The following is a 54017-nucleotide window of genomic DNA, read 5'->3' on the forward strand; positions in this document are numbered from 1 at the left end:
GGATTACCGCCTTCAAAATATTGGCATGAAGCGGTAAGGAATGTGCCTTGGATTGTCTCACCTAAAGAAGGTGTAAATGAAGTGATAACTCCCTGGCGTGTTTTGATGTTGGCCGAAAACTTAAACGGCTTGGTGAATAACAAAATATTGGCAAAGGTTTCGGATAAACCAGACAAAAATCTTTTCCCTGATGGTTCGGAAACTGATTGGATTAAGCCTGGCAGAGCTACATTTACTTGGTTGGTGGAAGGTAAAGATCGCCTGAGTATCGGTAATCATAAAAAATATGTAGACGGATGTGCCGAGTTGGGAATTGAGGCCGTTGTGGTGGATGACGGCTGGGAGTTATGGCAACAGACAGAAAAGAATGCGAATGGCCGGACAAAATGGGAAATGTTGAAAGAACTGGTCGATTATGCCGGTGAACGGAATGTAAATATATGGGTATGGCGTTCTTCATCCCCCCGTTCCGGTAATAAAACGGATATCGGATTAGTCGATCCGAAAGAACGTGCTGATTTTATGAGAAAGTGTTCGGAAATAGGTGTCAAAGGTTTGAAGATCGACTTTTTCCATACGGAAAATCTATTTACGGTCAATCTGATGGAAAATATATTAAAGGATGCCGCCAAAGAGAAACTGATGGTCATCTTTCATGGTGTGAATAAACCTACCGGCGATTCTTATACGTATCCTAACTTACTGGCGAAAGAGGCTGTCCGGGGATTGGAAACTGTAGGAGGAGAGAATAGCTGGGCTCCCGGTCCACCTTGGCCTTATCATAACACGGTCTTACCTTTCACTCGTTGGTTAGTGGGACCGGCTGATTATACCCCTTTAAACTTCCGGGCTTTTTGTCCGCCGTCTATAACGTTTGCCCATCAGCTTTCGTCTATTTATATGCTGACATCTCCCATGTTGATCTTTGCAGCCGATATGGAGGACATGCTTTCGTCTCCCGGCCGTTCGTTTATTGAAAGTGTCCCTGTCGTATGGGATGAAACGATTGTATTGCCGGAAAGCGAAATAGGTAAATTGGCAGCACTGGCCCGTCGTAAAGGAGATGTCTGGTATTTGACAGTCTTGAACGGGGAAGAGGCCGGAGTGTTTGAAACGAACCTGGATTTTTTACCGAAAGGGAAGTATAAGATGGAGATAGCTACGGATACTCCCGGTAATAGGAAGTTGATCGAAATAAAAGAAAGTAAGATATGTTCCGGTCAAAAAATGAAAGAACAATTGATGTCCGGAGGCGGATTTGTTGCCCGGATATCTGCTATTTGAAAGCATTGAAATTGTAACGTTTTGAAAAACAGTATTATAATGTTATCTAAGTAGATGTTATGCTCCTGCTTGTATGGATATTATTATACTATAATAAAAATCTTTCATTCCTTCATCTGTAGATACTATCTTGTTTAAGATCATTTATTTACAGATGAAGGAAATGAATAAACTCTCGTGCTCCTATCCCCGTCTTTTTCTATATGTCTCGTCCTGATTTTAGTGGTTCTTTTCAACTAAATTGCAAAAGAAGCACCTATTTCAGGACAAGTCATGTAGGTGTTTGAAAAGGTAAGCAGACGGCTCATACGTCAGTTGCCGTCATTGAAAGGGTGGGAACCAATAGATACAGAAAGCAATAATAATCCACAGAATAAGCAGCTATTTGCTATTTTTTATAGCAATGGCTGCTTTTATATTTGTTGGCTGTATGCAAATGGCGGAAACAGCGAAGTGGTGACATTACAATACTGTTTTGTGAAACAAAGTTAAATAACCACAGCCGAGTCACGGAAACTATAACAGTATAGTATCCTTACTATAGATTCGGTAATAATGTATCATTTATAGAAAAAATACCACGAATGCACAAGATTGAGCAGTTATCAGATCAGCAGTTAATGAAGGAGATCATATCTGATAACTTTAAAGCTTTCACAGAGCTTTACAATAGATATAAACATACTCTCTTTCAGTTTGTCATCCGACTTTCGCACGGCGATCATTCGATGGCAGAAGATGTTGTGCAGGAGACATTTATTATCATTTGGGAGAATCGAAGGAAGATTGTAGTGGAGTTCTCATTCCAGGGTTATCTGAAAAAGGTATCCCGTAACCTATTCCTGAAAGAAACGGCAAAGCGTATCCAGGAACAGTTGATGATCTCACAAATAGAGAATGTTAGCGAAACAGAGAATACTGTGGAGAATGAAGTCGAATTGAACCTTTTGCTGGAGGAAGTCGAACGAATCATATCCTTGTTACCGCCTGCCAGACAAAGAGTTTATCGTCTGAAACATATAGAGCTCCTTTCACAAAAGGAAATAGCGAGCCAGTTGGGTATCTCCGAAAATACGGTGGAAAGTCATCTGAAACAGTCAACGAAGTTCCTCACCCAGATGTTGAAAGTGAACAGAGCTGACTTGCTAAATGATATAGTTTTATTGCTTTATCCTATTTTTTCATTCTTATTTTAAAAAGACTATGAGTAGACAATTAGAACTATTAGATAAATTCTACGACAACAAGGCTACCGAAAGTGAAAAACGTCAGTTAGCCGGACTGTTGAATGATTCAGATCGGTGGGCGGATGATTTTGACGAAATATGGGATCACTCCTTTGGTAATATACCTGAGCCGGTAAATGAGCGGGTTTTTAAGGCACTAAGTGCAACTGCTAAACCTGTAAAGATTAATGTCAGGAAGGTTTTTATGCGCATTGCTACCTACGCAGCTGTTTTTGGTGCTGTTGCCATATCCTTATTCTATTGGAACGAGAACCGGCTGTTAACTAAATATAATGATATGACCGTAGAAGTAGGCCAGGGACAAAAATCGGATATTTCCCTACCGGATGGCACAATAGTTCATCTGAATGCCGATTCCAAACTGTGTTACGGCAGTCATTTTAACGGGAAACAACGTCAGGTAGAACTGATCGGCGAAGCCTATTTTGATGTGGCAAAAGATGCCCAATCTCCTTTTATCGTAAAAGCAGGAGATATCCAGGTGCGTGCTTTGGGGACTTCATTTAATGTCAAGGCTTATCTGGAGGATCAAAATATCACGACTTATCTGACAGAAGGTTCGGTTATCGTTTCATCGGCATGGCAATCTTTTGAGTTAAAACCGGGAGAGGTAGCTGTTTATTCGTTGAAGGAAACGCAGATGGTAAAAAGAGAAGAGGAAAACGAGCGGTTGTTTACGGCTTGGATGAATGATGAAATAGTATTTGAAGATGAGCCGGTAACAAACATAATCAAGTTGCTGGAACGGAATTATAATGTGAAATTCATGCTAAAAGATGATCGATTAAATCAAGTCACATTTTCGGGAACGCTGAAGAATACCAGCTTGCAATCGGCTCTTTATGCATTGCAGTTTACTGCTTCTATTTCTTCTAGGAAGAAAGAAAATGTGATAGAACTCTATATAGATTAACCTTTTAAATTCAGATAGGATGAAAACATAAAAAAGAAACACACAAAAAAGGGAAAGCGCTTGCAACACTTTCCCCGTCAGTCAATTGAAAGAGCGATGTATCAATAAGAAGCTCTTTATTAATTAACCTTTATTTGTTATACAAAAGTATGAATAAAAAATCAGAAACCATTTCTTCTTTTTTATTAAAAGGGAAGATTCTCAGAAGAATGGGGGTATTGTTTGCTTCGGCTGTCATTTCTTCTTCTGTTTTTGCACAGGTAACAGTGAGTGTAAAACAACAAACGATTAAGCAAGCGTTACGTTCTATAGAACAAGTTTCCGACTATCGGTTTTTTTATAGTAACCAACTTCCGGATTTGGATAAGAAAGTCACTTTCGAAGTGAACGACCAATCCATAGAGGCGGCAATGAACAAGTTGCTGAATGGCACAGGCTTGATCTATGAAAAGAGAGAAAACAACCAAATTTATCTGGGAGTAAAAGGCGGAGAAGAAAAAGGAAAAGAGAAGAAGATCACCGGAACAATAGTCGATGATAAAGGAGAACCTGTTATTGGTGCGAATGTTTCCATCAAAGGAACAACAAGTGGAACCATTACTGACATTGACGGGCACTTCAGTCTGGAAGCAAAGTCTGGTGAGACTTTGTTCATATCCTACATAGGATATGAAACTCAGGAAATAATGATCGGTAATCCATCTGTTTATAACATAAAGCTATCGGAAGATACCCAAGCGCTGGAGGAAGTCGTGGTAATTGGTTATGGCACGCAGAATAAGCAGGCGATTACCGGTTCTATCTCTAAAGCAAAACTGGAAACGTATAATATTGTTCCAACAAATAATGTTCTTGAAACGATAAAAGGTAGTATGCCGGGGGTGAATATTGGTGGAACAAATACTGCCGGTAGTACTCCTTCTTTCTCTATTCGTGGTCAGAATTCTACTCGAAATACTGCTGAAGATAATGGAAACCAACCGTTAGTTGTAGTTGATGGTGCTATTTTTAATGGTAGTTTGAGTGATATACCTTCGGATGACATTGAATCTTTTACGGTTTTGAAAGATGCCAGTGCGGCAGCAGTTTATGGTAGTCGCTCTGCAAATGGTGTCATATTGATTCAGACCAAGCGCGGACGTAGTAAGGATGGTAAGCCTACTTTTAACGTGAATCTCTCTTATGGTATCAGCAATGAGATGGAGCGTTTGAAAATTTATGATTCCCCAGGATATTTGAAACGTATGCTGGATATTCGTAGTCTGAACGGAATGGAGGCTGACCCCAATAAAATACCATACTATTTGGAAGTAGAAGAAAAGAAGAACTATGAAGCTACAGCCGATCATCGTCCGACGGTAGAAGACCCATACGATCAGTTTCGCCAGAATGCGTATGATTTGAAAGCGAATATAAGTATTTCCAACAGCTCAGATCTGGCTAGTTATTATATTTCAGCGAATATGACGGACCAGAAGGGAGTTATGATGAACGACCGCTATAAGAACTTTTCCGGTCGTATCAATATTGACACACATCTGACTGATTGGTTGAAGATTGGGGTGAAAAGTAATTACAGTATTCGTGATTATTCAGGAAGTGCTCCAAGTATGGAACAGGCAACTCATTTTAGTCCGTTTGCTTCTATTTATGATGAAAACGGGAATTATTTGCAATTTCCTCAAACAACGACCTCTTTTCAGAGTCCTTATTGGAGCATGCATACCAGTGATACGGAAAAGTATAACAATCTGGGAGCCATTCTGGATGCAACGATTACAATACCTTGGGTAAAAGGCCTGTCTTATTCGATGGTTTATTCAAACAATTTGCGTTGGTCTCAGAAATATTACTTCGACAACGAATTTACGACTGAAGGTTTAGGTAAGAACGGTAAGGGCGAACGTAAATTGAATAACGACTACAATATGTTGCTGGATAATATGATCAAGTATAACAATACATTTGGAGGTAAGCATAATGTAGATCTGACTTTACTGTATTCACGTGAACGTAGTACGTGGGAAGAAACGAAGGGGTACGGAGAAAACTTCGATAATACTGTATTGGGGGATAACAAACTGGAAGATGCAAAGAAACAGACGGTGAATACAGGTTCAGGAGAAAGTGGTGCTATCGGTTGGATGGGACGTGCTACCTATACCTTTGATAACAGGTATTCAATTACCGGTACAGTGCGTCGTGACGGTTATTCAGGTTTTAGCGTGAATAAGAAATGGGGTACGTTTGCTTCTGCCGGTGTAAACTGGAATATTTCCCGTGAAGCATTTATGAAACAGGTAAGTTTTGTGGATAATTTGGCATTGCGTTTATCTTACGGTTCGAATGGTAACCAATCTATTAGTCCGTATAGTACATTGGCGAAAGTCGGAACAGACAAATATATTTTTGCTGGCGATCCTTCTTACTCCATTACGCAATATATTTCTTCTTTTGCCTTGAATAATTTGGGTTGGGAAACAACGACCGGCTTCAATTTCGGTTTAGATTTTGCTGTGTTAGACAACCGTTTGTCCGGAAGTGTAGATGCTTATTCTACATCAACAAAAGACCTGTTGTTTAATTTAGCTTTACCGAGTATTTCAGGAAAAAAAGAAATGTTGTCTAACATCGGTAAGATCAAGAACAAAGGTGTGGAAATTAACTTACATTCTGTAAACATCCAGAATAAAGATTTCAGTTGGACTTCCGATTTTGCTTTCTCTCTGAACAGAAATAAAGTGGCCACTATCTATGGTGACGATAACAATGGAGATGGAATTGAAGATGACTTGATTAGTTCCGGATATTTTATCGGTAAATCGTTGGGTACGATCTATGCCTATAATGTCAATGGAATGTGGCAACAAAGCGATGTAGATAACGGTACGATTATGGAAGGTATGCGTCCCGGTGATTATAAATTGGAAGATGTGGATGGTGATGGTACTATTTCTTCGGATAAAGACCGCCAATTCATGGGTAATTCTAATCCGAACTTTCGTTGGAGTTTTACAAATACATTGAATTATAAAGATTTCTCTTTGATGCTGTATTTTAACTCTGTATGGGGTGGAAATGGATATTATTTGTCTAATAACAACACACCTTACAATGATGGTTACGCAAATAATCCGAATATCAACCATCCCGTATATGATTATTGGACTCCGGAAAATACGGGAGCCAAATATCCTCGCCCGGACTATAAGGTTTCTGCATATCAAGGTGTAAAATACATTGATCGTAGTTTTATCAAATTACAGAAAGTGGCGTTGAGCTATAATCTGACTCGCTTTGTGAAACCTGTCGGATTGGATAATATGGTTTTGTCTGTGAGCGCGGACAACTTGTTTACATTCGCTCCGCATTGGGACGGATTGGATCCTGAAACAGATCAGGGAGTGAGGGATAATGCAATACCTTCTATCCGTACGTACCAGATGACATTGATGTTTAACTTTTAAATTGTTAATTGAAAATGAAAGCTATTAAATATTTATTTGTAGGATTGTTGTTAACAGGGTCTTTGACTTCATGTTATGATCTGTTGACTGAAGAACCGAAAGATTTTCTTACACCCGAAAACTCTTATACGGATAAGAAAGGTTTTGAATCCGCTCTTTCAGATATTTATAGAAATATCCGTAATAACTTCTATGCAGAGAACGATGCTGTTAATAATTATGATTTGTTGTCTGGCTTGGATGTTGACTTGTATATGAAGCATTGGAATCTGGGAGGTCCTTACTTTGAATATTATTTCTGGAATCAGTTTAATGCGGATCATGACATGCCTAAGACTTGGTGGTCTCGTTTCTATTCTTATATTTTTAGTTGTAATGTGATTGTAGAACGTGCCGAAGCAAATGTTGTCCGTTGGAGTTCTGATGCAGAAAAAAATGCTATTGTTGGTGAGGCAAAGTTTTTGCGTGCTTTTGCCTACCGCTTTTTAGCTAATATGTGGGGAACGGCTCCATTAGTATTGGAAGAAACTAAAGATCCTCGGTTTAACTATACTAATTCAACGCAAGAGCAACTTTACAAACAATGTAAGGAGGATCTGGAATTTGCTATCCAATGGATGCCTGATATAGATGATCAGAAGGGTGGTCGTGCTTCAAAAGTGGCAGCACAACATTTGTTGTCCGAAATTTTAATCGGATTGAAGGATTATGATGGCGCTATAAAACAAGCATCAGATGTGATTAATAATCCGGCTATGCATTTGATGACCGAACGCTTCGGTAAATTGAAAGATTTTACATTCGAGGGATATGATTACCAGGGAGAAAAAGAACCTTGGGGTGATGTTTGGTGGGATTTATTCCGTGAGGGAAACTTTAATCGTATAGAAGGTAATGCGGAATGTATCTGGAATGTGCAGTTTGATGTCGATCTCGAAGGCGGTGGAAATGTGGGCCAATGGGGAGGTAACTTTACTATAGAACGTTGGTTTAGTCCGACCTGGTGGAACCGAAAAGATCTTGATGGAAATGCCAATTGGTTGAAAGCCGTTTTAAATGGTCGTCCTTCTGCTGCTGCGTTTGCCAGTGATTACTTGGGACGACAGATTTGGGAATATAAAGATGATTGGGACCGCGATGTGCGTAACTCCATGTATAATATTAAGCGAGTGCATTATTGGACAAATCCGGAAAGTCGTTTTTATGGCCAGCCTATGACTGCCGAAACGATGGCTACACCTTCGCAGATGGACTGGCAGGCTCCAATGTTAATGAAGTTTGTCAGCGATATACCTCATGGTCAGTTCCAGGATCCAACGAGTAAAGAATGGCATGATAATGGCCGAACTTATAAAGATTGGTATATCATGCGTTTGGCAGAAACTTATTTGTTACGTGCAGAGGCTTATATGAATAAGGGAGATTTATCGGCTGCTGCTAATGATATCAATGTTATCCGTAAACGTGCTCATGCGACGCCTGTGGTTTCAAGTGATGTTAACATCGAGTTGATTCTGGACGAACGTGCCCGTGAGCTGTGTATGGAAGATTTTCGTCTAAATACATTGATGCGAACCGATAAGTTAGTGAATCATTTAGGTCTGTATAACCCACAAGTTATCCAAGCCGGATATAAGTTGGATGACCATTTGAATAAATTACCTATTCCTAATTCTGAGATAGAAGCGAACAAAGAAGGTGGTTTGGTTCAGAATAAAGGGTATAATTGATCGTTTTTTATTTAGGCTTTAGTCGAGAAGAGGATGTGTCGATCTGTTCCGCTTTCACATAAGGGTGGAGATTTAGAACTTTTGCCACATCCTCTTTTTCTTTAGAGGAGGGCGAGTTTAGGTGTTTTTTTATAAAGGAGGATGATTGATGAAGAGTTTTTATATAAGTATATTATTGTTTTGGACTGTATCTTTTGTTTGGGCGCAACAGGTCTTATTACCGATGCCTGCCATGCTACAGCATGGAGGGGGAAGTTTCGTATTTAGTAAGGAGGTCGAAATAATAACCTGGGGAATGTATGCCGATAAACTAGGCAAGGAATTTCGACAAGAATTAGAAGGATTGGCTTTGTCGCAAAAAAAAGAAAGCGGTGTAATTGTTTTTGAGCAAAATGTGCAGTCTGGAATGCCTTTGGATGCTTATGAACTGAATATTGGTCGTGATACGGTTCTACTCAGTGCTTCAACTGAATCCGGTCTGTTTTATGCCAAAGCAGCATTACTGCAGTTGATTGATTTTCATAAAGGGACGATTAGCGTTTGTCGGATCCAAGATAGTCCTCGTTTCTCTTGGCGGGGATTCATGCTAGATGAAAGTCGCCACTTTTTTGGAAAGGAAAAAGTGAAGCAATATTTGGATATAATGGTATCTTTGCGTTTGAATGTTTTTCACTGGCATTTGACGGATGAACCGGGATGGCGCATCGAAATTAAACGTTATCCTAAACTGACAACGATAGGAGCTGTCGGTAATTGGCATGATCCGAAGGCTACTCCGGCTTTTTATACGCAGGAAGATATAAAAGAAATTGTAGCTTATGCAACAGAACGTCATATCATGGTCGTCCCGGAAATAGATATGCCGGGACATGCTACCTCCGCTTGCCGTGCTTATCCTGAAATATCAGGCGGAGGAAAAGGACGTTGGGATGGATTTACTTTTCATCCATGCAAGGAGGAAACATTCGAATTTATAAGTAATGTACTGGACGAAGTTGTCGATTTGTTTCCTGCTCCTTATATTCATATCGGAGGTGACGAGGTTCATTATGGAAATCAGAATTGGTTTACGGATCCGGAGATACAGGCTTTCATAAAAGAGCATAACTTGATGAACGAAACAGGTCTGGAGCATTATTTTGTTCGTAGGGCAGCAGATATTGTTGCCTCAAAAGGTAAGATAATGATTGGATGGGATGAAATAGTCGATGCTGAGGTTTCTCCGGAAAAGTCGGTTGTCATGTGGTGGAGGCACGATCGTAAATATCAACTGGTGAAAGCTTTGGAGCGGGGATATAAAGTGATTATGACACCACGTTTACCGTTGTATGGGGATTTTGTGCAGTATCCGACACACCGGATGGGACGTTGGGACGGATTTAATCTGTTGGAAGATGTGTATCGTTTTCCGGCTCCTGTTATGAACTTGGTGCAAGGGTATGAAAACCAGTTGCTAGGTATCCAATTTTCGGTATGGAGCGAACGTTTTGCAGATAGTAAACGGCTCGATTATATGACATTCCCACGGTTGCTGGCTATGGCGGAAGCAGCCTGGACTCCTGTTTACAAGAAATCGTACGGGAAGTTTATGGAAAAATTACCTTATTATCTGGCCTTATTGGGAAAAAAAGGAATTTATTATTTTGATCCGTTCGCCCCTTTTTCTACACCGGAACCTTTTGCTCCGGATAAGGAAGATACATTAAAGAACGGATAAAGGTATTGAGAGAATAGATGTTAAATGTGAAAGTAATCATATCATGAAAAGAACAATTGTTTTATTTGCTGTCTTATTACAGTCGGTTGTTGTTTGCGGACAAACTGTAATACCATTGAAAAGCCCTTCGGAAAAATTGAATGCAGAAATCCAGGTAAAGAATCAATCTGTACAAATTGGTTTGTATGAAAAAGGAGATAAGGTTGTAGATGTGAAAACCCTTCAGTTGGATTTGGAAGAAGAAATTTTGTGCGGTAACTGGTTGGTCACCAACCAAACTAGAAAAGCCATAAATCAAACCTGGCAACCCGTATATGGAGAACGGTCTCTTGTGACGGACCAGTATAATGAGTTGGAATTATCGTTACAATCGGATCAAAACCAAAAGGAAATGACACTGTTCATTCGTTTGTACAATGAAGGTTTGGCTTTTCGCTATGCTTTCGATAAACTAGATTTCTGGAACTGTACGTTGACGGCTGAAAATACGCAGTTCCTCTTTGCTCATGACTGTGATACCTGGGTTACCGGTATGGCGCAAGGTACTTATTCGAAGAAGAGCTTGAGTGCATTGAGTGGAGCTGCTGATCGTCCGCAGGTTATTCAGATTGATGACCATCGTTTTGTTGCAATCGGTGAAGCGGCTTTGGTCGATTATTCCCGTATGAAACTGGAAAAGAGTGAAACAGGTTTTGGAATACAATCCCTACTATCGGGAAAGGTAAACCTGGATTTGGCAAAATACCAATCCCCCTGGCGCTATATTATGGTGGCTACTCATCCGGGGCAACTGGTACAAAATAATGATTTTGTTTTGAATTTGAATGAACCTAACCAAATAGCAAATACCAGTTGGATTAAACCGGGACAAGTGATTCGTGAAGTAACTCTAACAACAGCCGGGGGATTGGCTTGTGTTGATTTTGCAGCAGACAATGCTATTGAATATGTTGAATTTGATGCTGGCTGGTATGGAGATGAATACAATCCGGAGTCAGATGCATCAACTATAACAGTCGATCCTAAACGTTCCAAAGGTCCATTGGATCTCCACCAGGTAATCAAATATGCTGATCAGAAGGGAGTAGGGATTATATTATATGTAAATATGAAAGCACTCTCTAAACAATTGGATCAGATTTTACCTCTTTATAAGAGATGGGGCGTGAAAGGCCTGAAATATGGTTTTGTAGATGTAGGTGATCAATATTCGACAGCTTGGTTGCATCAGGCCGTACGTAAGGCTGCCAAGTATGAGTTGATGGTGGATATTCATGATGAATATCGTCCAACAGGTTATTCTCGTACCTATCCAAATCTGATCACTCAGGAAGGTATCCGCGGCGATGAAGAAAGTCCGTCGTTGGATCAGGCTATTTATACTTTATTTAATCGTATGATTTGTGGGGCAGGCGACTATACAAACTGTTATTTCGCAGAAAGAGTCACAGAAAAGATGGGAGGACGTGCAGGTCAATTGGCTAAATTGGTTGCAATTTATAGTCCCTGGCAGTTTGTTTATTGGTATGACCGTCCGGAAAAATCTCCGGCACGTGCAGGCGGAGCCGGTTCTGCTGAATCGGTGATAAAGACGGATGTAGTAACCCGTTTTTATAATTCTATTCCGACTGTATGGGATGATACGCGGTTTATGGATGGGAAGATGGGAGATTATGCCGTAGTGGCTCGTCGTTCCGGTTCCGATTGGTATATCAGTGTGCTGAACGCAGGAGAGAAGAAGCAGGTATCTGTCCCACTGGATTTCCTGAAAGATATGACAGCCTATAATGCAACTCTTTATTATCAGGCTCCGGGAAAGAAAAAGGATGTGGTAAGCATTAAAACGATGAAATTACAACCGTCGTTGACTTTGGATGTCGAGGCAAACAGCGGATGTGTATTGCATATTACCCGTTGAGAAATAAAATAAATAGGCAATAATAATCCACGAAATAGGCAGCTATTAGCTATTTTTTGTAGTTGTAGCTGCCTTTATCTTTGTTTAGTAATATTGGAGGGAGATAAACAATGAAAATGAAGTTAATCGTATGGAGCGTTTTGGTTTTACAAAGTGTTTGGGCTTTTGGTAAGAGTGAGGGTCGGCAAGCGACAATACTTGTAAAACCTGGTTCGGGAACCTTGCTGCAGGCTATTCGTAAAGCGGCATCTTTGGAAGGAGATGTGATCATTGAAATGAAGGGCGGCGAATACCGCACGGACAAAACTATCGGAATCCACCCAGGTAAATGGTCTTCTTTACTGATAAAAGCGAGGGAAGGAGAAAAGGTATCCGTATCCGGTGATAAAGTGATTCCATTAAGTAGAATAAGACAAGTGAAAGACCAGGTTATCCTGTCCCGCCTGCAGGAAAGTGTACGTGGAAAAGTGGTAGAGGTGGATTGTAAAGGTATTGTCGAGGCTTTGGCTAATATCCGTCCTTCCGGTTTTGGACGATCCTGTCGGGTGTTTGGATGGATGGCGTAGGTAACCGGGTTACCAAATGCGACATATCGGATGCACCGAGCATGGCTATCCTGTTTCATGGAAATGAGCATACGATAGAATATTGTGATATTACGCAGGTTTGTCAGGAAGTAGACGACCAGGGTGCCATTTATTATGGACGTGAGCCGTTGGAACGAGGTAATGTGATCCGTTATAATTATTTCCACGAATTAAGTCCGCGTCATCGGGTAACAGCCACTTACCATGACGACGGTGCCTGTGGAAGCGAAGTTTATGGTAATATCTATTTCAAAGCCGGCTCATTGCCTGTACTGATTGGAGGCGGAATGGATCATAAATACTATAATAATATCTTTATTGATTCTCCTACGGCTATTCATCTGGATAATCGTTTACAAAACTGGGCTGGAAGCATGCTGGATAAAGGCGGTATTTACGACAAACGCTTGCAGGCTGTTAATTATACGCAACCACCTTATAGCGTGAAATATCCGGAATTGGTTAATTACTGGCAGGAAGACCCGGCTTTCCCGAAACGGAACCGGATATACGGCAATCTCTTTTATAATATAACCAACCTGCTGCATGGCAACAGCCAGTGGGGCGAATTCTGGAATAACTGGGCGACTAATGAAGATCCGGGCTTTGTCGATCCGTCCGACCCTTTAAAAGGATTCCGGAAAGATGCCCCTGTCTTTAAACGGATAACCGGTTTTAAAGAGATTCCTTATGCTGAGATCGGGTCGACGTTGAAATAATCTTAAAAGTGTTTCACCTTGATGAAACAAGTGTTTCTCCTAAATGAAACAACTGTTTCTTTAAGGTGAAACACTTTTGGGCTTGTAGTTTAACGATTTTAGAAAAGCTGATATATGCAGTTGAATAATCTGTTGTTTCGATTTTTCTGATGACGGAGTAAGTAAATGTTTGATTTAAATCGTTTTTGTTGTGTAATTGTTATACCGGCGATTCTAATCTTATGAAATTAAGTGGAGAAAAGGGAGATTTGATTCCACGGGATGAGGTGGAATTATTTAAAAAGATATATGTAGCCTATACCCCTGACTTAGTTGCTACAGCAGCCCGGTATGTCGGTATGGTAACGGCAGAAGACCTGGTGCAGGAGCTTTTTTTGAAGGTTTGGAATCAGAAACTCTTTTTATGTGTCAAAGCTTCCGAACTTAAATATTTTTTGTTTGCATCTCTTCGCAATGCCTGTTTGGATGTGCTGAAACACGAAGAGGTAAAACAAGGATATGCCGAGTATTATAAGAAAGAGTTGATGATGGAAATATTATCTTGCTCTGAACAGCCTTTTTATTATGAGGAAGAAAACGATAGCCTCAATACTCTTTTTGGGAAAATTAATCAATTACCTCCTAAATGCCGGGAAATATTTCTTGCCTCTTACATCGATGGGAAAAAAGCATCCGAAATAGCCAATGATAAGTCCATCTCACAACGTACGGTAGAAGCTCAATTGTATAAGGCCTTGAAAATACTACGCGGAGTGCTGACTATATTTATTTTATTTTTTTTCATTTCTGAGTAAGTAAATCTTTAGTGAAAATCGTTTTCGGGATAGAAAAGCAAAATAATGGAACATAAAGAACATATCGATTATGAAAAGTTACTGATCCGGTATCTACAGGATACAGCTGATACTCAATCTTTGCAGCAGCTGTTGGATATTGTCCGGAAATCGGAAGACAAGAAACGGGAGTTGGCAGAGTTGCAATCAGTTTATGATTCTTTATCCATACAGCTTGATGCGCAAAAATATCCGATAGAGGCTAGTTGGGAGAAGATGCGGCAGAAAATAAATGTGGATAAACAACCGAAAGTGTCTCGAAAGTCCATAACTCTATTATTGTCTTATGCTGCAATTATCCTATTGGCTTTGTCGTTGGGCATACAGTATTTGTATTATCGTAATCTCCGTCAACCGCAAGAGGTGGCAGATAGTTATACACGATTTGTGGTGGAAAAAGGGGGAGGAAAAAGCTCTTTGTTCCTTCCGGATGGAACTAAAGTCCTGTTGAATGCCGGAACGACTATTCAATATCCGACACGCTTCGACCAGAAAGAACGGATTGTGATGCTGGATGGTGAAGGTTTTTTTGAAGTTGCCGAGAATCAGCAGAAACCATTTGTCGTCCGGTTGAAAGGACATGACGTAAAAGTTTTAGGGACAGTCTTTAATGTAAAGGCCTATTCGGATATGGATCATACTGTGACCTCCTTGATTTCAGGAAAAGTTCTTTTGACTTCTTATGATACGGAAGGTTCGATATGTGAAGAACAAGTTTTACATCCGGATGAGACAGCCCGTATCGATAAGCAAACCGGAACAATAATGACTTTCCGTAGTGATGATGAGTTTCAGTTAGCATGGACAAAAGGTCTTTATAAATTTAAAGATAAACCTTTCTCGGACGTAATGTCTGAACTGGAACATCTGTACGATGTAACTATTTTGATAGAAGATGACAAACTCGCTAAGTCTGTTTATACCGGTAGTTTGGTTTTGAAAAACACGATCGAAGAGGTTTTGAAACCTTTAGGCCAATACAATAAGTTTCGGTATAGGAAAGAGGGGCATGTGATCCGTATTTACTCCGAAAAATAATTGTTTTGATGTATAACTTTAAAAATAGAAAGGATGGAACCACCAGAGAAGTAAACAATTAAAAAAATTCGGGAAATGCCAGGCACCTCCCGAACTATTATTCATTTCAGTCTTCCCGCGAACGTCGGCAAACAGTAACGGAAAGACTTCAAACTTAAAATAATACACAAAAATATGGAAAAATATCAAGAGTGGGGCTTTTTGTCTCCAAAAATAAGGCGTATCATGAAATTAACACTGGCTTTTACGCTATTATGTATCATACATATATCTGCCAATACGTATGCACAGACCACACAGGTATCAGTAGATGTTAAAAACGGTACTTTTTATGATGTGGTGAAACAAGTGGAGAAACAGTCTGAATATCTGTTTTTTTACAATAGTAAAGATATTCCCAACGATTTGCCGTTTAGTCTTCAGAAGACTAAATCCAATATCACTGTGATATTGGATTATCTGGTAGAAAAGTATGATTTGTCATATAAAATAGATGACAGACAGATTTTTTTGACAAAGAATGCGGTTATTCAGCAACAACAAGGAAAACGAATAACGGGTATCGTAAAAGAGCCGAACGGTGAACCGATAATTGGAGCCAATGTGATGGAAAAAGGGACGACCAATGGAACAATAACAGATGTAGATGGAAAGTTCTCTCTGGAAGTCTTTTCGGATAATGCGACAGTGATTATTTCGTATATAGGTTATCTTTCCAATGCGGTATCAATCAAAGGTCAATCGGTGTTTAATATAACTCTGAAAGAAGATTCTCAGAGCTTGGAAGAAGTTGTTGTTGTCGGTTATGGAACGCAGAAGAAGGCCACTTTGACTGGAGCGGTTAGCAATATTGGTAACGAAGAATTGATAAAGACGCGTAGTGAAAACGTAAAGAATATGATTTCCGGTAAGATACCGGGAGTTCGTGTTGTACAGAAGTCTGGTGAACCGGGTAGTTATAATACCGATATGCAGATTCGTGGTATGGGTACCCCGTTAGTGATTATTGATGGTGTACCTCGTTCCAATATGGATCGTTTGGATCCGAATGAAATCGAATCATTCTCTGTATTGAAAGATGCCTCTGCTGCCATTTATGGTGTAAAAGCTGCAAATGGTGTGGTAATCATTACGACTAAACGTGGTAAGACTCCTAAACTGACATTGGACTACAATGGTTCTGTTGGTTGGCAACAGGCCTCGAACATTCCGGAAACACTGAATGCTGCCCAGTGGATGGAGTTGACCAATGAAAACGCAATCAATCAGGGAAGAAGTTTGATGTTTACACAAGAAGATATAGACCAGTATCGTATGGGATTAAAACCGGAAACCAAATGGTCGGATGTCGGTTTTGATAAAATAGCTCCACAGACACAACATAGTATCAGTGCCCAGGGCAAATCGGATAAAATAGATTATTTCATGAACTTCGGTTACATGAAGCAAGATGGCTTCTATTCCAGTGGCGACTTGAATTACGAACGGTATAATGTGCGTACCAATATCAACGGGCAAATCACTAAGAACTTGAAAGTTGGGATGCAGTTGAATGGGATGATGGGGACGAAGAACGAACCGATCATGGATGCTTGGGAAGTGTATAAAGCTGCTTGGATGCATATACCGACATTACCGGTTTATGCCAATAACAATCCAGCCTATTTGCAACAGTTGCCAGGTGCTTATCATCCCATAGCTTTAACAACTGCAGATATAAGTGGAGCACGCAAAAATCATCAAAAATTATTTCAAAGTACTTTTACGTTAGATTATGCTGTTCCTTTTATCAAGGGTTTGAATGTTGGGGCAATGTATAGTTATGATTATGATAGTTCTGATAATCGTTATTCAAGGAAGGAGTACGCATTGTACGAATACGATGCTGTAGCTGATTCTTATCAACCATTTAAAGCCTATTCTCCATCTCGAATTAATCGTAGTTATTATAAGGATGAAAAGACCTTGTTGCAATTGAAATTAAATTATGAACGGACATTTAAAGAAATTCATAACTTAAAGGTTCTGTTTTTGTATGAGGAGACAACCCATAAAACTGATAATTTTGCAGCTCAGAGAGATTTGCCGATGGATGCGGTAGATGAAATCTTTGCGGGTGCAACCGATAATCAACAGGCAACAATGAATACAGACCCGAAAGTCTTTTTCGATATGGCAAATAAAGCTTTTGTAGGTCGTATCAATTATGATTTTAAGTCGAAATACTTAGCAGAATTTAGTTTTCGTTATGATGGTTCTTCTAAATTTGCCAAAGGTTCTCAATGGGGCTTCTTCCCCTCTTTCTTGGGGGCATGGCGTATTTCGGAAGAAGACTTCTTTAAGAATTGTGAGGCGTTGTCTTTTATAAACAATTTGAAGGTGAGAGGAACGTATGGTGTGCTGGGAGACGACAATGCTTCTACTTATCAATTCCTGTCGGGTTATACTTATCCGAGTGGCGGATATCTTTTTAATAACTCGTTTATCAGTGGATTGGGATTCCGGGGGATGGCTAATTCGAATATCACTTGGTTTGAGGCGCATACTGCTGATTTAGGATTGGATGTAGATATGTGGAATGGATTGTTGAGTTTTCAAGGAGATATTTTCCGTAGATATAGAAAAAATTTGTTGGCAACTCGTTCGCTTTCCGTACCGGGAACCTTAGGGGCTGCCTTGCCACAGGAAAACTTGAATAGTGATTTGATACGTGGTTTTGAGATCGGATTGTCTCATACGAATTCGATTGGTGATTTCCGGTATACGATTTCCGGAAATATCTCTTATTTCAGAGCAATGAATAAATACATCGAACGAGCCGAGTCGAACAATTCATACAGAAATTGGCGGGATAATTATAACGACCGTTATGGCGATTTTTATTGGGGATATGAATTTGTTGACTATTTCCACAATATGGGGGATATTTGGTCAGCTCCGGTGCAGGATAATAAAGGAAACTCCATTCTGCGTCCGGGTGATTACCAATATATCGATTGGAACGAGGATGGCATAATTGATGGGAATGACGAGCGTCCGATTGATTTGAAAGGTGATCCGCGTATCAATTTTGGTTTTACATTGGCAGGCTCTTATAAAGGGTTTGATGTGAATTTATTGTTCCAAGGTGCTGCCAAAGGCACGGTGATCAATCAGGTACAGATGGAACGTCCGTTGACTTGGGACCGTGGTGGCTTGTCTATGTTTATGGATCGTTGGCATACGGCAGAAATGGGAGCTGATACGAAAGATCCTAATACGGAGTGGATTCCGGGATATTATCCTTCTACCAACAATGGAGGAGAGACAACAAACTATTGGACTTCTTCTCGTAGTATTCAAAATGTCAATTATTTGCGTTTGAAGAGTGCAGAAATAGGTTATACATTTCCGCAAACGTGGATGCAAAAGGTGGGTATCCAAAACTTACGTCTGTATTTCAATGCCTATAACCTGTTTACTTTGACAGGATTGAAGTATATTGACCCGGAACATCCGAGTGATAGTTACAGTTGTTTGTATCCTATTACAAAAACGTATAATGTGGGAATGAACATTACATTCTAAACTTAAATTGTAAGAACATGAAAAAAATAATAGCTAGTCTGTTTTTGGCGATCTTAGGAACCAGTTGTAATTCATTGGATGTACCGCCTGTTGATATCATTCAGGATAAGGATATTTTTGCTTCCGAGTCCGGTATTACAGCTTATATGGCTTCGTTATATAATGATATGCCGATACCAAACCATGGAGCTACGGTTTGGGGATTTAATAATTATTGGAATACATGGCCGCAGGGAGGACACATGTCGGGCGAATTGTTGAACAATCAGTTGTTCTTTGTGTATAATTCGCCTTCCGGGGATATGTTTCAGTTTTGGGCATACGACCGGGTGCGTAAGATCAATTACTTTATAGAGAATATGCCTCAGTATGAAGCCAGTTTCCCGGCAGACAAGATTAATACTTGGTTAGGGGAAGCCTACTTCTGTCGTGCTTATTATTATTTTAATATGGTAAAACGGTATGGCGCGGTTCCTTTGGTAAAAGAGGTGAGGAACTATCCCGAAACGAATATCGAAGAGTTACAAATCCCGCGTAATACACAACAAGAAGGTTGGGATTTTGTAGTGGAAGATTTGGATAAGGCCATTGAGCTTTTACCGGAAGAAAGCATTGAAAAAGGGCGTGTCAATAAATATGTGGCGTATGGTTTGAAATCGAGAGCAATGTTGTATGCCGCTTCCATTTGCCAATTTGATACTCCGGCTGCCGGTTATGAAGAATTGTTGGGTATGCCAGCATCTAAGGCACAAAGTTACTATCAAGCAGCTTACGATGCTGCTTCCAAACTGGAAGGCAAATATTCGTTATACAACAAGTTTACCGATAAGTTTGAGAATTATTGGAATCTGTTCTTGGATGAAGATAATCCAGAGGTGATATTTGCGACTTATTATAAATATCCGGAGCGTGCTCACAGTTGGGATGTGCACCAGGTGCCATTTCAAGTCAGAGGACCGGAAGGATATTCCGGTATATTGAATCCGACGTTGGAGATTGTGGAGTTGTTTGATGATGTGAATGGCAATCTGTTTGTGTTGAAAACAACAGATGCCGGTGGTAATCCGATTCGTTACGACAATCCGTATGATATATTTAAGGATGTGGAACCCCGTTTACGTGCGAGTGTAATTCTTCCGAATGATGTATTCAAAGGAGAAACGATAGAAATACGGAAAGGCATTTGGACGAGTTATCCGGATGGAGAATTAAAAACGACAACGGATTTTTCTGCCATGTATCAGGATATGACCATACAAGGCAAAAGTGGCATGGGGCATAATGAAGCGACAACGACGGGATTCTTGGTTCGTAAATACCAAGATCCGACCTTGGAAAATAGTTATGTCGTTCATGGACATTCCACAGCCCAGTATATCGAAATGCGTTATGCCGAAATCTTATTGAACAAGGCCGAAGCCGCTTTCTATCTGAACAAGAAGCAGGAGGCTTTGGATTTGGTTAACCAGGTGAGAGAAAGAGCCGGTGCCAAATTGTACACTTTGGAGCAATTGACAGAAGAGAATCTCCGTAAGGAAAGACGTATGGAGTTGGTCTTCGAAAAGCATAGTTTCTGGGATTTGCGCAGATGGAGAATTGCGGATAAGTTGATGAACAATAAGAAATATACTGCTTTATGTCCGTATTATATTTATGATGAAGGTAAATATATCTTTACTAAAGAGGAGGTAGGTACAACTTATACATATGATGTAAAAGTAAATTATGCCAAAGTCCCGGATGGTGAAATATCCAAGAATCCGAAGCTGTTACCTAATAACCCCGGGTATTAATCTTATAAATGATTATTGAAATGAAGAAGAATTTATTAATGTGTATGTTGTTTGTATTGGGTATGATGTCGTGTGGCGATATTGATAACATGGAAGGTCCTAATGCAGCGATAGCAGGAAGTTTGATAGATGAAACGACTAATAAACCTATTATATCTGAACAACCGAATGGTTTCAGAATAAAGATGGTAGAAACGAGTTGGAGTGAATCGGCGACACCGGAATATTTCTGGGGAAAAGCCGACGGAACATTTAAAAACACGAAGATATTTAGTGCGACTTATGATGTACAACCGGTGGAAGGAGCTTTCTTTCCGGTAGAACCAGTATCTGTAACAATCAAGAAGTCTGAAAATATAGACTTTAAGGTTACTCCTTATTTAGCGATTCACCCTAAAAAAGTAGAGATAGCAGGGGACGCCATTGAGGTGGAATGGACTATATCTCGTCCAAAAGTAGGTGATAAGATATTGGATACACGTGTGTTTGTGGTTCATGACAACCTGAATGTGGGGACAAACTATTTTACAACGGCATTGAGTCCGATGATCGATTTGAGTAGTGTTCCGGATGAGGAAGCCTTGTCTACAACGTACAAACAGACGATTACCGGATTGACCAAAGGTAAGACTTATTATGTAAAGATTGGTGCACGAACGGACAACTCCAGCAAACGCTACAATTTTGCAGAAACAGTGAAGTTGGAGTATTGATATGGTATGTCGGAACCTTGTTCCAAAAGGATGACGATGACCATCCAGTCATCGAATAAAACGGGAGGTGAGGAGGATGCTGCCGGTCTGGCAATCTTATTCCTTAGACTTAGACCGTCTAACTCTAGGCGCTTAGCCGGTCTAACTCCCGTTGGTTAGGGTGTCTAACTCCCGGGACTTAGACACCCTAACCAAATTATCCCCGTTTGAGGAGTACTTTTGTAAACTGATAATCCAAGCAATAATAATCCACCAAATAAGCAGCTATTTGCTATTTTTTATAGTAATGGCGGTTTTTATCTTCGTACATTGAAATAAAAGTAAATATCATGAGAAATATTCTGAATCGGATTTTAATATTAAGCTTGTGTTGTAATATGTTGCAAGCGAAAGAGTACCATGTCTCACCCCAAGGAAGTGATAAGAATGCTGGAACAATTGAGGCTCCCTTCAAAACCATCAATCGGGCGGCTCAAAAGGCATTACCCGGTGATGTGGTGACGGTGCATGAAGGAGTGTATCGGGAATGGATAAAACCGATGTATGGCGGAACCAGCGATAATCGGCGGATTGTTTATCAGGCTGCCGAAGGGGAAAAGGTGGAGATTAAAGGCTCTGAAGTGATCAAAGGCTGGAAGAAAGCGGGAAAAGGTATTTGGAAGGTGGTGATTCCCAACACGCTTTTCGGTGATTTCAATCCTTATAAAGAATTGTTTGATGGCGACTGGATTATCAATGACGGGCGTGTCACGCATTTGGGGGAGGTCTATTTGAATGGCGAGGCCTTCTATGAAGTGGATTCTTTGAGTAAAGTACAAAATCCGAAGCCACATGTATGCAAGGCTGATCCGGAGGGGACGGTAGACTTCTGGTATTGTGAAACGGATGACGAAAACACGACCATCTGGGCTCGCTTCGGTACTGTAGATCCCAATAAGGAATGTGTCGAGGTGGTAGCCCGTCCGACCTGTTTCTATCCGGATAAGCAGCAACTGGACTATATCACCATCAAAGGGTTTGAAATGAGCCAGGCCGGTACGAAGTGGGCTTCGCCGACGAATGAGCAGGTGGGCGTAATCGCCACGCACTGGTGTAAGGGTTGGATTATAGAAAATAATATCATCCACGATGCCAAGAGCACAGGCATTACGTTGGGTAAGGAGCGTACAACCGGCGACGGGGTACTTCCTGCTGATGATGCCGATGGAGTGAAAGATGGGCATATCTCTTATATCGAAGTCATATTCAACACGACACGCCATGGCTGGAACAAAGAAACGATCGGTTCTCACATTGTTCGCAACAATACGATCTATAATTGTGAACAAACGGCTATTTGTGGGACGATGGCTGCTTTCAGCGAAGTCTACGGCAATCATATCTATAACATACACGTAAAGGATCAGTATAACGGTTATGAGATTGCCGGGATCAAGTTTCATGGGGCGATCGATGCCGTGATACGGGACAACCGCATCCATGATTGCACCTCGTTTGGCATGTGGTTGGATTGGATGACGCAGGGGACACGGGTGTCGGGCAATTTGTGTTATCGTAATTCGATTGATTTGTTCATAGAGGTGAGCCACGGCCCGTATATTGTGGATAACAACCTGTTCCTTTCCCCTCATTCACTTATGCAATCAACGGATGGGGGAGCTTACCTGAATAATCTTTTTGGGGGAAAGTTGACCTTGCAGGCAGACTATACCCGTTTTACCCCTTACCAATTGAATCATTCAACCGAGCTGAAAGGTGTAAGTCCGATAAAACATGGCGACCTGCGTTTTTATAACAATATTTTTGTGAGCGGAGCTGATAAGAAATTGTATGGCTTGGAGTTCTTGAACGAGGTGAAAGGTGTGATCTATGCCGAAGACAATCTGTTTTGTAATGGTGCCCGTCCTATGAAAGAGAAGGAACAGGGTGTGGTGGATGATGCGTTCGACCCTTCTTTCAAGGTGGAAGAGGTTGCGGATGAAGTGTATATTACATTCGAAGGAAAAACGAAATTGTCGCAGTTGAAAGGTAAACCGGTCAATACCGACCGTTTGGGAGTTGCCGAGTTGACTACCTATCCGTTCGAGAATGCAGATGGTACTCCGTTTTCATTGGATACCGATTTCTTGGGAGAAGAGAGATCAACTGTCTCTCCTTCTATAGGCCCGTTTGAAATAGTATCAGGCAATCGTATTAAGGTTTGGTGATGTTTAGCTAGCAAGCGACAAATCTACCGAATGGGCTGGAAGAAGAATGTTTAAATTAAAAAAATACAAGATGATTATGAAGCGAATGTTAATCCTTCTACTGCTGGTTGTGGGAGGATTTTGCCAGTTGGTGGCACAGGAAGTAAATACCTCTGTCGATAAAGTTTACGTCGTTTTTAAGACGCACCTGGATGTTGGTTTTACCGATTTGAGTTCCGTGGTGACACAACGTTATATCACAGAGTTTATACCCAAGGCATTGGATGTGTCAGAAAAACTGCGGGCAGAGAATGCAAGTGAAAAATATGTCTGGACAACAGGGGCATGGCTGATTTGGAAATATCTCCATACGGCATCGCCAGAGGAAGTGAAACGCCTGGAGGCTGCTATCGGACGGGGGAATATTGTTTGGAACTCTGTTCCTTACACCGTCGAGTCGGAATCGATGAACTTGGATTTGTTTGAAACAAGCCTGCTTCTTTCTCATAAGCTGGATGAAAAGTACGGAAAAAAGACGATTGCCGCTAAAATGACGGATGTGCCGGGACATACGCGTAGCATTGTGTCGCCGATGGGCCGTGCAGGGATTCGTTTTCTGCATATTGGTGTGAATCCGGCTTGCCCTATACCTGGTGTACCGGAGTTCTGCCGTTGGAGAGATACGGATGGTAGCGAGTTGATTTTGGTCTATCAGCAAGATTACGGCTCGGAGAATATACTTCCGGGAGGAAAGGCTGTTATTTCTATCAACTTTACCGGTGATAACCACGGTCCTCATTCGTATGAAAAGGTGAAGGAGATTTATGCCGACCTGCATAAGCGTTATCCGAATGCCCGCCTGGTGGCTTGTTCTTTCAATGAGATTGCCGAAGAGTTGATTGCCATGCAGGACCAGTTGCCGGTTGTCACCTCTGAAATTGGTGACACTTGGATTTACGGGTATGGAAGTGCCCCGATACGAATGGCGAAATTCAGAGCCTTGTCTGAACTCTATTCCCAATGGTTGCGTGAAAAGAAAATCGACAAGAACAGTGATGCAGCACTCGATTTTGTATTGGAATTGGGTTTGATTGCCGAACATACGCAGGGAGTTGACGTGAAAACTCATCTTCATAACTGGGATAAATATGATATGGACCTTTTCCTTCCGGCTCGTGCTACCGTACCTTTTCGGAAGGCGGAAGCATCGTGGAAGGAATTGGACGATTATATTTATAACGCGATCCAATACCTACCTCAGCATTTACAGGCAGAGGCGTTGGCGAAGATGAAGGAAATCGACCAGCCGGTTGTTCCTACCTTTACGGAAAAAGCCCAATCGGTTTCTTCTACTCCTTGGCAGGCTGCCGTACTGAAGAAGGGGGCATTGAAGCTCGAAGGTTTATCATACCAGATGTATGATGCCGCCGATTATAAGCAGTATCTGGATAACTACCTGCGTGCCCACTATGGATGGGCTTTGGCTGATATAGGCAAGCCGGGACTGGATAAGTCGAAAGCCGTCAGTGTTTCTCTCTCCGCACAGACTATCAGGCAGGAGGTTCGTAAAGAGAAGAAAGGGATACGGACGGTAAGCGAGCTGGTCTTCCAAAATGAAAGTAAGGTGGATAAGCGGGTACTTCCTGAAAAGATGTATATAGATGTATTGGACTATAAGAACGGAAAGAAGGCGGAAGTTACTTTGACGATAAAAGGCAAACCTGCTGTTCGCTTGCCGGAAGCCTATTGGCTGTCTTTTACTACGGATGATATTCTTTCCATCGTTGCTGAGAAGGTAGGTGAGCGTGTCGATCTGTTCGATGTGGTAGAAAAAGGGAATCGCCAGCAGCATGGTATCGACCGCTATGTAGATTTGATTACCTCTAACGGAACCATCCGTATATGGAGTGAAGCCGCTTTCCTGGTTAATGTCGGTGAAGCGAGAGGTATAAACTATTCATTGGAATACCCCGACAAAAAGGGCGGCGTTCATTTTAATCTGAGTAATAATCTTTGGAATACAAATTTCCGTATGTGGAATGAGGGATCGTTAACTTATCGTTTCACGATCGAAAGAATAGATTAACGACGAATAAACATAAGAGTAATAGACAATGAACTATATAAAGAAAACAGGATGGCTTGTTTGGGGTTTGATTGGTTATTTTACCGCTTTCTCACAAACGAAGCCTATCTATCAGGATGCAACAAAACCTGTGGAAGAGCGTATAGAAGATGCTCTGTCTCGTATGACTCAGGAAGAGAAAGTACGATTGCTACATGCCAATGGCGGCTATCGTTCGTGGGGTGTTCCCCGTTTGGGAATACCGGAGAATAACCCGACGGATGGTCCTACCGGTATGCGTCCGGAGTTCCGTTGGGAAAGCTGGTCGGATGCGAATGCGAATAATGACTATTGTACGGCGTTCCCGTCCCTTATCTCTCTGGCTGCCACTTGGAATCCGGACATGGGTATCTTGTATGGAAAGTCATACAGTGAAGAGGCGTTGTACCGTAATAAAAACATCATATTGGGTCCGGGAGTGAATATATGTCGTACACCTCTCAACGGGCGTAGCTTCGAGTATATGGGGGAAGACCCTTACTTGTCGTCTCAGATAGCAGTGTCGTATATTCATGGTGTCCAGTCAAATCATGTGGCAGCATGTGTGAAGCATTTTGCTGCCAATAACCAAGAAACTGAAAGGTATAGTGTCAATTCGCTGGTCGACGAGCGTACGTTGCATGAAATCTATTTCCCTGCCTTCAAGGCTGCCGTACAACAAGGTCATGTGTGGACAGTGATGGGAGCCTACAACCGGTTGAATGGTCAGCATTGTTGCCATAACGACTATTTGTTGAACGACATATTGAAAAAGGAATGGGGCTTCGACGGAGTGTTGTTGTCTGACTTTGGCGGAACTCACAGTACTCAAGAAGCAATCCTTAATGGGTTGGATCTGGAGTATGGAACAGCATTAGGATCTGAAGAGGCTTTTGAAAACTATTACTTGGGAAATGCTTATCTGCAACTGTTGAAGTCGGGAAAGGCTGACGAAAAAGTATTGAATGAGAAGGTTAGACGTGTTTTACGCATGATGTACCGTACCAATATGTCGCCGAACCGTCCTTGGGGTGTTATGAATAACCGGGAGCATACGGATGCTGCGCGCCGGATTGCCGAAGAGGGAATCGTATTGTTGAAGAATGAAGCCTCTATCCTGCCTTTGAGTCTTTCAGGTTTGAAAAAGATAGTAGTGGTAGGCGAGAATGCCATACGTACTGTAACCAATGGAGGTGGATCTTCCGAAGTGAAGGCTTTGTATGAAGTGACTCCTTTGGAGGGGATAAAGAACATGGCGGGCGATAAGATAGAGGTCGTTTATCAGCCCGGTTATTCATCCAGGTTGAAAGGAGCATCTGCTGATAGCCTGAAGCGGGAGGCGCTAAAAGCGGTAGCTGGTGCAGATGTGGTTGTTTATGTCGGTGGGTTGAATAAGGAACCGAACCAAGATAGTGAAGGTTCAGACAGGTTATCGTATAATTTGCCGTATGGGCAGGATGAATTGATAGCGGAGTTATCGAAAGCCAACCCACATTTGGTTGCCGTGATGATAAGCGGCAATGCGTATGCTATACCTTGGTTGAAACAGGTACCCGGTATACTTCAGGCTTGGTATGGAGGTACAGAAAGTGGGAATGCCATCGCTTCGGTATTGTTTGGCAAAACAAATCCTTCGGGTAAGTTGCCGGTAACTTTTCCTGTCCGGCTTGACGATGTGGCAGCACATGCATTAGGAGCTTATCCCGGAGACGGAAAGACGGTCGAATACAAAGAGGGTATTTTTGTCGGTTACCGGTGGGCTGAAAAAGAAAAGATCAAACCCAACTTTGCTTTTGGCCATGGCTTGAGTTACACGACATTCAAGTATGGGAATGTAACGGTTGATAAGAAGGTCGTGGATGCGACAGGACGTTTAACTGTAACGGTACCTGTTACGAATACAGGGGCGCGAGAAGGATCAGAGGTGGTTCAGTTGTATGTCAGCGACCTGAAATCTTCCTTGCCTCGTCCGGTAAAGGAGTTGAAAGGGTTCTGCAAGGTCCAATTGGCTCCGGGCGAAACCGTCCATGTATCGTTTACAATTGATAAAGAAGCACTGAGTTTTTATGACCCGGCACAGCATGGCTGGGTGGTTGAACCCGGCAAGTTCCAGGTGCTGGTCGGCTCGGCATCGGATGATGTCAGGGCGAAAACTATGTTTGAGTTGCAATAAAATATAGTTTTATGGATAAGAAAAGTATATTTTGTGGATTGTTGTCTCTGCTTCCCTTTCTGGCAAAAGGAGAGGTGGCGGAAGAATACAATACTAAGGTGAAAGAGGTCATTGTGATCTGTAAGACCCATTTTGACATTGGCTATACGCACCGGGTGGATGATGTGGTGAACTATTATCAAACGGACATGATCGACCGTGCCATTAAAGCGATGGATGCTTGTGTCGATCTGCCCGAAGAACAGCAGTTTGCCTGGACGATCCCCGGATGGGTATTATCGAAGACGATGGAAGACTGGGATGGGCAGACTCCTCTACGCAGGCAGATATTGGACGAAAAGTTCAGGTCGGGGAAGATCATATCGCATGCGTTACCTTTCACGCTGATCTCTGATATTTGCGGAGTGGAGGATATGGTACGCGGATTGGGCTTTTCGTCTGCGTTGAACCGTAAGTATGGTCTGCCTTTGTCACACTCCGGCAAGATGACCGACGAACCGTCGCAGACAGGAGCCTTGGCGACGGTATTGGCTCATGCGGGTATCCGATTTTTGCATATCGGTTGTAACTGGCCGAGCGGGTTTGTTAAAACACCGGGATTGTTTTGGTGGGAAGGACCTGATGGCTCGCGGGTGATGACATTGTACTCTGCCAGTTACGGAACAAACTGTGCCGTGTGTCCTGTAGAATGGCAGGGACCGAATGATCCGATGATGGGAGTAAACCTGATGCCGGCAAAAGATTGGCCTTATACGGTTTGGCCGGCTATTCTGGTGACAGGTGATAACTCGGGACCTCCTACGGCAGAACGAATTAAGGAATTGTTTCAGGAGATAAAAGAGAAAATGCCGGATGTGAATGTGCACATGGGAACGATGGATGACTTTTACGATGCCATCATGAAGGAAAATCCGCAATTGCCCGTGGTGAAGTCTGCTATGCCGGATACTTGGATACATGGGGTGATGTGTGACCCGGGTGGAATACGCCTGTTGCGGGAAACGCATTCATTGATACCGGCAGCAGAGGCGTTGCATACGCAATTGGGCTGTTGGGGCGTTGAGACACCGGCTGTTTCGGATGAGATAGCTACAGCGTATGAAAAGATGGCTTTGTATGGCGAACATACGTGGGGCGGATCAAGACAAGTGGATGTTTACGGAAAGGCTTTTCAGCAATTACCGGCTGAAAAAAATAAAGATTTGGAAGCTTCGTGGGAAGATAAAACGGATTATGTGCGGAAAGCTTCCGACATCGCGCATTCGGTTACAGATAGGAACATGAAGTCTTTGGCTACTCACGTGAAATGCAACAAACCCTCTTCCATTGTCTACAACCCGCTACCTTGGAAGCGTTCGGATTGGATAGAGGTGGAAGGAAAGAAACAGTTCGTAAAGAATATCCCCGCAGGAGGATACCGAACTGTCCCGTTGAAAGAGGTAAGTACCAAAGAACAGAGATTGTCAGGCAACACGCTTGAGAATGCCTATTATAAAATCACTTTTGATGCGGAACGGGGATGTATCACTTCCTTGGTAGATAAGAAGAGCGGGCGCGAGTGGATAGACCCGAAAGCCGAACGGGGCTTCGGACAGTATCTGAATGAGCGGTTCACGTATGAACAAACGTTGGATTATACGATGACTTACCAGCAGGGGCGTGCGAAGGATTGGGCACATCCGGGTATCTGCAAACCGGGTATGGTGTCGGAAAAGGAGGTGCCTTATCGGGCGGCTTCACCCAAGCAAGGTGTGTTGAAGATGACTGCTGAGGGTGACGTGCAAATAGCCGAACTGACTATGCCTTCCGACCGCTCCAACCATCTTCCGGCTTCCGTATTGCGCATCTCTTTGTATAAAGACCAGCCGTATGTGGATATGGAAATCACAATACAGGATAAAGCGAAAGACAATTGGCCGGAAGCGGACTGGCTCTGCCTGCCTTTCCGGATTGATCAACCGGAGTTCAAGGTTTATCGGCAGTTGGGCGTGATGAATCCGGCAACCGACATTCTTCCCGGAGCAAACCGTCATTTATATACGGCAGAACATGGTGTAACCATTACCGGTCGGGATGGAGCTGGAATTGCGGTATGTCCGCTCGATCATCCGTTGATCAGTTTGGGAGTTCCCGGATGTTGGAAATATTCAGACGATTACGTACCGGAACAGCCGGTTGTCTATCTTAATTTGTTTAATAATCAGTGGAATACTAATTTCCGTTATTGGTATCCTGGTACGTGGAGTTCCCGGGTTCGTATCTGGACGGTAGAAGAAGGTACTACTCCGGAAGAAAGATCCCAGCTGTTCGTGACTTCGGCATTGGAAGCGCGTAATCCATTACAAACTATATCTGTAAAGAAGAATGAAGGAAATCTTCCTGTTGCCCAATCGGGTATAGAAGTCTCTCGTCCGGGAGTGACAGTCACCGCATTTGGTGCCGATCCGGATGGAAATACAGGAACATTACTACGCGTTTGGGAACAGGTTGGAGTTTCAGGAAAACTAATGGTCACATTGCCAAAGGGTATGGATGCCTCACTTGCCATACCGGTAAATTTGCGCGGGGAAAAGAAAGGAGACCCCATCCACATTAAATCCGGAAAGTTTGAACTGGAATTGGGAGCTTATGCACCGGCCAGTTTTATATTGGATTTTTCGGACTTTTGAGATTCAGGACTATAGTGTTGTCTAATAGGACACTATAGTCCTGATTGTATTATCACTACTGTGCTAAGGGGAGGCAGACTATAGTGTCATTACAATAAAAAGCCACCGATGAGGAAATACTGACTTTAAACTTGATCTCTTAATGTTTTTAGTACATAAAGAGGGGGGCTGGGATATTTTGTATATCTTTATCCCCCGTTAGCGATATTGTTATGAAGGAGAGCACCGAGATACAAACATTTAATCACCTGTTTACAAACTACAAAGGACGTTTTATTCACTTTGCCAGGACGTATGTGGATGACGAGATGATGGCTGAAGATATAGCCGTCGAAAGCCTGATGTACTATTGGGAAAATCGTCGGAAACTCGATACCCATACCAATGTGCCGGCATATATATTGACCGTTATCAAGCATAAATGTCTGGACCATTTGCGGCAATTGCGCGTCCAGGAAGATTATGAGGAATATGTGAAAACGAACGAGGCCCGTAAGTTGAACATCCGTATCACTACTTTGGAAGCTTGCAACCCCGAACGGATCTTTTCAAAAGAACTACAGGAGTTGGTTGATAAGGCATTGTTGTCTCTTCCCCCACAAACCCGAGATATTTTTACAAGGAGCCGCTATCATAGCCAGAGTCATAAAGAGATAGCCGATGCATTGGGCATCTCTACTAAAGCTGTGGAGTTTCATATTACCAAAGCATTGAAGGTGCTTCGTGTTGCATTGAAAGATTATTTACCTGCATTGTTTTTCTTTGGTATTTGTTAGTAGACCGATCTTTTTCCCTTTTAATGAATATTTATTTCAAAAAAGTTCACTTTTCCGTTAGGGATGTTTCCGGCTGGAACGCTTTATATATAGAACGATGAAAAAGATGCAAAAAGAAACATTATATAAATACTTTGAAGGTATCGCTTCTCCGGAAGAAGAAGAGGCTGTTTACCGTTGGTTGGATGCCTCTTCTGAAAACGAAGAAGAGTTGCTGAAGGAGCGTGAGTTCTTCGATGCAATGATCTTTGCCGGAAGTGCGGATGAAAGGACAGAAGGAAAGAAGCTGGCATTGAATGTGAACAAAGGACCGTTTATTCGTCCCTGGATGCGCGAAGTACTGAAAGTAGCAGCCGTTGTGGCAGTGACGGTAGCTTGTGGACTATACTTCTATGTGTCAGAAAAGAAAGAACTGTTGGCTGCAATGAATACGATAACGGTTCCGGCAGGACAACGGGTAAACCTTACATTATCGGATGGAACGACAGTTTGGTTGAATGCCCGTTCAGAGATGGTTTATCCGGCAGTTTTCTCCGGAGCGAAACGTGAGGTGAAGCTGGATGGTGAAGGATACTTCGAAGTAAAACATGATAAGGAATCTCCTTTCGTGGTTCATACCCGAAAATGTGATATCGAAGTATTGGGGACAAAGTTTAATGTGGAAGCCTATTCGGATTCGGAAGAGTTTTCAACTTCATTGATGGAGGGATCTGTTAAAGTGACGGATAATTCAGCTGTCTCAGCTTCGGTCCTTTTGAAACCGGATCAGGAGGTTCATTTGAAAGATGGCCGGTTATTAGTTTCATCCATTGATGATTATGATCATTTCCGTTGGCGTGATGGATTGGTTTGTTTTGACAATATCGTTTTTCATGAGTTGATGAAACGTTTTGAAAAATGTTACGGTATCTCTATTGTTGTGGAGAATAAGAATCTGGAAGGATATTCGTGCAGCGGTAAATTCCGTATTTCCGACGGACTGGACAATGCGTTACGAATTTTGCAGCGGAATGCTAAATATACCTTTGAACGAAATGAAGACAACTCGATTGTCTATATAAAATAAGTCTAATTAAAAATGAAACAGCCTATGAAGCATGAATCGTAAAGTTAATCTTAAAGAAGAAAGTTAATCTTAAAATGAAATGCCGACAAGTGTCCCCACACCCATCGGCATCCAATTAACACAGTTAAAAATAAATGTATTAATCAATTAGCAACAACAAAGATATGAATAAAAAATTCTTATCGTGGGTTTTCTATGACAAAACCCAACGGTGTAAACACTTTTTTAGAATCATGAAGCTAACCACAGTGTGCTCATTAGCATTGACATTCAGTCTACATGCTGGAAATGTAGATTCTCAAAATGTCAAAGTGACGGTGAAACAAAACAATACGGAACTATCCAGTGTCCTGACAGATATTGAAAAGCAAACGGATTATTTGTTTGTATATGATAAGTACGTGAATGTGAACCGGAAAGTGACGGTTAATTCGAGTAAGAAGTCTTTGGAGGAGCTGTTAAAACAGCTATTCGATGGGACGGATGTGAAGTTTACGGTAGATGGGACGTATATCATTTTATCTCCCAATAGTAAATTAGAAAATACTGTACTTGCGGTTGCCCAGCAGAACCGTCAGGTAACAGGGGTTGTAAAAGACGAAACAGGAGAGCCGGTTATTGGTGCGAATGTTGTGGAAAAGGGAACAACGAATGGTACTATCACAGATGTCGAAGGGAGGTTCTCCCTTAACGTTGCGTCTGACAACGCAACGTTGGTAGTTTCGTATATTGGATATGTTTCAACGGAAATGGTAGTGAAAGGACAATCGTCTGTAAATGTAACATTGAAAGAGGATAGTGAGACATTGGAAGAAGTGGTGGTGGTCGCGTATGGAACACAAAAGAGATCTAATTTAACGGGTTCTGTAGATGTAGTAAGTTCAAAAGAGTTAGCAAATCGTCCGGTGACCAATACTAGTTCTATGTTACAAGGGAAAGCTAGTAGTATCACTTTCTCTACTCCTTCTGGAGGAAATACTCCCGGTAAAACTCCAACGATTCAGATTCGTGGGCAGGCAGCTTTGAATGAGTCGACTCCTCCTCTTGTTGTTATTGATGGAATCCCTTCCAGTATGGATGATTTTAATGCTTTAAATCCCAATGATGTTGAAAGTATTTCAGTTTTAAAAGATGCTGCAGCTTCTGCCATGTATGGGGCACGTGCTCCGTATGGAGTATTGATGGTAACGACAAAAATGGGAAGAAGGAATGAGAAGCCTTCTATTACTTATAGTGGTAATTATGGTGTAGTAACTCCTATTAATATGCCAAGAATGGCTGATTCATATACTTTCGGATTATTGAAGAATCAGTCGAAAGTCAATGCTAAGATGCCTGTGGCTTTTACAAACGATCAGTTGGATCTTATTTTAGATAATATCCAGAATCCAGGAAAGTATACTTTATCGGATTTAGTTTCTGATGAAGGTAATACTTGGGGATGGGGTAATCAGTCTTATTGTAATAATGATTTTATTGATATTTGGTTACGTTCTTCGTTTCGTCATCAACATGATCTTTCCGTGAGAGGTGGTAATGATAAGACTTCTTATTCTGTGTCTACGGGGTATGTCTATCAACCGGGCATCTTGAATTTTGTAGAAGATATAGATAATTATTCTCGCTTCAATATTAATGGGGGAGTGGAAACAGATGTCACTTCTTGGTTGAAGTTGACTTATCGGTCTCGTTATTCATATGAAACAACCAAGGATCCTAATTTTGAGTATGGACAGGGAAGATCACGTGCTTATGAGTTTGCTTACGGAGCGTGGCCTGTTACTCCTGTTAAAAATCCGGATGGAGTTTATAATGAAGGAACCCGTATTGCAACAGGTATAGGAGGGGGACATCAGACAACCGTGTATCACCGTTTGGATAATATTTTAGCATTGGATTTTAATCTGGCCAAAGGATGGACAGCTCATGTGGATGGTACTTGGCGTATGAACTTTAAAGATTATCAGTCTTTGAAGATGCCTGTTTACGGATTAAGACCTTCCGGGGATAAGTTCCTTATGGGAGGTACTGAGTCGTCATTGGCAAAGCATACAGGAATGAATAGATATTGGACGATACAAGGGTATACAGCTTATGAGCATCAGATAAAAAAGCATAATTTCAGGATTCAGTTAGGTGCTCAGACTGAGGAGAATACTTATAGAGAATTGTCTGGAACAGCAAAAGATTTATTTGTTCCGGATATGGATGCTGTTTCAATTGCGCAAGGTATACGAACATTCGATGATAAAATAAATGATTGGGCTACTTGTGGCTTTTTTGGACGTATCAACTATAATTTTGATGAACGTTATTTTATCGAACTAAATGGGCGTTATGATGGATCCGGTAGGTATTCGAAAGGTTCTCAATGGGGATTTTTCCCTTCTGCTTTTGCTGCTTGGAATATGAGTAATGAAAGTTTTTGGGAAGGTCTTAAAGATGTGATCAATTTTGCGAAATTAAAAACATCTTATGGTACATTGGGAAATCAAGGTAATTCTGCAGGTTATTTACATATACCGACCATGGAAGTTGCTTCAGAATCAAGCTGGATTTTCAATGGAAGTAGATTACCTTATGTTAAGACTCCGGGTATTTTAAATATGAGCAGGACTTGGGAGAAAATTACGACATTGGATGTTGGATTAGAGATGAGAGCATTGGATAGTCGGTTGTCTGCAGAGTTAGGTTATTTCAATAGACGTTCGTGGGATATTATTGGACCTCCTACACCTAAAGCAGCAGTTCTTGGGACAAGTGCTCCTTCGATAAATAATGCAGAATTTGTGACGAATGGTTTTGAAATGCAGTTAAGTTGGAGAGATCAAATTAACGAGCAATGGGATTACGGTGTTTCTTTAAATTTAGCAGATGCTCGCAGTAAAGTAACAAAGTATAATTCTGCATCTAATTCATTTGGACAAAATTCGGATGGTTCAGAAAAATGGTATGAAGGAAAAGTCTTTGGTGAAATATGGGGATATAAGGTTAATAGATTCCTGACCAAAGATGATTTTGATGAAAATGGAAAGTTGTTAGTTGATCAAAGTAAGATCCATGCCAATTGGTATCCGGGTGATGTTAAATATGAAGACCTGAATGGAGATGGAGAGATAACCCCCGGCAACTCTACAGTAGAGGAACCTGGTGATAAACGGATCATTGGTAATACGACTCCTCGGTTCAGATATGGTATAAATTTGTCTACTGGATATGAGTTTGAGAAAGCGGGACGTTTGGATTTGTCGCTTTTCTTCGAAGGTGTTGCGAAACGTGATCTCTTTATGAATGGTTCTTTCTTTTTCTGGGGAACAGGCGTTGGTAATTCATTTGCTAGTTCTGTATATGATAATAAATGGCACATGGATTTTTATCGGGATGGTACAACGGATTCACGTTTGTTGGAATATATGGGTGAAAATATCAATTCATATTTTCCACGTCCTTATGATAATGCGGAAGGAAACAAGAACTTTCAAACAAATACGAAATATTTGCTAAATGGAGCTTATCTAAGATTGAAAAATCTTCAATTGGCTTATACATTACCTAAACACCTGATTTCAAAAGCAGGAATAACTAATTGCAGAGTTTATTTTTCTGGAGAAAATATGTTTGTGTTATCGGCTTTACCTTCTTATATAGATCCGGAAGCGGTAGGTGGAGGAAGAATGTATCCGCAACAAGCTGTTTATTCTTTTGGAGTTAATGTTAGTTTTTAATGAATATAAGATATGAAAAATATATATAATAAAATAAAAGCAACGTACAAAGGTTTTTTAGTTTTACCAATACTTGTGGCCTTATTCTCTTGTGATGACTTTTTGGATAGAGAACCTTTGGATGAAGTTTCTCAGGTTACTTTTTGGAAAACCCCCGAACAATTAGATGCTTATATTGTAGGAAAATATGAATGGCTTCCCGGGAGTTTAACGGATTGGGGAATGGGATATTATATCGATGACCAGAATTCGGATAATATGGTGATCGGTTTGAATCATCCTACTTGGATGAATGGAGAAGATAATACGACACCAACAAGCGGCGGTGAATGGAAATGGGGACCTATTCGAGAAATTAATATGTTCTTCGATAATTATGTTCTATGTGAATCTCCATTTAGTGAATATGAGCATACTTATGGGGAAGCTTGTTTTTTGAAGGCTTTGAAGTATCATGAACTAGTTCGGAAATTTGGAGATGTACCTTGGTATTCTTCGGTTATTTCCGATTCAGATGAGGAAGCATTGAATAAAGCTCGTGATCCACGTTCTTTGGTTGTCGATTCAATAATGAATTTGATGGATCAGGCTGTTGAACATTTGAAATTGAGAACAGACGTTGGTGTCAATAGGCTTAACAAAGAGACTGCACTGATATTTAAGTCGAGAATTGCTCTATTTGAAGCAACTTGGGCTAAATATCATGAAGGAACAAAGTCGGCTTCGGATGTTGATGCTGATAAACTTTTTCAAAAGACAATCGAAGCGTATGACCAGTTTAAACAAATGTGTGGAGGATTTGAAGGTAAACTTTATTCAACCGGACATCCGGAATCGGACTATTATAATTTGTTTAATAGATTTGATTATGCTGATATTCAGGAAGTAACTCTTAGTAAAAAATATTCAGAAGCATTGGGTATAAAAAATAATGTTAATGTACAGTCTTGGTGGTATGGATATTCTAATTGCTCTTATACGTTAGATTTGGTTCGTAGTTATTTATCGAATGAGGGAAAATCTATTGATATTATGGATAAGTCGGCTGTTCCGGGAACGGGGGTTGTCTATTTATCTGAATTGGCATCAAAATTGGATCCTCGTTATAAGCAAAGTGTGTTTACTCCAGGGGATTTGTTGAATACTGTTACTCCTGGTTTTATAGATTCATTGTTTACTGTTCCTCAAATACACATGTCTGAAGCGGGTCGTAACACGACTACTGGATTTGCTCCAAAGAAAGCACATAATGTGGAAGGACCTCTTATAAATCAATCAGATCCTTTGGTTTCTGGTATTTCGTTTAGAGTTGCAGAGTTGATGTTAAATTACGTAGAAGCTTATGTTGAATTAAACGGTTCGTTTCCTGATTTGTCGGATAATATAGATTTGCTGCGTAAACGTGTTGGGATGCCAGCTTTGACAGAGGTTAAACCGCAGGTTGAGTCATGGTGGCCTGATTATGGTTATCCGATTTCTGATAATTTGGCGATTGTTCGTCAAGAACGAAGAGTTGAATTGGCTGGTGAGGGATATCGTACAGATGATTGGAAGCGGTGGAGAGCTCATAAATTATTTGACGGAAAACGTCCTAAGGGGTATCGGTATGAAAAAGAAGATTATGTAAAACAAGGATTGAATATTCCGTCAATACCTGTTGATAAAGATGGTTATTTAGATCCGTATGTAATTAGTTTGAATGGAGGTACATTTAAGTTTAATCCGGATAGGGATTATTTAAGTCCGATTCCAATGGATGAACTGCTTATTAACCCGAATTTGAAACAAAATCCGGGGTGGGATTCTCCACAATAAAAGTGGTTCTTATTATTGAGAAGGTGTGCCAAAAACGATTACCGAACGTAGGAAACGTAGAAAATACAGATCTGTTTTTGACACACCTTCATTGATTATTCTATTTTTTCAAATAGCAATACCATGAATTTTGATAAAAGAAACTATTTTGTAGCCTTAGGCGCATTGATTTCCTATACAGCTTGTGGGGTTACAAAGAATCCCAATGTAATTTTTATTTTGGCAGATGACATTGGGTATGCCGATTTTGGTTGCTATGGAGCCAAAAAAATAAAGACTCCCAATTTAGATAAGTTAGCTCGTAATGGAGTAAGATTTACCAATGCTTACGCTCCGGCATCAACATCAACTCCTTCGCGTTATGCTTTACTTACCGGAGAGTATGCTTGGCGGGTAGGTGCTCATATTCTGCCGGGAGATGCACCTTTATTGATAGATACACAGAAAAATAACTTACCTAAAACATTTCAGCAGGCCGGATATAATACTGGCATTGTCGGTAAATGGCATTTGGGATTGGGGAGTAAAGAGGATAAAGTGAATTTTAATAAAACGATAGTCAATGGTCCCAAGGAGGTTGGTTTTGATTATTCATATATATTTCCAGCAACCAATGACCGTGTGCCTTGTGTGTATATTGAAAATAGTAAAGTGGTAAATTTCTCTTCTTCTGACCCCATACAGGTTTCTTATTGGCAAAAGGTGGGAAATAATCCAACGGGGAAAGAGAATCCGGAATTACTGACTTTGCGACCTCACATGGGACACGACGGAACGATTGTGAATGGAGTGAGCAGGATCGGTTGGATGAGTGGTGGAAATGCAGCTTTATGGAAAGATGAAGAGATGGCTGATACTTTATTGGACAAAGCTTTACAATTTATTAAAGAGCAAAAGAATGATCCTTACTTCCTCTTTTTTGCTACTCATAATGCACATGAACCACGAATTCCTTCTCCAAAATTCAGAGGAAAGTCGAAGGCGGGTATTTATGGTGATGTGATTGAAGAATTTGATTATATGGTAGGGGAGGTTATAAAGGTTCTGAAAGAAAAAGGAGAATTGGATAATACCATACTTATTGTAACCAGCGATAATGGACCGCGAATCAGGGAAGGGTATGCAGATGGTGCTTTGGAGAATTTGAACGGACATAATCCTTTTAGTATATTCAGGGGTGAAAAAGGAACATTGAACGAAGGTGGAATTCGTGTCCCTTTTATTTTTAGTTGGCCACAAAAGGTTAGAAAAAGCTTTGAACAAGAACAACCTGTCTGCTATATAGATATGTTGGCTACATTTTCCCGGATATTGGGTAATCATACAAGTGGTCCGGATATGAATGATAGCCGGGATGCATCTGAACTATTTTTTGATCCTCGGTCAAAGCCATATCGTCCTTATTTTATTTTGCAGGATAATGGTGGAAACATCGCTGTTCGTTCTGGCGAATGGAAGTGGATTCCTGCGCAGAGAAATCAAAACCAGGAATTGTATAATTTGAAGAATGACCCGTCGGAGCTACATAATGTCCAATTTGATTATTGGATGGTTGTGGAAGATTTTGGACGAAAAGTGTCGGAAGTGTCACAAATGAATAAGAAAAAATAAGTGGGGAAGACATGAGTTCTTTCTTGGTATCCATTAAAGTAATATAATACGAAAAACTACCTTTTATAGAATGAAAAATATAGTTTTATCAATACTAATACTATGGTTTATAAATCCCGGAGTATATGCCGACCAAGTTGTCTACTTGTCTCCTACGGGTAGTGACGATGGGAAAGGGACGGTTGAATCCCCTTATTATTCACTGAATAAAGCGATAGAAGGGCAGTTGGATAACCGGAGTGAAACGGATACTTTGTTTATAAAGGTGGCAACAGGCAACTATTATATGGATCGTCCTTTTGTTATTGATCGACCGTCTTCTCGTCCGATTATCATCCAATCGGACGGAGACGTAGGTAAACCTTGTTTCATAGGTGGTGTGTCTGTTAAGGGTTGGCAAAAATATGGAGATAAGTTATACCGGGCTTATGTGCCGGAGGTGACCCGTTATGGATTGGAGTTTGAGCAATTATATGTAAATGGAAAGCGGGCAATTCTGGCCCGTACTCCCAATACGGACTGGTATTATGTAAAAAGTTCTTCCGAGACTCCCTTTGTGGAGGATGTCCGCTTTGCTGATTATGCCGTTCAGCGGATTAATCTCAATCAGGAAGACTGGCAGGAGATGAGTAAACTACAACTTTCCGATTTGCAACAGTTGAAATTCCGGTTTTATCACAAATGGGATATCACTCATAAACGTGCGGCCTATGTGGATGTCGATTCAGCTTTTATTTATGTGAATGGGAAGGGGATGCATCCCTGGAACCAGATACGGGAAGGTTCCCGCTATTTGATGTATGATTATATGGAAGCGTTGGATACACCGGGCGAATGGTATCTTGACAGGAATACGGGATATCTGTATTATATGCCTTATGAAGGGGAGAACATGGAAACTGCCGAGTCCTTTGTACCTTCGCTTGAACAGCTGGTTGTGTTTAAAGGGGAAGCCGGAAGTCCGGTGAAACATGTGACATTTGAAAACATCTCTTTTCAATATAGTTCCTATCGAATGCCGGAACATGGAGAAGAGCCTATGCAGGCGGCTGCCTTTACTAAAGCTGCGTTATCATTTGATTTCTCCGAATATATATCTTTGATCAATTGCGAAATAGGTCATACCGGAACTTACGCTGTCTGGTTCAGGCAAGAGTGTCACAATAATAAAGTGGAACATTGTTACCTGGCTGATTTGGGTGCTGGTGGTATTAAAATTGGCGAACCTTATTTCAGGTCAGATAATCGTAAGGTCACCAGCCATAATGTGATACATAATAATATTATAACGCATGTCGGACGTGAATTGCCCAGCGGTATTGGAGTTGCTATCTTTCACAGTAGCGATAATCAAGTGACTCATAACGAGATTTCCGATCTATACTATTCCGGCGTTTCTGTCGGTTGGGTGTGGGGATATAATGACTCTCCGGATCTTTGGACACATCATCTCAATTCTAGGGGAGAAGCTGAGTTTTACCAGGCAAAACTGAAAAGTCCGGCTGTCAGGAATATCATCTCATATAACCATATCCATCATATCGGCTGGGGAGAACTGTCGGATATGGGAGCTGTTTATACGCTCGGCGAATCGGAAGGAACGAAGGTGACATATAATGTCATACACGATGTCTTGTCTTACGACTATGGCGGCTGGGGACTTTATACAGATGAAGGTTCTACCGGTGTGGAGATGAGCAACAATTTGGTATATCGGTGTAAAAGCGGTGGCTTCCACCAGCATTACGGCAAGGATAATAAGATAGAGAACAATATCTTTGCTTTCGGTCATTATTATCAGGCACAATACACTCGTGCAGAATCACATCTGTCATTCCATTTCAAGCACAATATCATCTTACATAATCAGGGAGAAACATTGGCTGGTGTCTGGGAGACTGGTTTGTTGGATATTGATTCTAATCTGTATTGGCATTTGAACGGTGAACCTAAGTTTGGCAAATATGCATTCAAAGAATGGAAGAAGCTGAAAGAACCTCATTCCGTCTATGCCGACCCTCTGTTTAAGGCCCCTTTATCGGATGATTATACCCTGTTGTCTTCAAAGGCTGTCCGGAAAATAGGATTCAAGCCTTTTGATTATTCGAAAGCGGGTGTCTACGGAGAAAAAAACTGGGTGGAGAAGGCCTGCCTGAGTCCGCAGACGTTGGATGATTTTCAACAGAAAAGTCGGGAACGATTGAAGAAATAACAAGATACAAACACTTTATAAGAAACAGAATGAATAAACGAATTCTATCAGGAGCCTTTCTGATTGCTTTATTGGGAATGTGCTCATCATGTACAAATAACGACTATACGTTATCCTCACCTGACGGCAACCTGGTTATGCAACTCCATCCGAATGAGGAGGGAGAGTGGACTTATTCTTTTCAGGCGGAAGGTACTCCGCTCATCAACGAATCTGAATTGGGATTTGACCTGGTTGGTGGCGATGACATACCGGGCGAAGGCTGGAAAGTCAATGATGTCTCCAAGAGAGAAGTGCGCGATGTATGGAAACCGATATGGGGAAAACGTACGGAGGTTGATGACCATTTCAATGAAGTGGTCCTTGAATTGAGCCGCAAAGGTGCTTTCCCCGAAAAGATCACCTTGGTGGCACGTGCCTACAACGACGGCGTAGCTTTCCAATACCGTATTCCCGAAGACACGGCGGGAGAGGCCAAGGTGGAATCGGAAGAAACCTCCTATAACTTTGCCGGCGATTATACGGCATGGTATTACAACGGTGAGTATCACAATCTCGGTCCGGAGAAATTGACGGAAACCGGAGAGGAACGATTGCCTGTAATGACGATCCAAGCCGGCGACCGCCATTTTATGGCTATCCATGAGGCAGACTTGCGTATGGGCGAACCGCTTCGGTTGAAGTCGGAGAAAGGGAAAACGGAATTTACCGTGGCTTCCAAACCGTCTGCCTTGGTTCCCGGATATGCCTCCGCCTGGCGTGTCATCATGCATGGCAACCAGCCGGGTGAACTGGTCGACTCGCATTTAATAGAACTTCTCAACCCCGACCCGGATCCCTCGTATGACTTTTCCTGGGTGAAACCGAGCGTCGCCTTGTGGGATTGGCGTATCGACGGTGCGGAATGGGAAGGTTTTAAATATACGATGTCTTACCCTTCCTGGATTCGGATGGTAGACTTCGCAGTTGAGCAAGGCTTCAAATACCTGGTGCTGGATGCCAACTGGTACGGTCCTGAGTTTGAGTCGGATTCCGACCCGACGAAGGGAGACAAGGCACGCGATGTGCAAAAGCTGATTGCATACGGCAAGGAAAAGGGCGTAGGCATCTGGCTGTATCTGAATGATGTGGGAGGACGCAAGTACCCTATCGAGGAGACATTGAAACAATATGGTGAATGGGGTGCTGCCGGTGTGAAATACGGATTTATGAGTGGAACGCAGGAGGAGAAAAACCATCGTACACGGATGATAACCGAACTATGTGCGCAAAATCATCTGTTGGTGGATTATCACGACGGCCCTGTTCATCCCTACGGGCAGATGCGTACTTGGCCGAACGCTGTCACGCGCGAATACAATTTTGCCCAGTTGGATGCTCACCGCGTGTTCGAACCGAAGACCTTCGTCACTTCCGTATTCGTCAATATGGTGGCCGGGCCGTTGGATATGAACAACGGTATGTTTGACTTGCGCCAGGGACCTACCACCCGCGTGGACAATAATCAGGAATGTCCTTCGACCGTCGTATCTGAGGCGGCTCGCACCTTGATAACCTTCTCTGGTGCCACCATTCTTCCGGATATCCCTGAGTATTATAAGAAATATCCGGAGTTGCTCGATTTCATCTCTTCCCAGAAGATGCCTTGGAAGGAGAGTCGTACATTGCAAGGTGTAATTGGCGAATACATTGTCATGATGCGTCAGACGGAGGAGGCTTATCTGGTAGGCGCAGCCACGAATGAATCCGGTCGTACTATCAACCTGTCGCTTGATTTTCTGGCTGAAGGTAACTATTGGGCTGAGATTGTGGAGGATGGAGATAATGGGCATTATCAAAACAATCGGGAAACGTATAAAGCTTCGAAGAAAGAGGTGACCAGTAAGGATACGATTACGCTTACGTTGGCACCAGGCGGAGGCGCTTGTTTGAAAATTACAAAGAGAAAGTAAAAAACTTCATCATGAGAAACATATTAATTATTACAGGTTTATGGATGGCATCGGTATTTTCGTTGAGTAGAGCCTATGCTATAGGGGATATCAAACCTTTGGTAAGATATCATCAAAATAATAAAGTAGTGGCTTCTACCTCTTTTGAGGAGAAGGGAACTTCGATAGTAACAGACTCCAAAGGGTGTCAGTGGGTATTGAGAACAGATAAACAACCGGTTCCAGGCGACAAAACAGCACTTGATTATACTTTTACCTGGGAGTTGAAAAAAGGGATGGCGGAGAATGTCTCGTTTGCCGTAGATTTTGAAATGGACGAGTGGACGCCGGATAATTATGTCTTTGTCCCTGCTATCGTTTATGACGGGAACCGGTTTGCTACCAAGGATATCGGTTATCCTCCTTTTTGGTATGATAAAGCCGAGTGGCGTGTGGATATGCCTACGACTGTCACCTCTTCTCAACCTACATTGGGCAGGAAAGGCGAACCGTCTAAACCGATTGAGTTGACTTCCGGTAATGCATCCACTCCTTTGATGGCTTACTTCTCGGAAAAGGATCGTAAGGCTTGGATGGTGCAGACCAACCAGGGAAATGATTTAGGCGATTATGGTTTGACCATAAAGGAAAATGAAGATCGTTCGGAGGCTACTTTTTCTATCACGGCTCCTGTTACACGTACTGGCAATGGAGCTGATATTCCGGCAACCCTGAAAGAGGGAGAAAGAGTGTCTATCTCTTGTCGCGTGTACGACTTTAAAGCAAAACGGTTGAATGATATGATGGATCGTTTTGTAGAGGTTCGTAAGGAGTTCAATAAGAGTGAACGTCATGACGTGGTGCCTTATAGCCATTTGTGGACGTTGATGAACAATCTGTACCAAACTCGCCGCTGGGATGATCGTATCAATATGTATTGGTTGAGTGATGTAAAAGATAAAGCAAGCTGGAATTTCATTTGGCAACTGGGGTGGTGCGGAGGTGGCCAGGCTACTTATCCTATCCTTTTGAGGGGAACTGATTCAGATAAGGAACGTGCCATGAAGAACCTGGATGCTATTTATGATCGCACGCAAGCCAAGTCCGGTTTCTTTTATGCCTATGGCGATGGCAAAGAGTTCTATGGATTTGGGTACGGGAAGCCATTGGAAGATAATGTAACATTTGTTCGTTCGCAAGGTGACTGGTTATACCTTGCGCAATTACAGATGAATCTGCTGAAGTCGAGGGATGAACAGGTAAAAGTTTCTTGGAAGGAAGGTACGCGTAAACAGGCGGATGCCTTTGTCCGTCTATGGGATAAATATGGTCAGTTCGGTCAGTTCGTAGATGTGGAGACTGGTGATATTTGTATAGGCAATTCATGCGCAGGGGCTATTGTTCCTGCTGGTTTGGCTATGGCGGCTAAGACCTATAATAACCCGCACTACCTGGAGGTTGCCACATTAGCGGGACGATGGTTCTATGACGAGTATGTCAAGAAGGGTTACACTACCGGGGGACCGGGTGAGATTTTGTCAACACCGGATAGTGAATCGGCTTTTGCTTTGTTCGAATCTTTTATGGTGCTTTATGAAGAGACGGTGAATAAAGAGTGGTTGAACTATGCAGCAGAATTGTTACCGGTTTGTGCCAGTTGGACAGTCTCTTACGACTTTCACTTTCCTAAAGGATCAGCTATGGAGAAAGCGGGTGCTCATGCTACCGGTGCGGTTTGGGCTAGTGTAGCCAACAAACATGGTGCACCTGGTATCTGTACTTGGTCCGGACATAGTTTGTTGAAATATTATCGTGCGACGGCAGACAGGCGTGCGCTTGATTTGTTGGAAGACATAGCTCATGGATTACCTCAATATGTCAGTCGCCAGGAATGTCCGATCGGTTCCATGCCTTGGGGAGGAATGTGTGAGCGTGTCAATTTGAGTGATTGGGAAGGTAAAAGTGGAGTTGGCGGCAATATTTTTGCCTCTTGCTCTTGGTGTGAAGTTGGTGCCTTGTTGACAGTTACCCAGATTCCAAGTATTTATGTACAAACAGACCGACAGGAAGTAACTGTATTCGACCACCTGAAGGTTGAAAAGAAGCAGGGAGGCGATGGCCGTATAGTATTGAAAATAACCAACCCCACGACTTACTCTGCCGATGTGCGGATTTTAGCGGAAACCTCCGAAGAAGCACGCAGCGTATTGATGCCGGCTTCCGTGAATGAGCTGGAGTCTCTCTCCCTGAATCCGGGAGAGACTAAAGAAATTAATCTCTGAAATACTTATGTTATAACTTGAAATTCTGCTTTCTGAACTCTAGTGGAGAAACCCCCATCACATTGGAGAACGTACGGGAGAAGTATTGAGACTCTTTAAAGCCAAGCTTGTGAGCGATCTGATTCACCTTCATATCTGTTTGGATCAGGAGCTTGCAGGCTTTGTCTATTTTCAGGCGGATGAAATAGTCCATTGGGGGATGTCCGATCTCTTTGACAAATTTGCGATAGAAATAGGATTCCGAATAACCGCAGAAGTTGGCAAAGTCCGTAATCTTCAGGTTCGATTCGATATTATCATTCATGAAATGTACCACACGGTTGATTATGTTTTCCGAATACTCCTTTTGCCGGAAGCGGTTACGGTAGATATCGATGAAAAGGAACGATCCCAAGAAATGGGCAAAACATAGATTGGCATAATGCATATGATCCATGTCCGTACTCTCATTCAGAGTGTTGAACATCTCTTCGAACAAATCGATCCGTTCCTCTATCCGCGACTGTGCAGAGGGAGGGACCGATGTCGGCTTATCGAAACGGGAGGAGAAAAGAGGCGCTTTGCTTCCTCTGAAATGTAACCAGTAAATAGTCCAGGGATCTTCTTCGTCTGCTCCGTAAGCATGCGGAATGTGGCGTGGAAGTATGATGAATTGATTAGCCTCCAGTATTTTTCGTTTTCCGTATAATTCGACCCATCCCCGTCCGTCCTTGCAATAAATGAACAGATATTCGTCACATCCTTCGGGACGGTTTATATAATGGTGGGAAGCACGCGCAAAAAAGCCCATGGAATAAAGATACAGGTCGCCTGTGAGGGGACTATCTTCCATCAGATTGATCATAGGGATCGGCAGATAGATGAAACGTTCGCCGGAAAAACCAAGTTCTACTTTTGCCATAATACATGTAATCGGGTTGACACTGTAAAGTAAGCAATAATAATCCACGGAATAAGCAATTATTTGCTATTTATTATTGAAATTGTAGTTTCTAATTTTGCTTAAACTTACACTTTACCTTATACCTCGTCGCAGTAATGGTGAAGTAAACAGAATATCGCAAGATTGTATAAGTAAACAATCGGAATGTCTATTGAATAGGAAGTAAAAGCTCTTTTATTTTGTATGATGTGTAAATAGTTAATCTAAATGTAATAGAATGAGAAAGAAAATAGTGTTCAGCTTATTGATAATTGTGTTTTCCTCCATGGTTCAGGCAGATATAAAACCCGGTGCAATCGATTATATCGTACGCCCGCTTTACGGCTACAGGACCGATGGGGCACCCGGACGTATTGTGACGGTCCGGCTGAAAGGAGAGGAACTGAAAGGTGATCTTTCGGTCGAAGTGATAACCAAAGGGAAAACGGAAAAGAGTCATTTTGCATTAAATGCGAAAGATTCGACAGAGGTAGATGTTCTGTTACCCGCCACAGTACCTACAGGGAGGAAGTCGGAAGTCACATTTGTCCTCCGTGGAGCGGATAAGACATACAAGCAAAAAGTCAGCATTACCCCTATGCGTCACTGGAATGTCTATCTATATAATCATGCCCATGTGGATATAGGTTATACAAATACGCATAAGAACGTAGAGCAGCTTCATAAAAACAATATCATTGAAGGAATCAAACTGGCGGAAGAGACGAAGAACCATCCTGACGGTGCCCGTTTTGTCTGGAATCCGGAAGTAGGCTGGCCTATGGAACGGTTGTGGCAATCCAATCCGGAGATGCGGGATGAACTGGTTGAGGCTATGAAGAAAGGGCAGATATGCCTGGATGCCAGTTATCTGAATCTGAATACCAGTACCTGTGCCGATGAGGAATTGTTTCATGTCTTTAAGTTTACCCGCGAGATGCAACGGTTGAGCGGAGTTCCTTCGGATGTTTTCCAGCAGTTCGATATACCGGGTATGTCGTGGGGATTGATCCCGGTTATGGCACAGGAGGGTGTTAAGTATATTATCTCATGGCCGAACACCGACCGCGCAGGAAATGCTCATAAGAATATGGATGGAAAACCCTTCTGGTGGGTAGGTCTCGACGGTAAATCGAAAGTCTTGTTCCTTCAGCCGGGCGGTTATGCCAATAGCGGCAGTATGGGAAAAGGCGGGGAGACCGGACGTCCCTGGTTCGGACAACGTGACCCGGCAAAAGTGCCGAAAGTGATTCGTATGGGATATGCCAATGTCGATTTTACCGAGAAACTGATGGCGTTGGAAAAAGAGAATTATCCGTATGATTATACCGTTCTTTCCTGGTCGTTGTGGGATAACAACCCGCTGGATGCCGATGTTCCTTTTGCGGTGAAAGAGTGGAATGAAAGATATGCTTATCCGAAAATCATTATCAGCGGCGGTCATGAGATCATGTCGATGATAGAAGAGAAGTATGGTGACCAGCTGCCGGTTGTTTCCGGTGACTATACCGAATACTGGACGGACGGTCTGGGTACGGCTGCCGGCTTGACAGCCAAGAACCGGAATGCCAAAGAGAAACTGGTGCAGGCAGAAACGATCTGGTCTATGCTGGCGGATGGAGGAAAAGCTCCGCGTGAAGATTTCGATGAGGCCTGGCGTTATATCCTTTTAGGTTCGGAGCATACCTGGTGCTTTGAGAACCCAACCGAACCCTATTTCCAGGATGCCATCTGGAAAGTGAAACAGTCTTACTTCCATGAAGCCGAAGACCGTTCGATCGATATGCTGGATGAATCGTTGGCTCCTGCTACGGATAAGTCGAATGGGGCACTGGGTCCTAAGGAAGGTCCGGCAAACGGAGGTATCGCCGTCTTTAATACGCATTCATGGCCACAGAGCGGTGTGATCCGGCTGACGGCAAAGGAAAGCCTGAAAGGGGATAAAGTGGTCGACCAGAATGGTAAAGAGCTTCTTTCCCAACGTCTTTCTACCGGTGAGTTGTTGGTCAATGTGCCGGAAGTACCTGCTCTGAGTTCCCGTCATTTTCGGGTAGTGGAAGGTAAATGTTCTTTGTCGGGCAGTTGCAAAATAGAAGGAACGACACTGGAGAACGATTGTCTGACGGTTCATGTGGACCGGACAACCGGTAATATTGTTTCTTTATTGAAGAAAGGTTCTGAATATAACTATATTGCCCAGGGAGCCAATACCTTCTCCTGGTTACCGGCGAATGTGGATGCTCCGCAGGCGGATACGGTATTGTCTGTTTCCGTAGTCGAAGAAGGTCCTTTGGCCGTAGAACTGTGTGTGACATCGAAAGCAACCGGTTGCCGGAGTGTCTCCCGTTCTGTCCGTTTGCAGGCAGGGCAGCCGTGGGTGGAAATTTCCAATGTTGTAGATAAATTGCCTTTGGTGGAGAAAGACGGTATTCATTTTGGCTTTGCCTTCAATCTTCCGAATTCAAAGACCCGCGTAGATATTCCGTGGGGTGTGATGGAAGTGGAGAAAGACCAGTGGCCGCAAGGTAACCGTAACTGGCTGGCGATGCAGCGATGGCTTGATGTCTCGAATGCCACACATGGCGTAACCTGGTGTTCGCTGGATGCTCCTTTGTTTGAATACGGTGATCGTTATGCCAATATCGCAATGGGTTGGGGAGGAAAAGGAAACTGGGTTACCAGGCTGGAACCTAGTTCAACGGTCTATTCATGGGCGATGAATAATCACTGGCATACCAACTTCCCGTTGACACAGGATGGGCCTGTCCGGTTCCGTTATCGTTTGTATCCGCACGAAGCCTACGATGTGGTGGAAGCCAACCGTTTCGGAATGGAACAGTCGCAACCGCTGGTATATGTTACAGCCGATAAAGATCCGCAGGTACAGCCTTTGATTGCTATCGACAACCAGAAGGTTTACTCGACGATCATCAAATCCCTGGAAACCGATCATACTTTGATTATCCGTCTCCGTTCCTTGTCCGACAAAGAGGAAAGTGTAAAACTATCTTTCCCTAAAAAGACCCCGGCACGTGTCTCTGTCTGTGATCGGGAGGAGATAGCCGGAGAAAGAACCGACGGTAATCTGGTGATGGCTCCGTACGGACAAATAACATTGAGATTGGAATATTAAGATGCAATAATAATCCACCAAATAGGCAGTTTTTTGCTATTTTATATCGGAAAAGGACCTTCTATATTTGCATTGTGCTTACATAAGAGGCTACAGTAACAATACCATGAAGAGAAAGCAGTTTCTTTTTATACTATTCTAAAATCAATATTGAACATGACATCTAAACAGCGTGTGCAAAGCGCACTAGCCCATCGTATGCCCGATTGCGTACCGGTCGACTTCGGAGCAACTTCAGTTACCGGTATCCATTGTAAGGTCGTAGAGGCTTTGCGGCAACATTATGGATTGGACCCGCATCCTGTCCGCGTCATCGAACCTTTCCAGATGCTGGGAGAGATAGAGAGTGACCTGCAGGAGATTATCGGTGTAGATTGTGTCCCCGTTTTCGGACGGAAGGATATGTTCGACATCGATGAAACTCAACTTCACGAACAAATAACCCCCTGGGGACAGAAAGTGATGATCGCCTCCGGTATCGACTTGACGACCGACGATCAGGGAGACGTTCATATCTATGCGGCTGGCGACCGTTCTTATCCTCCCAGTGCCGTGATGCCGGCTGACTGCTATTTTATCAATGCAACCGAACGTCAGGAGTATGTCGACGATGATGCGATTCAGCCGGAAGATAACCTGGAAGAATTCGGTCCCATTTCAGAAGAAGATCTTCAGTATTATAAGGAGACAGTCGAAAAGGCTGCCACCACCGGGAAAGCGGTCGTTGCCAGCTTCGGCGGTACGGCACTGGGCGATATCGCTTTCGTTCCGGGTATGGGACTGAAAGATCCGAAAGGTATCCGTAATGTAGCTGAGTGGTATATGTCTACCGCCATGCGCCGTGACTATGTGCAAACCGTTTTTGAAAAGCAGACCGATATCGCGATAGCAAATTATCAACGCCTTTGGGATGCAGTGGGTGAAAAAGTCGATGTTGTCTTTACCTGCGGAACCGATTTCGGTACACAGGATTCTCAATTCTGCTCCCTCGAGACTTTCAGGGAATTGTGGCTTCCCCACTACAAGAGAATGAATGACTGGATCCATAAATATACCACCTGGAAAGTTTTCAAACACTCTTGTGGGGCTATCATCCCGATTCTCCCAGGTTTGATAGAGGCCGGCTTCGACATTATCAATCCCGTCCAGATCAATGCGAAAGATATGGACCCGAAATTCCTGAAGAAAGAGTTCGGCAGCCAGGTGACGTTCTGGGGCGGAGGTATCGATACGCAACGTATCCTGCCGAATGCAACACCCGAAGAGGTGCGGAGCCATGTCATGCAGGAATGTGAGATACTGGGGGCAGACGGCGGTTTCGTCTTTAATGCCGTCCATAATATACAGGCCAACGCACCGGTACGGAATGTAGTGGCAATGATAGAGACATTGCGTGAGTTACGAGGTTAAATAATAAAAGAAGAATAAAGTTATGGCAGATTTAGATAAATTGTATGAAGCTATTTTGACAGGAAAACTGAATGTAGCCAAGGAGGTAACCAATGAGGCTATCGCAGAGAATATCGACCCGCATTTGATCATTAATAATTATATGTCGCGGGCCATGGAAGACATCGGTAAACGTTTTGAGGAAGGAAAAGCCTTTGTCCCTGAACTATTAATGGCAGCCCGTGCCATGAAAGGTGCGCTCGACCTGCTGAAACCGCAAATGAAAGGTGCTGCTTCCCACAGTCAGGGAAAAGTGGTGATCGGAACGGTGAAAGGTGATTTGCATGATATCGGAAAGAACCTGGTAGCTTCCATGCTCGAAGGTTGCGGATTCGAGGTGATCAACCTGGGTACCGATATTTCTTCGGAAAAGTTCATCAATGCTTTGAAAGAAAACCAGGCGCAGATACTTTGCCTTTCAGCGCTGTTGACTACGACGATGAACTATATGCAGGAAGTTATCAAAGCTCTGGAAGAAAACGGTCTTCGTAGTCAGGTAAAAGTCATGGTTGGCGGCGCACCGGTCTCTGAATCCTTTGCCCGCCAGATCGGGGCAGACGGTTATAGCGACAATGCCAATGCTGCAGTAACGCTTGCTAAATCCTTATTATCTGCCTGATCGTATGCAGGAGTACGAGTTGGATTTCAGCCTGCTATCCCTGACGGCAAACGATTTGTTTGCTGAGATGGGATATGGCAATACGCAGCCGGAAGAACCCGTAGAGGCATTGGCCGTCTCCATGCTGGAAGAGGTTTCGTCCTGGATCGTTCCGCGTTGTACGTTCGGATTGTTTGACGGCAGGATTGAAGGAGATACTGTTTTCATGACTGGTGGCGAGAGCTTTCTAGTGGGGGCAACGATCTCTTTCCTTCTGAAAGGCTCCCGGCGCTTCGCCCTCTTTGCGGCAACTGCCGGCACTGCTTTTCAGGAATACCAGAACCGTTTGAAAACAGAAGATGATATCCTGAAAAGTTTTATTGCCGACATTCTCGGAACCTGTGTCGCAGAAAAAGCCGGCGACTACATGGAACGGTTACTCGAAAAAGAGCTGGCAGGAGAACGACACACGAACCGTCTGAGTCCGGGCTATTGCGGCTGGCATTTGTCCGGTCAGCAGACCTTGTTCCGGCTGATGGGCGGAACTCCTTGCGGTATCAGCTTGTCTGAAGTCTGCCTGATGACACCGATCAAGTCGATCAGCGGTATCATCGGCATCGGACCTGATGTGGATGAGAAAAAGTACGGTTGCCAGTATTGTGAACTGGAGACCTGTTATAAACGAAAAAGAAAGAAGAAATAATGGAAATACAGAAATGGTTGCAGGAAACAATGAGCCGGCAGGAACGAAGGGCTGTTCCTATCATGACACATCCCGGTATCGAACTATGCGGTAAAACGGTAAAAAATGCAGTTTCCAGCGGTGAAGTACATGCAGAGGCTATCTGCCGGTTGAACGAACAATATCCGGCGGCAGCTCCGACGGTCATCATGGATTTGACGGTAGAGGCAGAAGCTTTCGGGGCGAAAGTGGTTTTTCCGGAAGATGAAGTACCCAGTGTAACGGAACCGTTGGTATCCGACAAAGAGTCCATAGATAATTTACAGATCCCCTCGCTGGATGCCGGACGTGTGCCCGAATACCTGAAAGCAAACCGCCTGACGGCAGAGCGGGTAAAGGATAAGCCTGTCTTTGCCGGTTGTATCGGCCCGTTTTCGTTGGCAGGACGTTTGTTCGGTTTGTCCGAATTGATGATTGCCCTGTATGTGGAACCGGAGAATATTGCCGTCTTGCTCGAAAAGTGTACCCGTTTTCTGATCGACTATACCCGTGCGATCAAACAGACGGGCGTTCATGGCGTGATCATGGCTGAACCGGCAGCAGGTCTGATCTCAAACGAAGATTGTATCTTGTATTCGACGAATTATGTCCGTCAGATCGTGGATGCGGTGCAGGATGAAAACTTTATGGTGATCCTGCATAACTGCGGAAACTCCGGACATTGTACGGAAGCCATGGTTCAGTCGGGAGCTGTCGGACTTCATTTCGGTAATAAAATAGATATGGCAGATGCGTTGGCTAACTGTCCGGAAGACCGGTTGGTTATGGGTAACCTGGACCCGGTCGGACTTTTCAAACAGGCATCGTCAGAACAAGTATATGCAGAGACGATGACTCTCTTAAAGAATACCAGCCAGTGGAAGAATTTCGTTTTATCGACAGGTTGTGATGTCCCCCCTCATATTCCTTCTGAGAATATCGAGGCGTTTTATCAGGCACTTAATGATTTTAACAACCGATCAATGTAAAAAAGAAGGGGATGTGTCAAAACTAAGGCACATCCCCTTCTTTTTTTGGCAAAAATAGTCGTTCCTCTTTTTTTGTCTATGCGACTATTTTTTCATTAATTAGGTAATAAGGCTTAATATTCGTCGTAT

31 protein-coding genes and 1 pseudogene (1 of these 32 only partly in view) are annotated in these 54017 nt (G+C 42.6%); 31 read left to right on the plus strand and 1 reads right to left on the minus strand.

Translation table 11 applies throughout. The annotated features are described in order from the left end of the window. From M1P97_RS21315 to M1P97_RS21440, 26 genes are all read left to right on the plus strand, one after another. On the plus strand, window positions 1–1284 hold the 3' portion of the coding sequence (locus M1P97_RS21315; RefSeq protein ID WP_249390137.1) for a glycoside hydrolase family 97 protein. The gene continues 657 nt to the left of window position 1, outside the view; 1284 of the gene's 1941 nt are visible here — the last part of the coding sequence; its start codon lies beyond the left edge, outside the window; the stop codon is at window positions 1282–1284. Window positions 1285–1868: 584 nt separating this feature from the next. Then, the gene (locus M1P97_RS21320) at window positions 1869–2480 is read left to right on the plus strand and encodes an RNA polymerase sigma factor (RefSeq protein WP_249390138.1); all 612 of its coding nucleotides are present in this window, start codon (window positions 1869–1871) and stop codon (window positions 2478–2480) included. Window positions 2481–2487: 7 nt separating this feature from the next. Beyond that, window positions 2488–3444 carry a FecR family protein gene (locus tag M1P97_RS21325; protein WP_195370950.1) on the plus strand — a complete coding sequence of 319 codons (957 nt, stop codon included), beginning with the start codon at window positions 2488–2490 and terminating at the stop codon, window positions 3442–3444. Between the two features lie 149 nt (window positions 3445–3593). Then, the gene (locus M1P97_RS21330; RefSeq protein ID WP_249390139.1) at window positions 3594–6911 is read left to right on the plus strand and encodes a SusC/RagA family TonB-linked outer membrane protein; all 3318 of its coding nucleotides are present in this window, start codon (window positions 3594–3596) and stop codon (window positions 6909–6911) included. Window positions 6912–6925: 14 nt separating this feature from the next. Continuing rightward, window positions 6926–8641, plus strand: coding sequence for a RagB/SusD family nutrient uptake outer membrane protein (locus tag M1P97_RS21335; protein ID WP_195370960.1), 1716 nt, complete (start codon window positions 6926–6928; stop codon window positions 8639–8641). A gap of 148 nt (window positions 8642–8789) precedes the next feature. Then, window positions 8790–10358, plus strand: a complete 1569-nt coding sequence (locus M1P97_RS21340) for a beta-N-acetylhexosaminidase (RefSeq protein WP_249390140.1) — start codon at window positions 8790–8792, stop codon at window positions 10356–10358. A gap of 43 nt (window positions 10359–10401) precedes the next feature. Beyond that, complete coding sequence (locus tag M1P97_RS21345; protein ID WP_195370970.1) at window positions 10402–12276, plus strand: glycoside hydrolase family 97 protein; 1875 nt, start codon at window positions 10402–10404, stop codon at window positions 12274–12276. 110 nt (window positions 12277–12386) lie between these two features. After that, window positions 12387–12842: a hypothetical protein gene (locus M1P97_RS21350; RefSeq protein WP_229058366.1), complete on the plus strand. Its 456-nt coding sequence runs from the start codon at window positions 12387–12389 to the stop codon at window positions 12840–12842. Continuing rightward, window positions 12830–13582, plus strand: a complete 753-nt coding sequence (locus tag M1P97_RS21355) for a polysaccharide lyase domain-containing protein (RefSeq protein WP_249390141.1) — start codon at window positions 12830–12832, stop codon at window positions 13580–13582. Before M1P97_RS21350 ends, M1P97_RS21355 begins: the two co-directional genes overlap by 13 nt. Before the next feature lie 221 nt (window positions 13583–13803). Continuing rightward, complete coding sequence (locus tag M1P97_RS21360; RefSeq protein ID WP_249390142.1) at window positions 13804–14376, plus strand: RNA polymerase sigma-70 factor; 573 nt, start codon at window positions 13804–13806, stop codon at window positions 14374–14376. Window positions 14377–14421: 45 nt separating this feature from the next. Further along, entirely contained in the window at window positions 14422–15453 is a 1032-nt protein-coding gene (locus tag M1P97_RS21365) for a FecR family protein (protein WP_195370978.1), read from the plus strand. Between the two features lie 225 nt (window positions 15454–15678). After that, window positions 15679–19020 carry a SusC/RagA family TonB-linked outer membrane protein gene (locus M1P97_RS21370; protein WP_249390143.1) on the plus strand — a complete coding sequence of 1114 codons (3342 nt, stop codon included), beginning with the start codon at window positions 15679–15681 and terminating at the stop codon, window positions 19018–19020. A gap of 17 nt (window positions 19021–19037) precedes the next feature. After that, complete coding sequence (locus M1P97_RS21375) at window positions 19038–20813, plus strand: RagB/SusD family nutrient uptake outer membrane protein (RefSeq protein ID WP_249390144.1); 1776 nt, start codon at window positions 19038–19040, stop codon at window positions 20811–20813. 20 nt (window positions 20814–20833) lie between these two features. Beyond that, window positions 20834–21526, plus strand: coding sequence for a DUF3823 domain-containing protein (locus M1P97_RS21380; RefSeq protein ID WP_249390145.1), 693 nt, complete (start codon window positions 20834–20836; stop codon window positions 21524–21526). A 329-nt stretch (window positions 21527–21855) separates the two neighbouring features. Then, window positions 21856–23733 carry a right-handed parallel beta-helix repeat-containing protein gene (locus M1P97_RS21385; RefSeq protein ID WP_249390146.1) on the plus strand — a complete coding sequence of 626 codons (1878 nt, stop codon included), beginning with the start codon at window positions 21856–21858 and terminating at the stop codon, window positions 23731–23733. Between the two features lie 76 nt (window positions 23734–23809). Further along, window positions 23810–25798, plus strand: a complete 1989-nt coding sequence (locus M1P97_RS21390) for a DUF5054 domain-containing protein (RefSeq protein ID WP_249390147.1) — start codon at window positions 23810–23812, stop codon at window positions 25796–25798. Between the two features lie 28 nt (window positions 25799–25826). Beyond that, on the plus strand, window positions 25827–27989 hold the full coding sequence (locus M1P97_RS21395) for a glycoside hydrolase family 3 C-terminal domain-containing protein (protein ID WP_195370990.1): 2163 nt from the start codon (window positions 25827–25829) through the stop codon (window positions 27987–27989). Between the two features lie 11 nt (window positions 27990–28000). After that, window positions 28001–30658: a glycoside hydrolase family 38 C-terminal domain-containing protein gene (locus tag M1P97_RS21400; RefSeq protein WP_195370992.1), complete on the plus strand. Its 2658-nt coding sequence runs from the start codon at window positions 28001–28003 to the stop codon at window positions 30656–30658. Window positions 30659–30870: 212 nt separating this feature from the next. After that, complete coding sequence (locus tag M1P97_RS21405) at window positions 30871–31434, plus strand: RNA polymerase sigma-70 factor (RefSeq protein ID WP_195370994.1); 564 nt, start codon at window positions 30871–30873, stop codon at window positions 31432–31434. A gap of 106 nt (window positions 31435–31540) precedes the next feature. Next, window positions 31541–32500 carry a FecR family protein gene (locus tag M1P97_RS21410; RefSeq protein ID WP_195371265.1) on the plus strand — a complete coding sequence of 320 codons (960 nt, stop codon included), beginning with the start codon at window positions 31541–31543 and terminating at the stop codon, window positions 32498–32500. Window positions 32501–32733: 233 nt separating this feature from the next. Next, complete coding sequence (locus tag M1P97_RS21415) at window positions 32734–36225, plus strand: TonB-dependent receptor (protein ID WP_195371267.1); 3492 nt, start codon at window positions 32734–32736, stop codon at window positions 36223–36225. A gap of 12 nt (window positions 36226–36237) precedes the next feature. Beyond that, a complete protein-coding gene (locus M1P97_RS21420) occupies window positions 36238–38040 on the plus strand; it encodes a RagB/SusD family nutrient uptake outer membrane protein (protein WP_249390148.1) in 1803 nt (600 codons plus the stop codon). A gap of 123 nt (window positions 38041–38163) precedes the next feature. Continuing rightward, window positions 38164–39651: a sulfatase family protein gene (locus tag M1P97_RS21425; protein WP_195370998.1), complete on the plus strand. Its 1488-nt coding sequence runs from the start codon at window positions 38164–38166 to the stop codon at window positions 39649–39651. 70 nt (window positions 39652–39721) lie between these two features. Further along, complete coding sequence (locus M1P97_RS21430) at window positions 39722–41863, plus strand: right-handed parallel beta-helix repeat-containing protein (protein WP_195371000.1); 2142 nt, start codon at window positions 39722–39724, stop codon at window positions 41861–41863. A 29-nt stretch (window positions 41864–41892) separates the two neighbouring features. Beyond that, window positions 41893–43815, plus strand: a complete 1923-nt coding sequence (locus M1P97_RS21435) for a glycoside hydrolase family 97 protein (RefSeq protein ID WP_249390149.1) — start codon at window positions 41893–41895, stop codon at window positions 43813–43815. Between the two features lie 11 nt (window positions 43816–43826). Further along, complete coding sequence (locus tag M1P97_RS21440; RefSeq protein WP_249390150.1) at window positions 43827–46076, plus strand: hypothetical protein; 2250 nt, start codon at window positions 43827–43829, stop codon at window positions 46074–46076. Window positions 46077–46086: 10 nt separating this feature from the next. Here the strand turns inward: M1P97_RS21440 and M1P97_RS21445 are convergent, their stop codons facing one another. Beyond that, the gene (locus tag M1P97_RS21445) at window positions 46087–46977 is read right to left on the minus strand and encodes an AraC family transcriptional regulator (protein ID WP_195371006.1); all 891 of its coding nucleotides are present in this window, start codon (window positions 46975–46977) and stop codon (window positions 46087–46089) included. A 259-nt stretch (window positions 46978–47236) separates the two neighbouring features. Between M1P97_RS21445 and M1P97_RS21450 the strand changes: the two genes are divergently transcribed. The 5 genes and pseudogenes from M1P97_RS21450 (at window position 47237) to M1P97_RS21470 (ending at window position 53888) form a co-directional block, all read left to right on the plus strand. Then, complete coding sequence (locus tag M1P97_RS21450) at window positions 47237–50131, plus strand: glycoside hydrolase family 38 N-terminal domain-containing protein (RefSeq protein ID WP_249390151.1); 2895 nt, start codon at window positions 47237–47239, stop codon at window positions 50129–50131. A 156-nt stretch (window positions 50132–50287) separates the two neighbouring features. Next, window positions 50288–51541: a uroporphyrinogen decarboxylase family protein gene (locus M1P97_RS21455; RefSeq protein WP_249390152.1), complete on the plus strand. Its 1254-nt coding sequence runs from the start codon at window positions 50288–50290 to the stop codon at window positions 51539–51541. Between the two features lie 31 nt (window positions 51542–51572). After that, a pseudogene (locus tag M1P97_RS21460) lies at window positions 51573–52199 on the plus strand (corrinoid protein); the annotation flags it as partial. After that, window positions 52174–52881: a vitamin B12 dependent-methionine synthase activation domain-containing protein gene (locus tag M1P97_RS21465; RefSeq protein WP_249390153.1), complete on the plus strand. Its 708-nt coding sequence runs from the start codon at window positions 52174–52176 to the stop codon at window positions 52879–52881. The pseudogene M1P97_RS21460 and the gene M1P97_RS21465, both read left to right, overlap by 26 nt. After that, complete coding sequence (locus tag M1P97_RS21470; RefSeq protein ID WP_249390154.1) at window positions 52881–53888, plus strand: uroporphyrinogen decarboxylase family protein; 1008 nt, start codon at window positions 52881–52883, stop codon at window positions 53886–53888. Before M1P97_RS21465 ends, M1P97_RS21470 begins: the two co-directional genes overlap by 1 nt. Window positions 53889–54017 lie beyond the last annotated feature (129 nt).

Origin of the sequence: Parabacteroides leei, assembly GCF_023369805.1 — a bacterium.
Classification (GTDB): Bacteria; Bacteroidota; Bacteroidia; order Bacteroidales; family Tannerellaceae; genus Parabacteroides; species Parabacteroides leei.

Excerpts from the sequence above, each read along its gene's own strand:
- M1P97_RS21365 (WP_195370978.1), top strand. The coding sequence starts at position 14,422 with ATGGAACATAAAGAACATATCGATTATGAAAAGTTACTGATCCGGTAT.
- M1P97_RS21445 (WP_195371006.1), bottom strand. The coding sequence starts at position 46,977 with ATGGCAAAAGTAGAACTTGGTTTTTCCGGCGAACGTTTCATCTATCTG.
- M1P97_RS21320 (WP_249390138.1), top strand. The coding sequence starts at position 1,869 with ATGCACAAGATTGAGCAGTTATCAGATCAGCAGTTAATGAAGGAGATC.
- M1P97_RS21355 (WP_249390141.1), top strand. The coding sequence starts at position 12,830 with ATGGATGGCGTAGGTAACCGGGTTACCAAATGCGACATATCGGATGCA.
- M1P97_RS21415 (WP_195371267.1), top strand. The coding sequence starts at position 32,734 with ATGAAGCTAACCACAGTGTGCTCATTAGCATTGACATTCAGTCTACAT.
- M1P97_RS21395 (WP_195370990.1), top strand. The coding sequence starts at position 25,827 with ATGAACTATATAAAGAAAACAGGATGGCTTGTTTGGGGTTTGATTGGT.
- M1P97_RS21425 (WP_195370998.1), top strand. The coding sequence starts at position 38,164 with ATGAATTTTGATAAAAGAAACTATTTTGTAGCCTTAGGCGCATTGATT.
- M1P97_RS21380 (WP_249390145.1), top strand. The coding sequence starts at position 20,834 with ATGAAGAAGAATTTATTAATGTGTATGTTGTTTGTATTGGGTATGATG.
- M1P97_RS21335 (WP_195370960.1), top strand. The coding sequence starts at position 6,926 with ATGAAAGCTATTAAATATTTATTTGTAGGATTGTTGTTAACAGGGTCT.
- M1P97_RS21330 (WP_249390139.1), top strand. The coding sequence starts at position 3,594 with ATGAATAAAAAATCAGAAACCATTTCTTCTTTTTTATTAAAAGGGAAG.
- M1P97_RS21405 (WP_195370994.1), top strand. The coding sequence starts at position 30,871 with ATGAAGGAGAGCACCGAGATACAAACATTTAATCACCTGTTTACAAAC.
- M1P97_RS21360 (WP_249390142.1), top strand. The coding sequence starts at position 13,804 with ATGAAATTAAGTGGAGAAAAGGGAGATTTGATTCCACGGGATGAGGTG.
- M1P97_RS21430 (WP_195371000.1), top strand. The coding sequence starts at position 39,722 with ATGAAAAATATAGTTTTATCAATACTAATACTATGGTTTATAAATCCC.
- M1P97_RS21325 (WP_195370950.1), top strand. The coding sequence starts at position 2,488 with ATGAGTAGACAATTAGAACTATTAGATAAATTCTACGACAACAAGGCT.
- M1P97_RS21390 (WP_249390147.1), top strand. The coding sequence starts at position 23,810 with ATGAAGCGAATGTTAATCCTTCTACTGCTGGTTGTGGGAGGATTTTGC.
- M1P97_RS21350 (WP_229058366.1), top strand. The coding sequence starts at position 12,387 with ATGAAAATGAAGTTAATCGTATGGAGCGTTTTGGTTTTACAAAGTGTT.
- M1P97_RS21435 (WP_249390149.1), top strand. The coding sequence starts at position 41,893 with ATGAATAAACGAATTCTATCAGGAGCCTTTCTGATTGCTTTATTGGGA.
- M1P97_RS21470 (WP_249390154.1), top strand. The coding sequence starts at position 52,881 with ATGGAAATACAGAAATGGTTGCAGGAAACAATGAGCCGGCAGGAACGA.
- M1P97_RS21440 (WP_249390150.1), top strand. The coding sequence starts at position 43,827 with ATGAGAAACATATTAATTATTACAGGTTTATGGATGGCATCGGTATTT.
- M1P97_RS21345 (WP_195370970.1), top strand. The coding sequence starts at position 10,402 with ATGAAAAGAACAATTGTTTTATTTGCTGTCTTATTACAGTCGGTTGTT.
- M1P97_RS21450 (WP_249390151.1), top strand. The coding sequence starts at position 47,237 with ATGAGAAAGAAAATAGTGTTCAGCTTATTGATAATTGTGTTTTCCTCC.
- M1P97_RS21455 (WP_249390152.1), top strand. The coding sequence starts at position 50,288 with ATGACATCTAAACAGCGTGTGCAAAGCGCACTAGCCCATCGTATGCCC.
- M1P97_RS21400 (WP_195370992.1), top strand. The coding sequence starts at position 28,001 with ATGGATAAGAAAAGTATATTTTGTGGATTGTTGTCTCTGCTTCCCTTT.
- M1P97_RS21370 (WP_249390143.1), top strand. The coding sequence starts at position 15,679 with ATGAAATTAACACTGGCTTTTACGCTATTATGTATCATACATATATCT.
- M1P97_RS21420 (WP_249390148.1), top strand. The coding sequence starts at position 36,238 with ATGAAAAATATATATAATAAAATAAAAGCAACGTACAAAGGTTTTTTA.
- M1P97_RS21410 (WP_195371265.1), top strand. The coding sequence starts at position 31,541 with ATGCAAAAAGAAACATTATATAAATACTTTGAAGGTATCGCTTCTCCG.
- M1P97_RS21385 (WP_249390146.1), top strand. The coding sequence starts at position 21,856 with ATGAGAAATATTCTGAATCGGATTTTAATATTAAGCTTGTGTTGTAAT.
- M1P97_RS21340 (WP_249390140.1), top strand. The coding sequence starts at position 8,790 with ATGAAGAGTTTTTATATAAGTATATTATTGTTTTGGACTGTATCTTTT.
- M1P97_RS21375 (WP_249390144.1), top strand. The coding sequence starts at position 19,038 with ATGAAAAAAATAATAGCTAGTCTGTTTTTGGCGATCTTAGGAACCAGT.